The following is a 57,671-nucleotide window of genomic DNA, read 5'->3' as shown; positions in this document are numbered from 1 at the left end:
TCCTATCATGGCAGTATTTGAAAAAGTACAAGAAATTATCGTTGAAGAACTTGGAAAAGATGCATCAGAAGTAACACTTGAATCAACTTTTGATGATTTGGATGCAGATTCATTGGACTTGTTCCAAGTAATCTCAGAAATTGAAGATGCTTTTGATATCCAAATCGAAGCAGAAGATGACTTGAAAACAGTTGGTGACTTGGTTGCCTACGTTGAAGAGCAAACAAAATAAACAGAATATGGATAGAAGGAGTAGGGAAACCCGCTCCCTCTTGTTTAGGCAATAGTTTGATTGTCAAATTATGACGATATCGAACTATTACGTAAGCAAGAAACGATGGAGGCACTATGAAAACGCGTATTACAGAATTATTGAACATTGATTATCCTATTTTTCAAGGAGGGATGGCCTGGGTTGCTGATGGTGATTTGGCAGGGGCTGTTTCCAAGGCTGGAGGACTAGGCATTATCGGTGGGGGGAATGCCCCAAAAGAAGTTGTCAAGGCAAATATTGATAAAATCAAATCATTGACTGATAAACCCTTTGGTGTCAACATCATGCTCTTGTCTCCCTTTGTGGAAGATATTGTAGACCTCGTTATCGAGGAAGGTGTTAAGGTGGTCACAACAGGCGCAGGAAATCCAAGTAAATACATGGAACGATTTCATGCTGCTGGTATTACGGTTATTCCAGTTGTACCAAGTGTTGCCCTAGCTAAACGCATGGAAAAAATCGGTGCGGATGCCGTTATTGCAGAAGGAATGGAAGCTGGTGGTCACATTGGTAAATTAACAACCATGACCTTGGTTCGTCAAGTTGCAGCGGCTGTTTCAATTCCTGTTATCGCTGCAGGTGGTATTGCAGACGGTGAGGGAGCAGCAGCTGGATTTATGCTTGGTGCAGAAGCTGTGCAAGTAGGAACTCGTTTCGTAGTTGCTAAAGAATCAAACGCTCATCCAAACTATAAGGCTAAAATTTTAAAAGCTCGTGATATTGATACAACAATTTCAGCACAACATTTTGGACACGCAGTTCGTGCTATCAAAAATCAATTGACTCGTGATTTTGAACAAGCTGAAAAAGATGCCTTTAAACAAGAAAATCCAGATTTGGAAATTTTTGAGCAAATGGGAGCAGGTGCTCTAGCCAAAGCGGTTGTTCACGGAGATGTGGATGGTGGATCTGTTATGGCAGGTCAAATTGCAGGCCTTGTTTCCAAAGAAGAAACCGTTGAAGAAATCCTAAAAGATTTGTATTACGGAGCAGCTAAGAAAATTCAAGAAGAAGCCTCTCGTTGGGCAGGAGTTGTAAGAAATGACTAAAACAGCCTTTTTATTTGCTGGCCAAGGTGCCCAGTATCTAGGTATGGGCCGTGATCTATATGATCACTACCCTATTGTCAAAGAAACGATTGATCAAGCGAGTCAGGTACTCGGTTATGATTTGCGTCATCTCATTGATAGGGAAGAAGAAAAACTCAATCAGACCCGCTATACGCAACCAGCTATTTTAGCGACTTCAGTTGCTATTTATCGTTTATTGCAAGAAAAGGGATATCAGCCTGATATGGTTGCTGGTTTGTCTCTTGGGGAATACTCTGCCTTGGTGGCCAGTGGCGCCTTGGATTTTGAAGATGCGGTTGCCTTGGTTGCTAAGCGTGGAGCCTATATGGAAGAAGCGGCTCCTGCTGGCTCTGGTAAGATGGTGGCTGTTCTCAATACGCCAGTAGAGATTATTGAAGAAGCTTGTCAAAAAGCTTCTGAACTTGGAGTGGTTACTCCAGCCAACTATAATACACCTGCACAAATCGTGATTGGTGGAGAAGTGACTGCAGTTGATCGAGCTGTTGAACTCTTGCAAGAAGCAGGTGCCAAACGCTTGATTCCTCTCAAGGTGTCAGGGCCTTTTCATACCGCTCTCCTTGAGCCTGCTAGCCAGAAACTAGCTGAAACTCTAGCTCAAGTAAGTTTTTCAGATTTTACTTGCCCCCTAGTCGGCAATACAGAGGCTGCAATTATGCAAAAAGAAGACATTGCTCAACTCTTGACGCGTCAGGTCAAGGAGCCAGTTCGTTTCTATGAAAGCATTGGGGCCATGCAAGAAGCAGGCATCACCAACTTTATCGAGATTGGACCGGGGAAAGTTTTGTCAGGCTTTGTCAAAAAAATTGATAAGACAGCTAAACTAGCCAATGTTGAAGATCAGGCTAGCTTGGAAGCCTTGTTAGAAAACGAGTAATCCCTTCTCCCATAAATATAAAAGGAAACAGGAGAACAGAATGCAACTAAAAAATAAAAATATCTTTATTACCGGTTCGAGTCGTGGAATTGGTCTTGCTATCGCCCACAAGTTTGCTCAAGCAGGAGCCAACATTGTCTTAAACAGTCGTGGGGCAATCTCAGAGGACTTGCTAGCTGAGTTTTCAAACTATGGTGTCAAAGTGGTTCCCATTTCAGGAGATGTGTCAGACTTTGCAGACGCTAAGCGTATGGTTGATCAAGCTATTGCAGAGATGGGTTCAGTTGATGTTTTGGTCAACAATGCAGGGATTACCCAAGATACCCTTATGCTCAAGATGACAGAAGCAGACTTTGAAAAAGTTCTCAAGGTTAACCTGACTGGTGCCTTTAACATGACACAATCAGTCTTGAAGCCGATGATAAAAGCTAGAGAAGGTGCTATCATTAATATGTCTAGTGTTGTTGGTTTGATGGGAAATATCGGTCAAGCTAACTATGCTGCTTCTAAGGCTGGTTTGATTGGTTTTACCAAGTCTGTGGCCCGTGAAGTGGCCAATCGCAATATCAGAGTTAATGCTATTGCACCTGGAATGATTGAGTCCGATATGACAGCTGTTTTATCAGACAAGGTGAAAGATGCCATGCTGGCGCAAATTCCTATGAAAGCATTTGGGCAGGCAGAGCAGGTTGCAGATTTAACAGTATTTTTAGCAGGCCAAGATTATCTAACTGGTCAAGTGGTTGCCATTGATGGTGGCTTAAGTATGTAGCAGAAGCTAGAGGTGAAAAAGATGAAACTAAATCGCGTAGTAGTAACAGGTTATGGAGTAACATCTCCAATCGGAAATACACCAGAAGAATTTTGGAATAGTTTGACAACTGGAAAAATCGGAATTGGTCCAATTACAAAATTTGATCATAGTGACTTTGATGTGCATAATGCGGCAGAAATTCAAGATTTTCCTTTTGATAAATACTTTGTAAAGAAAGATACCAATCGTTTTGATAACTATTCTTTATATGCCTTGTATGCGGCTCAAGAGGCTGTCAATCATGCCAATTTAGATGTAGAGGCTCTTGATAAAGATCGTTTTGGTGTTATCGTGGCTTCTGGTATTGGTGGAATCAAGGAAATTGAAGATCAAGTGCTTCGCCTAAATGATAAAGGACCAAAACGTGTGAAACCATTAACCCTTCCAAAAGCCTTACCAAATATGGCTTCAGGAAATGTTGCCATGCGTTTTGGAGCAAACGGTGTTTGCAAATCCATCAATACTGCCTGCGCTTCATCAAATGACGCAATTGGAGATGCTTTCCGCTCAATTAAGTTTGGCTTCCAAGATGTTATGTTGGTAGGTGGTTCAGAAGCCTCTATTACACCTTTTGCGATTGCTGGTTTCCAAGCCCTGACAGCTCTCTCTACTACAGAGGATCCAAGTCGTGCTTCTATCCCATTTGATAAGGACCGCAATGGGTTTGTTATGGGTGAAGGTTCAGGGATGTTGGTTCTTGAAAGCCTTGAACATGCGGAAAAACGTGGAGCAACGATCCTTGCCGAAGTAGTTGGTTACGGAAATACCTGTGATGCCTACCATATGACTTCTCCGCATCCAGAAGGTCAGGGTGCTATCAAGGCCATCAAACTGGCCTTGGAAGAAGCTGAGATTTCTCCAGAGCAAGTAGCCTATGTCAATGCTCACGGAACGTCAACTCCTGCTAACGAAAAAGGAGAAAGTGGTGCCATCGTAGCTGTTCTTGGTAAGGAAGTACCTGTATCATCAACCAAGTCTTTCACAGGACATTTGCTAGGGGCTGCAGGTGCAGTAGAAGCTATCGTAACCATCGAAGCTATGCGTCATAACTTTGTACCAATGACAGCTGGAACAAGTGAAGTATCAGATTATATCGAAGCCAATGTCGTTTACGGACAAGGCTTGGAGCAAGAAATTCCATACGCTATTTCAAATACCTTTGGTTTTGGTGGTCACAATGCAGTTCTTGCTTTCAAACGTTGGGAGAATAAATAAGTATGAATTTAAACGATATTAAAGACTTGATGGCTCAATTTGACCAATCAAGTTTGAGAGAATTTTCTTATAAGAACGGGACGGATGAGTTGCAGTTTAGCAAGAATGAAGCTAGACTTGTGCCTGAAGTTGCAGCTCAAGTAGCTCCAGCGCAAGTTACAGCAACCCCGAGTCCAGTAGCTACTACATCTGCTCCAGCAGAGACTGTAGCAGAAGAAGTTCCAGCTCCAGCTGAAGCAAGTGTAGTTGCTGAGGGAGATGTTGTAGAGAGCCCACTTGTTGGGGTGGCTTACTTGGCTGCTGGTCCAGATAAACCTGCCTTCGTCACAGTTGGTGATAGTGTCAAAAAAGGTCAAACATTGGTGATTATCGAAGCCATGAAAGTCATGAATGAAATCCCAGCTCCTAAGGATGGTGTGGTAACGGAAATTCTCGTTTCTAACGAAGAGATGGTTGAGTTTGGTAAAGGGTTGGTACGTATCAAATGATCGATATTCAAGGAATCAAAGAAGCTCTTCCCCACCGTTATCCTATGCTCCTAGTTGATCGTGTCTTGGAAGTGAGCGAGGATACCATTGTTGCTATCAAAAATGTGACCATCAATGAGCCCTTCTTTAACGGCCATTTCCCTCAATATCCAGTGATGCCAGGTGTTCTGATTATGGAAGCCTTGGCGCAAACAGCTGGTGTCTTGGAGTTATCAAAACCTGAAAATAAAGGAAAACTTGTCTTTTACGCTGGTATGGACAAGGTCAAATTCAAGAAGCAAGTTGTACCTGGAGATCAATTGCTTATGACAGCAACCTTTGTAAAACGTCGTGGCACAATTGCTGTGGTTGAAGCAAAGGCTGAAGTGGATGGTAAGCTTGCAGCTAGTGGTACTCTTACCTTTGCAATAGGGAACTAAGGAGGTTCTCCATGTTTCGAAAAATTTTAATTGCCAATCGAGGTGAAATTGCGGTTCGGATTATCCGTGCAGCGCGTGAATTGGGGATTGAGACGGTAGCAGTTTATTCAACTGCTGATAAGGAAGCCCTTCATACGCTTTTGGCAGATGAAGCAGTTTGTATCGGTCCTGGCAAGGCAACAGAGTCTTATCTCAATATCAATGCGGTTCTATCAGCTGCAGTCTTGACTGAGGCAGAAGCCATTCACCCAGGTTTTGGATTTCTCAGTGAAAATTCCAAATTTGCAACCATGTGTGAAGAAGTTGGTATCAAGTTTATCGGTCCATCTGGTCATGTTATGGATATGATGGGAGACAAGATTAATGCGCGTGCTCAGATGATTAAAGCAGGCGTGCCTGTTATACCAGGTTCGGATGGAGAAGTGCACAACTCTGAGGAAGCTTTGATTGTTGCTGAAAAAATTGGCTATCCTGTTATGCTCAAGGCTTCAGCAGGTGGTGGTGGTAAAGGGATTCGTAAGGTTGAAAAACCAGAGGACCTCGTTTCAGCCTTTGAAACTGCCTCTAGCGAAGCCAAGGCCAATTATGGCAATGGTGCCATGTACATAGAACGAGTCATCTATCCAGCTCGTCATATCGAAGTTCAAATCCTAGGTGATGAGCATGGACATGTGATTCACTTGGGGGAACGGGATTGTTCTCTTCAACGGAATAATCAAAAGGTTTTGGAAGAAAGTCCTTCGATTGCAATCGGAAAAACGTTGCGCAATGAAATCGGTGCTGCTGCTGTTCGCGCTGCAGAGTCTGTAGGCTATGAGAATGCAGGGACCATTGAGTTTCTTCTTGATGAAGCCAGTGGAAACTTCTATTTCATGGAAATGAATACTCGTGTACAAGTAGAACATCCAGTAACAGAATTTGTTTCAGGCGTGGATATCGTTAAGGAACAGATTCGCATTGCAGCAGGTCAGCCTCTGTCTGTTAAGCAAGAAGATATTGTCCTACGCGGTCATGCCATCGAGTGTCGTATCAATGCAGAAAACCCAGCCTTCAACTTTGCTCCTAGTCCAGGTAAGATTACCAATCTCTATCTGCCAAGTGGAGGAGTTGGTTTGCGCGTGGATTCAGCAGTTTATCCAGGCTATACTATTCCGCCTTATTATGATAGTATGATTGCCAAAGTCATCGTTCATGGGGAGAATCGTTTTGATGCTTTGATGAAAATGCAACGAGCCCTCTATGAATTAGAGATAGAAGGGGTGCAGACCAATGCAGATTTCCAGCTTGACCTCATTTCAGATCGCAATGTCATTGCTGGAGATTATGATACTTCCTTCTTGATGGAAACCTTCTTACCCAAATATCAAGAAAAAGAATAAAATGACTTCAAGAGTTTAAACCGAAAAGGGGAATCAATGGCTCTATTTAGTAAAAAAAATAAGTATATTCGAATCAATCCCAATCGTTCGGTTAGGGAAAAACCTCAAGCCAAGCCAGAGGTTCCAGATGAATTATTCTCCCAGTGTCCAGGCTGTAAGCATACCATCTATCAGAAGGATCTGGGAAGTGAGCGTATCTGTCCGCACTGTAGCTATACCTTTCGTATTTCTGCCCAAGAACGCTTGGCTTTGACAATTGATATGGGAACCTTCAAGGAATTGTTTACAGGGATTGAAAGTAAGGATCCCTTGCATTTCCCTGGTTATCAAAAGAAACTAGCAGCTATGCGTGAAAAAACAGGGCTGGATGAAGCTGTTGTGACAGGAACCGCTCTTATTAAGGGTCAGACTGTGGCTCTTGGGATTATGGATTCCAACTTTATCATGGCTTCTATGGGCACGGTTGTAGGTGAAAAAATCACTCGTTTGTTTGAGTATGCGACTGTTGAACAATTACCAGTTGTTCTCTTCACAGCCTCTGGTGGAGCCCGTATGCAGGAAGGAATCATGAGTCTCATGCAGATGGCCAAGATTTCTGCAGCGGTTAAACGCCATTCAAATGCTGGTCTCTTTTACCTGACCATTTTGACAGATCCAACGACAGGTGGTGTAACAGCTTCTTTCGCTATGGAAGGCGATATCATTCTGGCTGAACCACAGAGCTTGGTTGGTTTTGCTGGGCGTCGTGTGATTGAAAATACGGTTCGTGAAAGCTTGCCTGAGGATTTCCAAAAGGCAGAATTCCTATTGGAACATGGCTTTGTGGATGCTATTGTCAAAAGAAGAGACTTGCCAGATACCATTGCTAGCCTAGTCAGATTGCACGGAGGGAGTCCTAGATGAATATTGCAAAAATAGTCAGAGAAGCGCGTGAGCAGAGTCGCTTGACAACCTTGGACTTTGCGACAGGCATTTTTGATGAATTTATCCAATTACACGGTGACCGTTCTTTTCGTGATGATGGTGCAGTTGTTGGCGGTATTGGCTGGCTTGGAGATCAAGCTGTAACAGTGGTTGGTATTCAAAAAGGCAAGAGTTTACAAGATAACCTTAAACGGAATTTTGGCCAACCTCATCCAGAAGGCTACCGCAAGGCCCTACGGTTGATGAAACAGGCTGAAAAATTTGGCCGTCCAGTTGTGACCTTTATCAATACAGCAGGTGCCTATCCTGGTGTCGGAGCGGAAAAACGTGGTCAAGGGGAAGCTATTGCTCGCAATCTCATGGAAATGAGTGACCTGAAAGTTCCGATTATCGCTATCATTATCGGTGAAGGTGGTTCAGGTGGGGCTCTGGCTCTAGCAGTCGCAGACCGTGTCTGGATGCTGGAAAATTCCATCTATGCCATTCTCAGTCCAGAAGGTTTTGCTTCCATTCTATGGAAAGACGGCACTCGTGCTATGGAAGCGGCAGAACTGATGAAAATCACCTCACATGAATTGTTAGAAATGGACGTGGTAGATAAAGTGATTTCTGAAGCAGGACTTTCTAGCAAGGAATTGATTAAGAGTGTCAAAAAAGAACTTCAAGCTGAGCTAGCTTTACTTTCACAAAAACCGCTAGCAGAGTTGTTGGAAGAACGCTATCAACGATTTAGAAAATACTAATACTTCAGAATACGCAAAAACTAGAACTGACTGTCAGTTCTAGTTTTTGTGTGGGTCTCACTCTGTGTAGATGGGAAAGTCAAAAGGTGCTTGGAAGACCAAACACCTTTTCGATTATTCATTTTCTTCAGTTACAAATTGACTAAGCAGTCCGTTGATAAAGCGGGCTGATTTTTGATCTGAAAAATTCTTAGCGAGTTCAATAGCTTCATTGACTGCTACCAGCTGAGGTGTGTCAAATGAAGTGATTTCAAAGATACCCAAGCGTAGTAAGTTTTTTTCGACCAAGGTCAAGCGTTCAACTGTCCAGCCTGACTTGAGGTGCTGGTTGATTTGTTTATCCAACTCGTCTTTTTGAGCTTGAACACCAGAAACCAAGTTTAGAAGAAAGGCAGGGATTTGCACATCTGTATCTTCACGGTCATGCGTGTAGGCAAAGTGACAAGCTGTTTCCATATCTGTGTCGAATTCAAGGCTCATAAGAGCTTGAAAAGCGCATTTACGAAGTTCGCGTCTAGATTCTAATAATGGACTAGTCATTGAGGAAGTCCTCGTTAAATAGATCTTTCAACTCAGGTTTTGGTGTTTTATCTGGAACGATTCCTGCAACATGTATATTGACAGCAGCAAGTTCCACATCAGCCATATCACGGACAGCATCTTTAACCGCTTTTTGAATAGCCAGAGCAACTTTTGGTACTTTCACACCGTACTCAAGATAGAGATAGATATCAGCTGTCAGCTCTTCTTCGATATTTTTTAAATAAACACCACGACCAAGAGAGAGTTTTGATAGAGTATCAGATACGGATTTATTTGAAAATGAGTGAACACCATCAACTTTAGCAGTTGCGATGGCAATGATTTTTTCAAGTACACGTGGAGCGATAACGATTTCGCCAAATTGTTCTTCAATTCCCATAGAATGACCTCTTTCTAGAGATTAGGCACGAGAAACGTAAGTTCCTTCTGCAGTGTTGATGATCAATTTTTGTCCAGCTTCGATGAAGTCTGGAACGTTGACAACAAGTCCAGTTTCCATAGTTGCTGGTTTACCAGAACCTGTAACAGTAGCACCCTTGATAGATGGTTGTGTTTCAGCAACTGTCAATTCAACAGTAGTTGGTACAGTTACACCGATTACTTCAGTTCCGTAGAATTGGATTTTCACATCAGAGTTTTCAAGGATGTAAAGCAATTCGTTTTCAACGTTTACGACTGGGATTTCGTATTGGTCGTAAGTTTCAGTGTTCATGAAGTAGGCAGTTTCATCCATTTTGTACAAGTATTGAGCTGGAACAGTTTCGATAATAGCTTGTTCGAATTTTTCTTCTGGACGGTAGCTTGTGTCAAATGTAGAACCAGTACGGACATCACGCAATTTCATACGCATGATCGTGTTTCCTTTACCTGGTTTGTGGTGGCTAGCTTCCAAAACGCGGATCAATTTTCCGTCTGCAGTTTCAAATGTCATACCAGCTTTCAATTTGCTTGCTTCGATCATGATTTTACCTCTTTTTATAAATATTATTACTCTTCATTTTACCATAAAATCTTCTGGAAATAAAGCCAAAATAGTTATTGGGAGATGGTGGGAGCCAAAAAAACCAACCTCAGGGCTGGTTTATTTTATATATTAATCTTCTTTCAACTTCGCCAATTCTTGGGCAAGGAGTTTAAGGGCGACTTGTGGGTTGGCTTGGCCTTTGGTTGCTTTCATAAGGAAGCCTGTAAAGGCCTTGTCTGCGTTACGTTTGCCTGACTTGAAGTCTGCAACTGCGGCTTCGTTATCTGCAAAGACTTGGTGGATAATTGGAATCAAAACATCAGGATCTGAGATTTGAACCATACCTGCTTTTTCCACGTATTCACGCGCTCCACCGCCATTTTTAGCTAGATGGACAAAGACTTTCTTGGCAATCTTAGAAGAGATAGTACCATCTTCGATGATGGCAATCATTTCAACCAAGTTTTCTGGTGTTAGTTTGATTTGTTCCAGTGTTTTGCCTTCAGCGTTCAAGAACTGAGCGACTTCTCCTTGGAGCCAGTTAGAGACTTGTTTGGCATCACCACCGAGGGCAACAGCTTTTTCAAAGAAGTCAGAAGTGACTTTATTAGCAGTCAACTGACTAGCATCGTAGTCTGACAAACCAAGGTCAGCCACGTAACGCGCACGGCGTTCTTTTGGAAACTCTGGCAATTCAGTACGCATTTCCTCAATCCACTCATCTGAGATTTCAAAGAGAGGTAGGTCTGGTTCTGGGAAGTAGCGGTAGTCTGCAGCACCTTCCTTGACACGCATGAGGATGGTTGCTTTGTTGGCTTCATCGTAACGGCGTGTTTCTTGGCGGATTTGACCACCTGAGCGTAGGATTTCAGCTTGACGTTGGACTTCGTATTCAAGACCCTTGCGAACATTTGAGAAGGAGTTGAGGTTTTTCAACTCAGTCTTGGTACCGAATTTCTCTTGACCATAAGGACGAAGGGAGATGTTGGCATCCACACGCATAGAACCTTCTTCCATCTTAACGTCAGAAATACCAGCGTACTGGATGACTTCCTTGAGGGCTGTCAGATAAGCATAGGCTTCTTCTGGCGAACGCATGTCGGCTTCAGATACAATCTCAATCAAGGGCACCCCTTGGCGGTTGAGGTCAACATAAGAGTAGCCATCAGTACCGTGGGTGTTTTTACCAGCGTCTTCCTCTAGGTGGGCACGTTCGATACCGATTTTCTTAGTTGTACCGTCTTCTAGCTCGACTTCAATCCAACCGTTATAGCCGATTGGCTCATCAAACTGAGAAATTTGGTAGGCTTTTGGATTATCAGGGTAGAAGTAGTTCTTGCGGTCAAAATGCATATTTTTGTGGATATCCATGTTGAGGGCAAGAGCAGCCTTGATTCCGGCATCGACAACACCTTTATTGAGAACTGGCAGTACGCCTGGGAAAGACCAGTCAATCACGTTAGTGTTGGCGTTTTGGTCATTTCCAAAGTGGGCAGAAGTAGGTGAGAAGATTTTTGAATTGGTGTTTAGCTCTACGTGGACTTCAAGTCCGATGACTGTTTCAAAGTTCATTAGTTGTCACCTCCAAAAATCACGGGTTGTTGTTTGTGGTAGTCTGTTGTTGCTTCAAAGGCAGCAGCAGCTTGGTAAATGGTTTCCTCAGAGTACTTAGGACCGATCAATTGGAGACCGACAGGTAGACCTTGAGAGAATCCAGCAGGAATCGAAATTCCTGGTAGACCTGCCAAGTTGACAGGAATTGTCAAAAGGTCAGCTAAGTACATAGCAACGGGGTCGTGGTTGAGAGAATCCAAGTCATAGGCAACGCTTGGAGCAGTTGGTCCCAAAATCAAGTCGTAATCTGCAAAGACGTTTTCGAAATCTTGGATGATGAGGGTACGGACTTGTCCAGCCTTTTTGTAGTAAGCATCATAGTAACCTGATGAAAGGCTGAAAGTACCTAGCATGATACGACGTTTCACCTCTTCACCGAAACCTTGGCTACGGCTGTTTACATAGATTTCATCAAGGTTGGTTGCATCCTCTGCGCGGTAGCCGTAACGGATACCGTCAAAGCGTTGTAAGTTTGATGAAGCTTCAGATGAAGCGATGATGTAGTAAACGGCAACACCGTATTTTGAGTGAGGCAGGCTCACTTCTTCAACGATAGCACCAAGTTTTTCAAAGTGCTTAGCAGCATTCAGAATAGTTTCCTTAACTTCTGGGTCAATTCCTTCACCAAGGTATTCCTTAGGCAAAGCAATTTTCATGCCCTTGATGTCTTGCCCGATTTTTGAAGTAAAGTCGGCAATACGGACAGGAGCAGAAGTGGAGTCTTTGGCATCTTCACTGGCAATAGCGTTGAGCAAGAGGGCATTTTCCTTAACAGTTGGTGCAAAAGGTCCGATTTGGTCTAGAGAGCTACCGAAGGCAATGAGACCGAAACGAGAAACCGTTCCGTAGGTTGGTTTGAGACCAACGATCCCGTTGAAGGCAGCTGGTTGGCGGATGGAACCACCAGTATCAGAACCAAGCGACAAGCGGACTTGCCCTGACGCTACAGCTGCAGCAGAACCACTTGATGACCCACCAGGAACCTTGCTGTGATCCCAAGCATTTTTAGTGGCACCATAGTGTGAAGTCTCACCTGATCCACCCATGGCAAATTCGTCCATGTTGGTCTTTCCAACGACGATCATACCTTTAGATTTTGCATTGGAAACGGCTGTCGCATCAAAGATTGGCTCATAGTTGTAGAGCATTTTTGAGGCAGCAGTTGTGAGAATACCGTCTGTGGAGATGTTATCCTTGACAGCTAGGGGAATTCCTGAAAGGACATTATCAGCGTCAATTCCAGCTTCATCAATAGCTTTAGCCTGAGCAAGAGCTTGATCTTCAGCGATTGTAACAAAAGCGTTAATAGCTGTCTCGCGTGACTTGATATCTTCAAGCGTAGCTTGGGTCAATTCTGTTGCAGAAATTTCCTTAGAAACAAGGAGATTGTGCAAGTCTTCAATGGTTTTATTGTTGAAAGTCATTAGGCATCTCCTCCGTCGTCTAAGATAGCTGGCACCTTGATATAGTAGTTGTCTTTTTCAGGTACGTTTTTAAACAGGCGCTCACGGTCTGTTCCTTCTTCAGCCACATCAGGGCGAAGTACAGTTTTGCGGTCAGCCATAGTTGTAGTTGGTGCGACACCTGTTGTGTCAACTTCGCCCAGCAATTCAACCATGTCAACAATCTTAGACAAGGTAGTCGCAAAAGCGGCAGTTTCTTCTTCAGAGAATCTTAATTTTGAAAGATTGGCAACGTGTGTTACCTCTTCTTGCGTAATTTTCATCTTGCATCCTTTCGTGAAATGATGATTTTTAGTCTGTTCTATTTTACCATATTTTCCTATAAATAAGGGAGGTAAAGCTGAAAAAAGACATGTGGAGGCTAGAGAATGTGTTTTAATGATGATTTGTTTGAAAAGCGGATTTCAAAGGGGAAATTATATGATACAATGGTATAACAGAGAAGTGAAGACGGTGGTTACGAAATCGAAAGGAGGGTGATGTTTATGTGCAGAACCCGTAAAATCTTAGTAGAAAGGAGTAACCAGATTTGTTACCCTTTGAGGCTTTGACGCTCATGTTTGTAGCTGGTAACTTTGTTATCACGCTCCTGAAGTTCATCCTTGAATTGGTAAAAGAGACAAAAAAATAGCCGTCCTAACTTTGGCGAGTTAACGAGCTATTTTTTAGTTATGTAATTACAGCCACCGTCTTAAACGGCTTTGTAGGGTGTTGTTGACGCAACACCTTTTTCTATCTATATTCATTGTAACATTTATTTTAAAAATTGCAAGTGGAATTGTTCTACTCTAGCAGTGTCTTATATAAAATAGAAATTGAAAAAAATGCTAAAATCCGATATAATGGAGTGTTGAAAGGAATGGTAAAATCCAATGTAAAAATCATTCTTAGCTATTGAAACAACTTAAAATAGAGAATCAAAGAAAGAGAACTTATGAATATTCAAGAAGAAATTAAGAAACGTCGAACCTTTGCCATCATCTCTCACCCGGACGCGGGGAAAACGACCATTACTGAGCAGTTGCTCTACTTTGGGGGAGAAATTCGTGAGGCTGGTACTGTAAAAGGAAAGAAGACAGGAAACTTTGCCAAGTCTGACTGGATGGATATCGAGAAACAACGTGGGATCTCGGTAACCTCATCTGTGATGCAGTTTGACTATGATGGTAAACGAGTCAATATCCTGGACACTCCAGGGCACGAGGACTTCTCAGAGGATACCTATCGTACCTTGATGGCGGTGGATGCTGCGGTTATGGTAGTGGACTCTGCCAAGGGTATTGAGGCCCAAACCAAGAAATTGTTTGAGGTTGTGAAACATCGTGGCATTCCGGTCTTTACCTTTATGAACAAGCTGGACCGTGATGGTCGTGAACCACTAGATCTCTTGCAGGAATTGGAAGAAGTCTTGGGCATTGCTAGCTACCCGATGAACTGGCCTATCGGGATGGGGAAAGCCTTTGAAGGCTTGTATGACCTCTATAACCAACGTTTGGAGCTCTATAAAGGAGATGAGCGTTTTGCTAGTCTGGAAGATGGGGATAAACTTTTTGGCAGCAATCCTTTCTACGAGCAAGTCAAGGATGATATCGAACTGTTAAATGAAGCTGGGAATGAGTTTTCAGAGGAAGCTATTTTGGCTGGAGAATTGACGCCAGTCTTCTTCGGTTCAGCTTTGACAAACTTTGGTGTGCAGACCTTCCTTGAAACCTTCCTCAAGTTTGCTCCAGAACCACATGGACACAAGAAAACAGACGGAGAAATTGTGGATCCTTACGACAAGGACTTCTCAGGATTTGTCTTTAAAATCCAAGCCAATATGGACCCTCGTCACCGTGACCGTATCGCCTTTGTCCGTATCGTATCGGGTGAATTTGAGCGTGGTATGAGTGTCAATCTTCCTCGTACTGGTAAGGGTGCCAAACTGTCGAATGTCACTCAGTTTATGGCTGAAAGTCGTGAGAATGTGACCAATGCGGTAGCAGGAGATATCATCGGGGTTTACGATACAGGTACTTATCAGGTTGGGGACACTTTGACGGTTGGAAAAAACAAGTTTGAATTTGAACCCCTGCCAACCTTTACACCTGAGATTTTCATGAAAGTTTCTGCTAAGAATGTCATGAAGCAAAAATCCTTCCACAAGGGTATCGAGCAATTGGTGCAAGAAGGTGCTGTTCAGCTTTATAAAAATTACCAAACAGGTGAGTACATGCTGGGAGCGGTAGGTCAACTCCAGTTTGAAGTCTTTAAGCACCGTATGGAAGGCGAGTACAATGCGGAAGTAGTTATGAGCCCGATGGGTAAAAAGACTGTTCGTTGGATCAAGCCTGAGGACTTGGATGAACGCATGTCGTCAAGCCGAAATATCTTGGCCAAAGACCGTTTTGATCAACCGGTCTTCCTCTTTGAAAATGACTTTGCCCTCCGCTGGTTTGCGGACAAGTATCCAGACGTAGAGTTGGAAGAGAAAATGTAAATCGTTACAAATGACTAGCAACATAAAGTTGCTGTCATTTGACGGTAACCGCTATGCCGGCTTACCTAAACGCTTCACTAGGAAAAATCCACGAATATTATCGATTCGTGGATTTTTCTGTCGTAATAGATAGAAAAGGGTAACTGCCTTGCTAGCTGAGTTTGGCAAATGGAATCGATTTGCCAAACTCTGTGTAGTGGATAATAAGATAGCAAAGTATGTAGGGTTTTACCTTAGCCTTTTATAAAAAGATGTTGAATATTAGACCTTGTTCGTCCTATTATTAACATTTATGGTAATAACTTACAAATAAAAGAAAACTTCAGATATTCACCTTTTGTGATTGGTCTGAAGTTTTCTTTTTTACTGTCCGTATTTTTGGTAAAAATCAACTTTTACTTGGATGAAGGTTTTGGCTTCACGGAGGAGTTGAAGAAGGGTGGCACGGGTTTCAAATTCTTCTCTTGTCTTGGGTAGACTGCGGTTCCGAAAGACTTCTAGATAGCGTTCGATTTCATCTAGCAAATCAGAAGCAGGATTGGTCTGGCTTAGTTGACCTGCAATTTTTGAAAAGAGTTGCGCTAAAATCAGACTTTCGCTGGCAGCTAGGTGACAGGTATTGATCTGCTGGGCCATGTTTCGCAGGATACGACTTTGTCGTTGTCTCATCTCAAAGTAGTGGATATGGTAGTCGGTCTGGTGAAAGAGGTGGTCAGAGTGATCTAGATAGACCAGTTTGAGAGCCTCTTCCAAAAGGGTGTCCAATTCTTCAACCAGCTGTGCTCGATTGCGTCCGTCCCCTCTGGATAAATAATATTTGAAGCGCTGGAGAATATCTTTTAACTTTTCTTCTACTAATGTGTGGTAGTGCTGGATTTCCTCTTCTCGTGAAGGCATATAGAGATTGACCAGTAAGGCAAATCCTGTACCAATAGCAAAGAGAAGGAATTCATTGACTAGGAGGTCTAGAGAGGTTGACTCTTGTACCAAGAGGTGGCTAACCAAAACAGTGCTTGGTGTGATGCCAATTTCCCAGCCCATCTTGTAGGCTAGAGGCACATAGAGGGCAAGATAGAGGCCAAGGCTCCAGATATGAAATCCGCTCAAGTGAAAAGCCAAAACTCCGATAACCAAAGCTAGAAGCATGGAAAAAAAACGATTGCGGGCCAGTTTTAAAGTACTTCTACGCGTATCAGAGAGGCTTAAGAGGGCGATGATTCCAGCTGAGACAACTGAAGAAAGATTGAGAAAATAAGCAAGAAGGCAGGCAAGACAGGTAGCTAAGATGAGTTTGGTCGTACGTTGGCTGATAGACATAAGAATTTCCTAGTAAGTTGTACTCAATGAAAATCAAAAAGCAAACTAGGAAGTTAGCCGCAGGCTGCTCAAAACACTGTTTTGAGGTTGCAGATAGAACTGACGAAGTCAGTAACATCTATACGGTAAGGTGAAGCTGACGTGGTTTGAAGAGATTTTCGAAGAGTATTAGAATAAAAGAGGAAAAGACAAGACCGAAGCCGGCTTGCCTTTATGAGTTATTTTTTACGGGCTGCTGCGTATTCGGCAACGGCAGTAAAGAGGACATCTGTAGAAGAGTTGAGGGCTGTTTCACATGAGTCTTGGATGACCCCAATCACAAATCCAACCCCAACCACTTGCATGGCAATATCGTTAGAAATACCGAAGAGGCTACAAGCAACTGGGATAAGAAGGAGGGATCCTCCGGCAATACCAGAAGCACCACAGGCTGAGATAGCTGCGACTACACTAAGTACAAAGGCTGTCGCAAAGTCAACAGGGATTCCAAGAGTGTTAACTGCAGCAAGAGTCAAAACGTTAATGGTAATTGCTGCTCCTGCCATGTTGATAGTAGATCCAAGTGGGATAGAAACTGAATAGGTATCTGGGTTGAGTCCAAGATCATGGCATAGTTTCATGTTGACAGGGATGTTGGCAGCAGAACTACGAGTGAAGAAGGCTGTTACACCGCTGACACGCAAACATTTCCAAACGAGAGGATAAGGATTTCTCTTCATAAAGAGGAAGGCAATTAGTGGATTGACTACTAGAGCTACAAAGAACATGGTTGTCACCAAGAGGGCAAGTAAGATTCCATAGTTAGCTAGACTTCCGATTCCTTTATCAGAGATAGTTTTGAAAACAAGGCCAAGGATTCCAAATGGAGCTAGGTTGATGATCCATTCGACAATTTTAGAAGTCACATCAGCCATGTTTTTTAGCAATTCTTTACTGTTTTTGCTGGCCTCTTTCATGGCAATCCCAAAAATAACTGCCCAAGATAGAATACCAATGTAGTTGGCAGTAATGAGGGCATTGACTGGATTGTCAACTAGTTTGAGTAAAAGGTTGCTGAGGACCTGGCCAATCCCATCTGGTGGTGTAATTTCTGTATTGACACTATTTAAGGTAATTTCAACTGGAACGATGAAACTAGCAAAGACAGCCACAAGTGCCGCTGCAAAGGTTCCCACTAAATAAAGAAAGATAACGGTTTTCATATTGCTATCTTGGCCCTTTTGATGTTGGGAAAGGGCGTTAGCAACGAGGGCAAATACCAGAATTGGTGCGATGGCTTTTAGACCACCAACAAAGAGATCTCCAAGTAGACCAATTCCTGAAACAGTAGGAAACGTCAGTCCAAGGATTCCTCCAAGAAGCATGCCAATCAAAATCCGTTTGATCAGGCTTGCCTTATTCCAAGCATGAATGAATTTTTTCATAACAATCTCCTTTATTGTGTAATGTTTATGATTATAGTATAAATATGAACTAAAATCAAGAATTTTCTGTCTATTTTTGAAATTATTTTTGAATATTTATGGAGATTCATCACTTGTGAAAGTATGGTATAATAAATGAAAGGAGTTTTCTATGCAAGAATTTTTTCAAACCTACCTCAATAAGCTTGATATAACAACGATTATTGAGAATATCCTAACAAAGTTAATTTCTCTGTTATTTCTATTTTTACTTTTCTATATAGCTAAGAAATTGCTCCATACCATGGTGCAGAGAATTGTCAAACCTTCTCTAAAAATGTCTCGTCATGATGTCGGACGTCAGAAAACAATCTCACGTCTGTTAGAAAATATGTTTAATTATACTCTTTATTTCTTTTTGCTCTATTGCATTTTGTCGATTTTAGGTTTGCCAGTTTCTAGTTTGCTGGCAGGTGCTGGGATTGCTGGGGTGGCTATTGGGATGGGAGCTCAAGGCTTTCTGTCTGATGTCATCAATGGCTTTTTTATCCTTTTTGAACGTCAACTGGATGTGGGAGATGAGGTTGTTCTGACAAATGGTCCTATTACTGTATCGGGCAAGGTCATCAGCGTCGGTATTCGAACGACTCAACTCCGAGGAGAAGACCAGGTTCTGCACTTCGTTCCCAATCGGAATATCACCGTCGTCAGCAATTTCTCTCGGACAGACCAGGCCTGAAATTTTAGCAGATTTATGGTACAATAGAAAGAGTTTGGTAAAGGAGAGAAGATGTTTTTAGAAAAAAAACTGGGAAATGGTTGTATCTGGATTAACTTAGATTTGGACAAGTTGAAAAAACTAGAAGACCTTTCTGAAATCTACGGTTTGGACAAAGAAACCATTGAATACGCACTGGATAAAAATGAACGTGCCCATATGGATTATAACCGTGAGAATGGGACTGTGACCTTTATCTACAATGTTCTGGACTTAGAAAAGGACAAGGATTACTATGAAGCGATTCCCATGACCTTTATCGTTGAAAACAAACGAATGATTACCATCAGCAACCATAAGAATGCTTATGTCATTGATCAGATGTTAGCTTATCTGGATAGCCATGAGTCGCTTTCTATTTACAAGTTTCTCTTTGCTGGTTTAGAGATTATCAGTAACGCTTATTATCCTGTCATTGAAGAGATGGATAAAAGTAAGGACGAAATTAGTGCCTTGCTACGTCAAACTACAACAAAGAAAAATCTCTTCGCCCTGTCCGACTTGGAGACAGGTATGGTTTACTTGACAGCAGCGGCAAAACAAAATCGACTCCTCTTGGAACATATCCAGGGCCATGCTCTTTATCGGAGATTTAATGATGTCGAACGAGAGCAGTTTGATGATGCCATGATTGAAGCCCATCAGTTGGTGTCTATGACAGACTTGATTTCTCAAGTCTTGCAACAACTCTCAGCTTCTTACAACAACATCCTAAACAATAACTTGAATGATAGTTTGACAATTTTGACTATTGTCTCCGTCTTACTAGCAGTACTTGCGGTTATTACAGGTTTCTTCGGAATGAATGTTCCTCTACCATTTACAGAAGAGCCAAATGCTTGGATTTATATCTTAATGGCTAGCTTGATTTTATGGGCAGCCTTATCTCAATGGCTGAAGAAAATTACTAGAAAATAAAAGAGAAGGAGCCAGAATGGCGATTGAAAATTACATGCCAGATTTTGCTGTGGAAGCAGTTTATGATTTGACAGTAGAAAGCCTGCAAAAACAAGGAATAAAAGCTGTTTTGGTGGATTTAGATAATACTCTCATTGCTTGGAATAACCCTGACGGGACTCCAGAGATGAAACGATGGTTGCATGACCTTCGTGATGCTGGTATTCGCATCATCGTAGTCTCAAATAACACTAAGAAACGCGTCCAAAGAGCAGTTGAGAAGTTTGGAATTGATTACATTTATTGGGCCTTGAAGCCCTTCACATTGGGAATTGACCGTGCCATGAAGGAATTCCACTATGAGAAAAGTGAAGTAGTCATGGTTGGCGACCAGCTCATGACAGATATTCGAGCAGCCCACCGTGCAGGCATTCGCTCGATTTTAGTCAAACCCTTGGTCCAACACGATTCGATCAAAACGCAGATTAACCGAGCTCGTGAGCGCCGTGTCATGCGAAAAATCACTGAAAAGTACGGGCCAATTACATATAAAAAAGGAATTTAACTATGGAAGAAATTCTCTGTATTGGTTGTGGAGCAACCATTCAGACGACAGACAAGGCTGGTCTTGGCTTTACCCCCCAGTCGGCACTTGAAAAAGGTTTGGAGACTGGTGAAGTCTATTGCCAACGCTGTTTCCGTCTCCGCCACTACAATGAAATCACGGATGTCCAGTTGACGGATGATGATTTCCTCAAGCTCTTGCACGAGGTGGGAGACAGTGATGCCTTGGTGGTCAATGTCATTGATATCTTTGACTTTAATGGCTCTGTCATCCCAGGCTTGCCACGTTTTGTCTCGGGCAATGATGTCCTCTTGGTTGGAAATAAAAAAGATATCTTGCCCAAGTCTGTTAAACCGGGCAAGATTAGCCAGTGGTTGATGGAGCGTGCCCACGAAGAGGGTCTTCGTCCAGTCGATGTCGTCCTAACTTCGGCACAAAACAAACATGCCATTAAGGAAGTCATTGACAAGATTGAACATTACCGTAAGGGCCGTGATGTCTATGTTGTTGGGGTAACCAATGTTGGGAAATCAACTCTTATTAATGCTATTATCCAGGAAATTACGGGTGATCAGAATGTCATCACGACTTCGCGCTTCCCAGGGACAACCTTGGACAAGATTGAGATTCCGCTTGACGACGGTTCATATATCTACGATACACCGGGAATTATCCACCGTCATCAGATGGCCCACTACTTGACGGCTAAAAACCTCAAGTATGTCAGTCCTAAAAAGGAAATCAAGCCTAAAACCTATCAGCTTAATCCCGAGCAAACCCTGTTTTTAGGTGGTTTGGGACGCTTTGACTTCATTGCAGGAGAAAAGCAAGGATTCACAGCCTTCTTTGACAATGAACTCAAACTCCACCGTACCAAGCTTGAGGGCGCTAGTGCCTTTTACGACAAGCACCTTGGAACTCTTCTAACACCGCCAAATAGCAAGGAAAAAGAAGATTTTCCAAAACTAGTCCAACATGTCTTTAATATCAAGGATAAGACAGATCTAGTTATCTCAGGACTAGGCTGGATTCGCGTAACAGGAACTGCCAAAGTCGCCGTCTGGGCACCAGAAGGCGTCGCCGTCGTCACACGCAAAGCAATTATTTAAACACAGAAAGGAAAGGGTTATCTGAATTCGGGCGAGCAGGGCGAGCCCTGTAGAGAATACTTTTCGCCGTGGTGTCAGTTGGTACAAGGAATTGTACCAACTGCGGAAAATTAGAGACCTTAGGCTCAAATTTTAGTCATGAAAGTCCGAAGGACTTTGCTGACGTCCGTCACCACTTCAGAAAAGTATTAAAAGAAACTCTTTTAAAGAAATTATGTCATTAACATCAAAACAACGTGCCTTCCTCAACAGCCAGGCACACACCCTCAAACCCATCATCCAAATCGGGAAAAATGGTCTCAACGACCAAATCAAAACCAGCGTCCGTCAAGCTCTTGACGCTCGCGAATTGATTAAAGTTACGCTCTTGCAAAACACAGATGAAAACATCCACGAAGTAGCTGAAATCTTGGAAGAAGAAATCGGTGTGGATACGGTCCAAAAAATCGGACGCATCTTGATTTTGTATAAACAATCCAGCAAGAAAGAAAATCGCAAGATTTCCAAGAAAGTCAAAGAAATCTAAAACCCTACTCCAAACAACTGTTTTTACAGAGAATTAAAGGAAGACGAGCCTATGGCAATCGAATTATTGACTCCCTTTACCAAGGTAGAGTTGGAGCCAGAAATCAAGGAGAAAAAACGCAAACAAGTCGGGATTTTAGGCGGAAATTTTAACCCTGTTCACAATGCCCATCTTGTTGTGGCGGACCAAGTACGACAACAGTTGGGACTGGACCAGGTCCTGCTCATGCCCGAATACCAACCACCTCATGTAGATAAAAAGGAAACCATCCCCGAGCACCATCGGCTCAAGATGCTTGAGTTGGCGATTGAGGGGATTGAAGGCTTAGCCATTGAAACAATCGAGTTAGAGCGCAAGGGAATTTCCTACACCTACGACACCATGAAGATTTTGACGGAACAACATCCAGACACGGATTATTACTTCATTATCGGGGCTGATATGGTGGACTATCTGCCTAAATGGTACCGAATTGATGAGCTGGTCGACATGGTTCAGTTTGTGGGAGTTCAGCGCCCACGTTACAAGGCTGGGACTTCCTATCCAGTTATCTGGGTGGATGTGCCTCTCATGGACATCTCGTCCAGCATGGTGCGTGACTTCATTGCCCAAGGTCGGAAACCCAACTTTCTCCTACCTCAGCCAGTGCTAGACTACATCGAGAAGGAGGGGCTTTACTGATGGCATACCAAGACTATATCAACTGTTCCCGTGAGGTTTTGTTGGAAAGAATGGCAGAGCTTCTACCTGAAAAACGTGTAACCCATTGCTTGGGTGTAGAGTGTGCAGCCATTGAACTTGCAGAACGATTCGGAGTCGATGCCGATAAAGCAGGTCTAGCAGGTCTCCTTCATGACTATGCTAAAAAGTTGTCAGATCAGGAATTTCTAGACTTGATTGACCGTTATCAGCTAGACCCTGACCTCAAAAACTGGGGCAATAATGTCTGGCATGGTATGGTTGGCATCTACAAGATTCAGGAAGATTTGGATTTGCAAGACTCTGAAATCCTGCGAGCTATTGAAATCCATACAGTCGGAGCTGGTCAGATGACCGATCTAGATAAAGTCATCTACGTCGCAGATTATATCGAGCACAATCGTGCCTTTCCAGGCGTGGATCAGGCGCGTGAAATTGCAAGTTTGTCACTTAATAAGGCAGTGGCCTACGAAACGGCACGAACTGTGGAGCATTTGGCTCATCAAGGATTTCCCATCTATCCCCAAACCCTTGAAACCTATAACGCCTTTGTACACTATTTGAAAGAGGACTAAATGAAGACGGCTTTTATAATCATTGATGTTCAGAATATTTTAGTGGAAACTGGGTTTCAGACAAAAAGTCTATTGGAAAAAATTTCTTATTTACAAAACCAGGCTAGAAGCAAGAATATCGAAATTATCTATGTTCAACATATTGAGAACTCTGAAGCTCAAACATCAGAAGATTGGCAGTTATCTGAGTTTTTAAGTCGAAAACCTAATGAAAAGGTCTTTCAGAAGAAGTATAACAGTATTTTCAAAGAAACTGGTTTAAAAGAATACTTGGATAAACAGGGGATTGAAAAATTAGTTTTATGTGGTATGCAGACAGAATATTGTGTGGATACCTCTGTCAAGGTTGCCTTTGAATATGGCTATCAGCTTATTATTCCAGAAGGAACTTGCACAACGTTTGATGGCGATGACATTCCAGCAGAAACGATAAATGAATTTTATGAGGGCATTTGGGAGGGGCGCTTTGCAGATGTCCTAAATTACAAACATATTTTCTAGAAAGAGGATTAAATGAAAGAAAAAGAATTACTAGAACTAGTCGTGAAGGCGGCTGATGAGAAACGTGCGGAAGATATCCTTGCACTTGACGTACAAGATTTGACCAGCGTGACGGACTACTTTGTCATTACTAGCTCGATGAATAGCCGTCAGTTGGACGCTATCGCTGACAATATCCGTGAAAAAGTAGCTGAAGCAGGCTTTAAAGGCAGCCATGTCGAAGGCGATGCAGCTGGAGGTTGGGTCTTGCTAGACCTCGGCAGTGTCGTTGTGCATATCTTCTCAGAAGAAATGCGTGCCCACTATAACCTTGAAAAACTATGGCATGAGGCGGATTCAGTAGACATTTCAGAAGCTTTGGCCTAGAAGATGAACTCAGTTGTAGTCAACTGGGTTTTATTTGCTTATTTTAGAAAAAATGGATAGAAAGGTAAGGGCTAGTGGTGTTTACCATGGAGCTCTTAGTAGCATGATTATGGCGACTTATGAAACCTTTGCGGCTGTTTATGATGCTGTGATGGACGATAGTTTATACGATAAATGGACGGATTTTTCCCTCCGTCATTTGCCAAAGACTAAGGAGAGAAAGAAACTCTTGGAGTTGGCTTGTGGGACAGGTATTCAGTCTGTGCGCTTTTCTCAGGCAGGTTTTGATGTAACTGGACTGGACTTGAGCGCGGATATGTTAAAGATAGCGGAGAAGAGAGCAGCTTCAGCCAAGCAAAAGATTGATTTTATTGAAGGCAATATGCTGGATTTGTCCAAGGCAGGTAAATACGATTTTGTCACGTGTTACTCGGACTCAATCTGTTACATGCAGGATGAGGTGGAAGTAGGGGACGTTTTTAAAGAAGTCTATAATGCCTTAAATGAAGATGGTGTTTTTATCTTTGATGTGCATTCGACTTACCAGACTGACGACGTTTTTCCAGGTTATTCCTATCATGAAAATGCAGAAGACTTTGCCATGCTTTGGGACACCTATGAGGACGAAGCCCCTCACTCTATCGTGCATGAACTGACTTTCTTTATCAAGGAAGCAGACGGATCCTTTAGTCGTCACGATGAGGTGCATGAGGAGCGTACATACGAGGTCTTAACCTATGATATTTTGCTGGAACAGGCTGGTTTCAAATCCTTCAAACTCTATGCGGACTTTGAGGACAAGGAGCCAACAGAAACTAGCAACCGTTGGTTTTTTGTGGCACAGAAGTAGGAGAATATCATGACCATCACAGGTATTATAGCGGAGTTCAATCCTTTTCACAATGGCCACAAATACCTGCTAGATCAGGCTGATGGACTGAAAATCGTGGCTATGTCAGGGAATTTTATGCAGAGAGGTGAGCCTGCAATTGTGGACAAGTGGACACGAGCCCAAATGGCATTGGAAAATGGCGCAGACTTGGTAGTAGAATTGCCCTTTTTAGTCAGTGTTCAGGCAGCAGATTTCTTTGGCCAAGGGGCTGTGGACATCTTGGCTCGTTTGGGCATTGATATTCTAGCTTTTGGGACGGAGGAAGTTCTAGATTACCAGAAAATCGCTGATTTATACACAGAGCAGGGTGCTGAGATGGAGAAATTTGTGGAAAATCTTCCTGATTCCCTCTCCTATCCCCAGAAAACCCAAGCTATGTGGAAGGAATTTGCAGGTCTTGATTTTTCAGGCAATACGCCCAATCATGTCCTTGCTCTGGCCTATGCCAAGGCGCTTGCTGCACGAAACATCAAGTTGCACCCGATTCAGCGTCAGGGGGCAGGTTATCATTCTGTGGACAAGGATGTGGACTTTGCCTCGGCGACAGCCCTGCGTCAGCATCAGTCAGACCAAGATTTCTTAGAACGCTTTATGCCCTCTGCTGCCCTCTTTGAGCAGACTAGTAAGGTGAGCTGGGAAGATTATTTTCCACTTTTACGCTATCAAATCTTTTCAAATCCAGACCTAAGTACTATTTATCAGGTTAATCAAGAAATGGCAGTGCGCATCAAGGATGCCATCAAGACAGCTCAGTCTGTTGACGAATTGATCGAGGCGGTTGCGACCAAACGCTACACCAAGGCGCGTGTCAGACGTCTCTTGACCTATATCTTGGTGCAGGCCAGAGAAAGTGACTTGCCAGAAGGTATCCATGTCCTTGGCTTTACCGAAAAAGGCAGACAACATCTTAAGTCTTTGAAAGGGCAGATCCATCTAGTCAGCCGAATTGGAAAAAAAACCTGGGATGCCGTGACCCAAAAGGCAGATCAAATCTACCAACTAGGACACCCGAGTATAGCAGAACAGAATTTCGGCAGAGTACCCATTAGAATAGAATCAAACTAAGTCTACTGAAAGGTAGGCTTTTCTAAAAAACAAGTTTATTTTAGTAAATGTATTATAAATTCCCAAAAACATATTCTATTTTAGGTTTGTGAAAATCACTTTTTTATGGTAGAATGTAAAAGAATGTATGTCATTCGGAATAACAATAAAATGAGGTAAAAACATGGAAATCATGTCGCTTGCGATTGCTGTTTTTGCCGTCATCATTGGTTTAGTCATTGGATATGTCAGCATCTCAGCCAAGATGAAATCATCTCAGGAAGCTGCGGAGTTGATGCTTTTAAATGCTGAACAAGAAGCAACTAATTTACGTGGACAAGCTGAGCGTGAAGCGGATTTACTTGTTAATGAAGCCAAACGTGAAAGCAAGTCTCTTAAAAAAGAAGCACTATTGGAGGCCAAAGAAGAAGCCAGAAAATACCGTGAAGAAGTGGACGCTGAATTCAAATCAGAACGTCAAGAACTCAAACAAATCGAAAGTCGTTTGACAGAGAGAGCTACTAGCCTTGACCGTAAGGACGACAATTTGACGAGTAAAGAACAAACACTTGAACAAAAAGAACAAAGTATTTCTGATAGGGCGAAAAACCTTGATGCGCGTGAAGAGCAATTAGAGGAAGTCGAAAGACAAAAAGAAGCTGAACTAGAGCGTATTGGTGCTCTGTCTCAGGCAGAAGCACGAGATATTATCTTGGCTCAGACAGAGGAGAACTTGACCAAGGAGATTGCCAGTCGCATTCGCGAAGCTGAGCAAGAGGTCAAGGAACGTTCTGACAAAATGGCCAAGGACATCTTGGTTCAAGCTATGCAACGTATCGCTGGTGAATATGTAGCGGAGTCAACAAACTCAACAGTTCATCTGCCGGATGATACTATGAAGGGACGTATTATTGGTCGTGAAGGTCGTAACATTCGTACCTTTGAAAGCTTGACAGGGGTCGATGTGATTATCGATGATACGCCAGAAGTGGTGACCTTGTCAGGATTTGATCCGATTCGTCGTGAGATTGCCCGCATGACTATGGAAATGTTGCTCAAGGATGGTCGTATTCACCCAGCTCGTATCGAAGAGTTGGTTGAGAAAAACCGTCAGGAGATTGACAATAAAATCCGTGAATACGGTGAGGCTGCTGCCTATGAGATTGGTGCACCAAACCTTCATCCAGATTTGATGAAGATAATGGGACGTTTGCAGTTCCGTACTTCATATGGACAAAACGTCTTGCGTCATTCGATTGAAGTTGCTAAGCTGGCTGGTATCATGGCGAGTGAGCTTGGTGAAAATGCGGCTCTTGCCCGTCGTGCTGGATTCCTTCACGATATCGGGAAAGCCATCGACCGTGAGGTTGAGGGTAGCCACGTTGAAATTGGTATGGAATTGGCTCGTAAGTACAAGGAACACCCAGTTGTGGTAAATACGATTGCTAGTCACCATGGTGATGTTGAAGCTGAAAGCGTGATTGCAGTTATCGTTGCTGCAGCAGATGCCTTGAGCGCAGCCCGTCCAGGTGCTCGTAGTGAGTCTCTTGAAAGCTATATCAAGCGTCTTCATGATTTGGAAGAAATTGCGAATGGCTTTGAAGGAGTACAAACTAGCTTTGCTCTTCAAGCAGGACGTGAAATCCGTATCATGGTCAATCCAGGACAAATCAAAGACGACAAAGTCACAATCTTGGCTCACAAAGTTCGTGAGAAAATTGAAAATAATCTCGATTACCCAGGAAATATCAAGGTAACCGTGATTCGCGAGCTTCGTGCAGTAGATTATGCTAAATAAATAAGAAAGAGCAGTTGAAAAATTACTGCTTTTTTGTTACACTAGATAGAAAGACTGTAAAGGATAATCTGGCTTTTTGCCATTATTCTAGAGAAATGTTATTTCACAGACTGACTAAAAGGAGACACAATGGCAGACCGAGGCTTACTAATCGTTTTTTCTGGTCCTTCAGGGGTTGGAAAAGGAACGGTTAGAAGAGAGATTTTTGAGAGTTCTGAAAACCAATTTCAATACTCTGTATCGATGACGACACGCGCACAACGTCCTGGAGAAGTGGACGGTGTTGATTATTTCTTCCGTACTCGGAAAGAGTTTGAAGAGCTGATTCGTCAAGGACAGATGTTGGAATACGCAGAATATGTCGGCAACTACTATGGAACTCCTCTGACCTATGTCAATGAAACCTTGGACAAGGGAATCGATGTTTTCCTTGAAATTGAAGTTCAAGGTGCTCTTCAGGTCAAGAAAAAGGTTCCAGATGCTGTCTTTATCTTCCTGACACCACCAGATTTGGATGAATTGCAGGATCGTTTGGTAGGTCGTGGAACAGACAGTGCAGAAGTAATTGCCCAACGAATCGAAAAAGCCAAGGAAGAAATTGCTCTCATGCGTGAGTATGATTATGCGATTGTCAACGATCAGGTGCCCCTAGCTGCTGAGCGTGTCAAACGTGTGATTGAAGCAGAGCACTTCCGTGTGGATCGTGTCATTGGTCACTATCAGGAGATGTTACCAAAATCTCCAACTACCCGATAAAATTTAGAAAATAGGTACAAGCAAATGATGTTAAAACCCTCTATTGATACCTTGCTCGACAAGGTTCCTTCAAAATATTCACTCGTAATCTTGGAAGCAAAACGTGCCCACGAATTGGAAGCAGGTGTGCCAGCAACTCAAGGTTTCAAGTCTGAAAAATCAACTCTTCGCGCTTTAGAAGAAATCGAATCAGGAAACGTTACAATTCACCCAGATCCAGAAGGAAAACGTGAAGCAGTGCGTCGCCGTATTGAAGAAGAAAAACGCCGCAAAGAAGAAGAAGAAAAGAAAATCAAAGAGCAAATCGCTAAAGAAAAAGAAGATGGTGAAAAAATTTAAGGTTGGGGGGACTCAATCTTATTTTTTCTATTGCAAGAATATACTGATACTCAATGAAAATCAAAAAGCAAACTAGGAAGCTAGCCGCAGGTTGCTCAAAACACGGTTTTGAGGTTGCTGATAGGACTGACGAAGTCAGTAACATATATACGGTAAGGCGACGCTGACGTGGTTTGAAGAGATTTTCGAAGAGTATGACAAGGAGGAGGTGAGAAGATGGCAATCGCAAAGATTATCGTAGATGTACCCTTGATGCAGACAGACCAGCCCTATAGTTATAGGATTCCGGAGGAATTTCTGGGAATGCTGGAGGTTGGGATGCGGGTTCACGTGCCCTTTGGTAAGGGAAATCGCCTGATTCAAGGTATTGTTCTTGGTTTAGAGTCTCAATCATATGAAGAAGAAATGGAGCAAGATTTAAAAGATATAGCCGAGGTGCTGGATTTTTCTCCCGTTCTCACGAAAGAACAACTCTGGCTGGCTGAGGAGCTTCGCAAATCTGTCTTCTCCTACAAAATCTCCATCCTCAAGGCCATGTTGCCGGGATTTCTAAATTCCAGCTATGACAAGATTCTCTATCCTCTGGAAGGTCTAAGTCAGGCAGACAAAGAGCGCTTGTTTGGTTCTGAAGATTCGCTAGCCTTTTCTTCTTTAGATTTAGCTAAGCAAGCTGAAATGATGCGTTTGACAAGAAAAGGCCTGCTTGGTCTGGAATATCAGGCAGTCGATCAAAAGAAGGTCAAGACCCAGTCCTGGTATGAAGTCGACCTTGTTCAGTTAGAAGGTGTCGAGATTTCTGCACGCGCCAAGAAAAAGTTGGAATTGAGAGACTATTTGCTGTCTCATCCGGAGAGTGCTTCTTTGGCTAGTTTGTTAGAGTCCTACTCGCGTGAGCAAGTCAACTTCTTTGTGGAACAAGGTGCTGTTACCATAGTTCAAAAGGAAGTTCAACGCTCAGCTGCTTATTTTGAAGGCATAGAGGCAAGTCGACCTTTGGAGTTGAATCCAGAACAAGGACAGGCGCGAGATGCGGTTGTCAGTGCGATTGGCAGTCATCAGCCACCCTTCCTCCTTCAAGGGATTACAGGAAGTGGGAAGACTGAGGTTTACTTGCAGATTATCCAAGGTGCTTTGGATAAGGGCAAGACAGCTATTTTGCTGGTACCTGAGATTTCCTTGACTCCTCAGATGACGGAGCGTTTTATCGCTCGTTTTGGGGACAAGGTTGCCATACTTCACTCAGGCCTGTCCAATGGTGAAAAGTATGATGAATGGCGCAAGGTAGAACGTGGCGATGCTCAAGTTGTTGTTGGTGCCAGATCGGCTATCTTTGCTCCGCTGAAAAATCTGGGTGTTATGATTATTGATGAGGAACATGAAGCGACTTATAAGCAGGACAGTAATCCTCGTTACCATGCCAGAGAGGTGGCTATTTTACGGGCTAAGTATAATCAAGCAGCTTTGGTGCTTGGGTCTGCGACACCGAGCTTAGAGAGCCGTGCGAGGGCTGGAAAAGGCGTTTATCAGCACTTACGTCTGACGCAACGTGCCAATCCTTTGGCCACGATCCCCGAGGTTCAAGTGATTGATTTTCGGGACTATATTGGACAGAATGAGACATCAAACTTTACGCCCCCTTTGCTAGAAGCCATTCAAGACCGTCTAGCTAAAAAAGAGCAGGTGGTTCTCATGCTCAATCGCCGTGGCTATTCTAGCTTTGTTATGTGCCGGGAATGTGGGACTGTGGATACTTGTCCCAACTGTGACATTTCTCTAACCTTGCACATGGATACCAAGACCATGAATTGTCATTATTGTGGTTTTTCGAAGGATATTCCTCAGGTTTGCCCTAACTGTAAGAGTCGCAGCATTCGTTACTATGGGACAGGGACACAGAAGGCTTATGACGAGCTGGCAGAACTCTTTCCTCAGGCTCGGATTTTACGCATGGATGTAGATACGACTCGTAAGAAAGGTAGTCACCAAGCTCTGCTTGACCAGTTTGGACGAGGAGAAGCGGATATCTTGCTTGGCACACAAATGATTGCCAAGGGCTTGGATTTTCCAAATGTGACCTTAGTCGGAGTTCTAAATGCGGATACAGCTTTGAATCTGCCTGATTTTCGTTCTTCTGAGAGAACCTTTCAACTTTTGACTCAGGTTGCAGGTCGGGCAGGTCGGGCTGAAAAAGCCGGTCAGGTCTTAATCCAGTCTTACAATCCACAGCACTATGCTATAAGATTTGCCAAGGATCAGGATTATGAAGGCTTTTATGCCTATGAAATGGGAATCAGACGACAATTAGGCTATCCACCTTACTATTTTACGATTGGAATTACCCTTTCTCACAAGAAAGAAGAAGAGGTGGTCAAACGTGCTTATGAAGTCATGGAGATTTTGCGGTCTGGTTTGTCCGATACTAGTAAAATTCTTGGACCAACACCAAAACCAATCGCCCGCACTCATAACCTCTACCATTATCAAATTTTAATCAAATATCGTTTAGAAGATGAGCTTGGCTCAACACTCAACCAAGTTTTGGCCTTGACTCAAGAACGGGAAAATAGTGAGCTCCGTCTCAGCATTGATCATGAGCCACAGCAATTTTTATAAGAAGGAGAAGATATGACAAAACTAATCTTTATGGGGACCCCCGAATTTTCAGCAACAGTCTTAAAAGGACTTTTGACAGACGACCGTTACGAAATTCTAGCTGTTGTGACCCAGCCAGACCGGGCTGTTGGGCGTAAAAAAGTGATCCAAGAAACCCCAGTCAAGCAGGCTGCCAAGGAAGCAGGCCTTCCTATTTATCAACCTGAAAAATTATCTGGAAGTCCAGAGATGGAAGCGATTATGAAGCTAGGAGCTGATGGAATTGTGACTGCTGCTTTTGGGCAGTTTCTTCCAAGTAAACTCCTTGATAGTATGGACTTTGCGGTCAATGTTCACGCTTCTCTTCTTCCTAAACACCGTGGTGGTGCTCCAATCCATTATGCCTTGATCCAAGGGGATGAGGAAGCTGGTGTGACCATTATGGAAATGGTTAAGGAAATGGATGCAGGAGATATGATTTCTCGTCGCAGTATTCCGATCACGGATGAGGACAATGTCGGTACCTTGTTTGAGAAATTGGCGCTAGTTGGTCGTGATTTGCTTTTGGACACTCTACCTGCCTATATTGCTGTGGAAATTCAACCTCAACCCCAGGATCCAAGCCAAGTAACTTTCTCACCAAATATCAAACCTGAGGAAGAAAAATTGGACTGGAACAAGACCAATCGTCAACTCTTTAACCAAATCCGTGGGATGAATCCATGGCCTGTTGCCCATACTTTCCTCAAGGGCGACCGCTTTAAGATTTATGAAGCCCTACCAGTAGAAGGTCAGGGAAATCCAGGTGAAATCCTCTCTATTGGTAAGAAAGAATTGATTGTCGCAACGGCTCAAGGAGCTCTATCCCTCAAACAAGTGCAGCCAGCTGGTAAGCCTAAGATGGACATTGCTTCCTTCCTCAATGGAGTTGGACGTACACTGACTGTAGGAGAACGATTTGGTGACTAAAGTAGAAACGGCTAGAAGTTTAGCCCTAGCAGTATTAGAGGATGTCTTTATCAATCAAGCATACTCAAACATCTCCTTAAATAAGCATCTCAAAGGAAGTCAGCTCTCTGCAGCAGACAAGGGATTGGTGACCGAGCTGGTCTATGGAACGGTAGCCCGTAAACTAACTTTGGAATGGTACTTATCTCACTTTATCCAAGATAGAGACCAGTTAGACAGCTGGCTCTATGTTCTTCTTCTCATGAGTGCCTACCAACTCCGCTATCTGGATAAAATTCCAGACCATGCTGTGGTCAATGAAGCAGTGGAATTGGCCAAAGTCCGTAAAAAAGGCAGTGAAAAATTGGTCAATGCCATCCTTCGTCGTATTCTGCGTGAAGGCTGGCCAGATATTTCTAGTATCAAAAGAAAAAACAAGCGTGATTCCATTGCCTATTCTCTTCCGGTTTGGCTAGTTGCCAAGCTCAAGGAGGAATACGGAGAGGAGCGAGCGCAGGCTATTTTTGAAAGTCTTTTACAACGGAATAAAGCCAGTATCCGTGTAACAGACCTTGACCGAAAAGAAGAAATCCAAGCCTTGTTGGAGGCCAGTGACTCATCCTTGTCTCCTTCTGGTCTGGTTAAGGAGCAGGGGCATTTTGCAGGCCATGATTTGTTTGCGGATGGTTCCATTACCATCCAAGACGAGTCCAGCCAGTTGGTTGCTCCAACGCTTGATTTACAAGGTAATGAGCAGGTCCTAGATGCCTGTGCCGCTCCAGGTGGAAAAACAGCCCATATAGCCTCTTATCTCACGACAGGTCAGGTTACTGCTCTGGACTTGTATGACCACAAGTTGGACTTAATCCAAGAAAATGCAGAGCGTTTAGGAGTTGCAGATCGGGTTCAAACGCAAAAATTGGATGCTAGAAAGGTGCATGAGTTTTTTGGTCAGGATTCATTTGATAAGATTTTGGTGGATGCTCCCTGTTCAGGCATTGGTCTTCTGCGCCGTAAACCAGACATTAAATACAATAAAGAAACGGCAGATTTTGCGTCCTTACAGGAAATTCAGCTGGAAATATTAGGTAGTGTTTGTCAAACACTAGGCAAAGGTGGTATAATAACTTATAGTACCTGTACTATCGTCTCAGAAGAGAACTTTCAAGTCGTACAGGCATTTTTAGAAAGTCATCCTGAATTTGAGCAGGTAAAACTAGAACATGAATGTAAGGATATCATGAAAGACGGCTGTATCCTCATTACACCTGAATTGTATGGAAGTGATGGATTCTTCATCAGTCAATTTCGTAAGATATCGGATTAGGAAGGAACTGACACATGGAAATTTCATTATTAACAGATGTTGGTCAGAAACGAACAAATAACCAAGACTATGTTAACCACTATGTCAATAGAGCTGGGCGTACCATGATTATTTTAGCTGATGGGATGGGAGGTCATCGCGCAGGGAATATCGCTAGTGAAATGGCAGTAACAGATCTAGGTATAGCTTGGGTTGATACCCAAATCGATACAGTCAATGAAGTGCGTGAATGGTTCGCCAATTACCTAGAAATTGAAAATCAAAAGATTCATCAACTTGGACAAGATGATGCCTATAAAGGAATGGGAACAACTCTTGAGGCTGTTGCTATTATTGGCAATCAGGCTATCTATGCCCACATTGGAGATTCTCGTATCGGTTTGATTCGTGGGGAAGAGTATCATCAGTTAACGAGCGACCATTCCTTGGTCAATGAATTGCTTAAAGCTGGTCAATTGACGCCAGAAGAAGCAGCTAGTCACCCACAAAAGAATATTATTACTCAATCTATCGGTCAAAAAGATGAAATTCAGCCTGATTTTGGAATGATTACCCTTGAGCCAGGAGACTATCTCTTGCTCAATAGCGATGGTCTGACAAATATGATTTCAGCTAGTGAAATCTGTGATATTGTCACAAGTGATATCTCACTTGATGATAAAGCAGCGACCTTGATTCGTTTTGCAAACAATGCCGGAGGGCTTGATAACATCACAGTTGCTCTTGTTTCTATTGAGGAGGAGGCGGCACAATGATCCAGATCGGCAAGATTTTTGCCGGGCGGTATCGGATTGTCAAACAAATTGGCCGTGGAGGTATGGCAGATGTCTACCTGGCCAAAGATTTGATTCTAGACGGAGAAGAAGTGGCAGTGAAGGTCCTGAGGACCAACTACCAGACGGACCCGATAGCTGTAGCTCGTTTTCAGCGTGAAGCGAGAGCTATGGCGGATCTAGACCATCCTCATATCGTTCGGATAACAGATATTGGTGAGGAAGACGGTCAACAGTATCTTGCAATGGAGTATGTTGCTGGACTAGACCTCAAACGCTATATCAAGGAACACTATCCTCTCTCTAATGAAGAAGCCGTCCGTATTATGGGACAAATCCTATTGGCTATGCGTTTGGCCCATACCAGAGGAATTGTCCATAGGGACTTGAAACCTCAAAATATCCTCTTGACACCAGATGGGACTGCCAAGGTTACAGACTTTGGGATTGCAGTAGCCTTTGCTGAGACGAGTCTGACCCAGACTAACTCTATGCTGGGGTCAGTTCATTACTTGTCACCAGAGCAGGCGCGTGGTTCTAAGGCGACTGTACAGAGTGATATCTATGCCATGGGGATTATTTTCTATGAGATGCTGACAGGCCATATCCCTTATGACGGGGATAGTGCGGTGACTATCGCCCTCCAGCATTTCCAGAAACCACTACCGTCAGTTATTGATGAAAATCCATCTGTGCCTCAGGCTTTGGAAAATGTTGTTATCAAGGCAACTGCCAAGAAATTGACAGATCGTTATCAGTCAGTTGCAGAGATGTATGTGGACTTGTCTAGTAGCTTGTCTTATAATCGTCGAAATGAGCCTAAACTGGTATTTAATGATACTACTAAGGCAGACACCAAGACTCTACCAAAAGTATCCCAGAGTACCTTGACCTCGATTCCTAAGGTACAAACACAAAGTCCGAAGCCACAGGCTGCGAAGCCGAGTCAGCAGGTTTCAGAAGACGATTACGCAACCAAGCCTGTTAAGAAACGGAAATTTAGAGTTCGTTATATGATTTTATTGGCCAGCATTGTTTTGGTGGCAGCCTCTCTGATTTGGATACTATCCAGAACTCCTGCAACTATTGCTATTCCAGATGTGGCAGGTAAGACAGTTGCGGAGGCCAAGGAAACTCTCAAGAAAGCCAATTTTGAGATTGGCGAGGAGAAATCAGAGGCTAGTGAAAAGGTGGAAGAAGGGCGGATTATTCGTACAGATCCTGACGCTGGAACTGGTCGAAAAGAAGGAACGAAAATCAATTTGGTTGTCTCATCAGGTAAGCAATCTTTCCAATTGAGTAACTATATCGGCCGTAAATCGACAGATGTTATCGCAGAACTCAAGCAGAAGAAGGTTCCTGAAAATCTCATCAAGATCGAGGAAGAAGAATCAAGTGAGAGTGAAGCAGGAACTGTTCTCAGACAGAGTCCAGCTGCCGGAACAACCTATGATTTGAGCAAGGCCTCAACGATTACCTTAACCGTTGCTAAGAAAGTAACTAGCGTTGCCATGCCAAGTTATACAGGATCTAGTCTTGAATTCACTAAAAATAACTTGATTCAAATTGTTGGGGTGAAAGAAGCCAATATTGAAGTTGTAGAAGTGTCGACAGCTCCCGCTGGAACTGCTGAAGGTACAGTCGTTGAACAGAGTCCAAAAGCAGGTGAAAAGGTTGATTTGACTAATACGCGTGTCAAGATTTCAATCTACAAACCAAAAACACCGCCGTCAACGTCATCATCAGCACCAGCCCAACGTGGAAACCAAGGTTCTACTACAACACCAAATCAGGGGAACCAACAAGGAAATCAACGAGAGAATCCACCTGCTACTACTCAATCAAGTAGTGAAGGGAACCACGGAAATTCTCGTGATTAAACGAATCTTTGTCATGATTTCATGGCAAAGATTTTTTTTGACTCCAGATTTGTGATAAAATAGAGGGAGGTGATAAAAGGAGGAAAGCATGGAAGAATCAAGAGAATTAAATGCCGTCATTGATGTGATTATGCTAGCAGGAACCATTCTCCTAAAAAGTGGTTCAGAGATTCATCGCGTAGAAGATACCATGATTCGTATTGCGCATTCGCAGGGGATTGTAGATTGCAATGTTCTTGCCATGCCTGCAGCTATCTTTTTCTCCATTGAAAATACCAATATTTCGCGCATGAAGCGCGTGACCTCCTCTTCTTATAACATTGAAAAAGTCTGCGATGTGAACCAGATTTCTCGACAGCTGGTTGGGGGGAAGATTGATTTAGAGACAGCTTTCAAGCAATTGACAGCCTTGCAAGTCCAACCCCTTCCTTATACAAAATTACAGGTAACTCTTGCAGCAACTTGTAGTGCTCCCTTTTTTTCTGTTATGTTTGGTGGAAATATCTACGACGCACTTGGGGCAGGAGTGGCTACCTTATTTGGTTTTGTCTTTTCACTCTATGTAGAGAAGTTTATCCGAATTCCTTTTGTAACAGCCTTTGCTGGAGCCTTTGTCTTTGGGCTGATAGCCCAGTTTTGGGCTCGCTACACAGGCTTTCCTTCAACAGCAGATTTGATTATAGCTGGTGCGGTCATGCCTTTTGTACCAGGGATTGCCTTGACCAACGCGGTTCGTGATATTATGACCAACCACATAAACTCTGGTATGAGTAAGATGTTTGAATCCCTGCTCATTACCCTCGCTTTAGGGGCAGGAACTTCTGTCGCCTTGGTATTGATGAACTAATATGACACTAACTACCTTTTTATTACAAGCAGTGGCAAGTCTTCTTGCTATTATCACTTTTTTAATCGTACTCAATGTGCAACGGTCTATGCTCTTACCTGGAGGGATTTTGGGCATGGCTGTCTGGCTAATCTATCTCTTGCTAAAGGAACCAACCAATGTCATCGTAGCCACTTTCATTGCGGCCATTATCGGTTCTTGTGTCAGCCAGATTTTAAGTATTCTTTATAAGACTCCTGCTGTAGTCTTTATCTTGGCAATATTGGCACCTCTGGTTCCGGGTTATCTTTCTTATCGGACAACCGCCTTTTTTGTGACGGGGGATTATAGTCACGCCATTGCTAGTGCAACCTTGGTTGTTATGTTGGCTTTGGTGATTTCCATTGGAATGGCTAGCGGAACAGTAATTCTCAGACTTTATTCCTATTTACTAAAACAGCATAAAAGTTAGATTACTAAGCGACTTGATTTGGTGAATCAAGTCTTTTTTCTCTCTTTTACTGCTATTTGTGATAAAATAGTATAGAACGATTTTTTACAATGAATGATAAAACAGAGGTAAATATGACAATCGGTATTGATAAGATTGGTTTTGCGACCAGTCAATATGTCTTGAAATTACAAGACTTAGCAGAAGCGAGGGGAATTGACCCTGAAAAATTAAGCAAAGGACTCTTGCTCAAAGAATTGAGTATTGCGCCCCTAACTGAGGACATTGTGACCTTGGCGGCCAGTGCAAGTGACTCTATTTTAACTGAGCAAGAAAGAGCAGAAATCGATATGGTCATTGTGGCTACCGAGTCAGGAATTGACCAGAGTAAGGCTGCGGCCGTCTTTGTGCATGGCTTGCTGGGCATCCAGCCCTTTGCTCGTAGTTTCGAGATTAAAGAAGCCTGCTATGGAGCGACAGCTGCTCTTCATTATGCCAAATTACATGTGGAAAATTCTCCAGAGTCCAAAGTCTTGGTTATTGCCAGTGATATTGCCAAGTATGGTATTGAAACTCCAGGAGAACCAACTCAAGGTGCTGGAAGTGTAGCTATGTTGATTACACAAAATCCACGCATTATGGCCTTTAATAATGACAATGTAGCTCAGACCCGTGACATCATGGATTTCTGGCGTCCAAATTACTCGACAACGCCTTATGTAAATGGTGTCTATTCTACCCAACAATATTTGGATAGTTTGAAAACGACATGGCTTGAATACCAAAAACGCTACCAGCTTACTTTGGATGATTTTGCGGCTGTTTGTTTCCACTTGCCTTACCCTAAATTAGCGCTAAAAGGCTTGAAAAAAATCATGGATAAGAGCCTGCCCCAAGAGAAAAAAGACCTTTTGCAAAAGCATTTTGACCAGTCTATTCTCTACAGTCAAAAGGTGGGGAATATCTACACAGGTTCCCTCTTCCTTGGACTTCTGTCTCTTTTGGAAAATACAGATAGCTTGAAGGCTGGGAATAAAATCGCCCTTTATAGTTACGGAAGTGGTGCTGTGGCTGAGTTCTTTAGTGGTGAATTGGTTGAAGGATATGAAGCCTATCTAGATAAAGACCGTTTGAACAAGCTCAACCAAAGAACTGCTCTATCAGTTGCAGACTATGAAAAGGTCTTCTTTGAGGAAGTAGACTTGGATGAAACAAACTCTGCCCAGTTTGCTGGCTATGAAAATCAAGATTTTGCCTTGGTTGAAATTCTCGACCACCAACGCCGTTATAGCAAGGTTGAAAAATAATGAAGATAAGTTGGAATGGATTTTCTAAAAAATCATACCAAGAGCGCCTCGAGCTGTTAAAAGCTCAGGCGCTCCTTAGTCCTGAGAGACAAGTGAGTCTGGAGCAGGATGAACAGATGAGTGTGACTGTCGCAGACCAGCTGAGTGAGAATGTAGTGGGAACTTTTTCTCTGCCTTATTCGCTGGTTCCGGAGATTCTTGTCAACGGTCAGGAATACACCGTTCCCTATGTGACAGAAGAACCATCAGTGGTTGCTGCGGCCAGCTATGCCAGTAAAATCATCAAGCGAGCAGGTGGCTTTATTGCTCAAGTGCATGAGCGTCAGATGATTGGACAGGTAGCCCTTTATCAAGTTGCTGATCCTGAACAAGCGCAAGAGAAGATTGCGAGCAAGAAGGCAGAGCTCTTGGAACTTGCTAATCAAGCCTATCCTTCTATCGTTAAACGTGGAGGCGGTGCGCGTGATTTGCATGTAGAAGAGATTAAAGGTGAAACTGACTTCCTTGTCGTTTATCTCCATGTCGATACCCAGGAAGCCATGGGTGCCAATATGCTCAACACCATGCTGGAGGCCTTGAAACCAGTCTTAGAAGAACTCAGTCAGGGACAGAGTCTCATGGGAATCCTGTCCAACTACGCGACCGATTCTCTGGTGACTGCAAGCTGTCGCATTGCCTTTCGCTATTTGAGCCGCCAAAAGGATCAAGGGCGAGAGATTGCGGAGAAAATAGCTTTGGCTAGTCAGTTTGCGCAGGCTGATCCTTACCGAGCTGCTACTCATAATAAAGGGATTTTTAATGGTATTGATGCCATTTTGATTGCCACTGGTAATGACTGGCGTGCCATTGAAGCAGGGGCCCATGCCTTTGTCAGTCGAGATGGACACTACCAAGGTCTTAGTCGCTGGACACTGGACCTTGAAAGAGAAGAATTGATCGGTGAAATGACTCTGCCCATGCCTGTAGCGACTAAGGGTGGTTCTATCGGCCTCAATCCTCGTGTAGCTCTCAGTCATGAACTACTGGGAAATCCTTCTGCCAAAGAATTAGCCCAGATTATCGTGTCTACCGGGCTTGCCCAAAACTTTGCGGCCCTGAAAGCTCTGGTCAGTACAGGAATCCAGCAAGGCCACATGAAATTGCAGGCCAAATCCTTAGCTCTCCTAGCAGGTGCTAGTGAAACCGAGGTAGCTCCTCTAGTCGAGCGCCTCATCGCAGATAAAACTTTTAACCTAGAGACAGCCCAGCGCTATCTCGAAAATTTAAGATCATAAAAAAACTCAGACAAATCAGTCTGAGTTTTCTTGTACTTATACTCAATGAAAATCAAAAAGCAAACTAGGAAGCTAGCCGTAGGTTGCTCAAAGCATTGCTTTGAGGTTGTAGATAAGACTGACGAAGTCAGTTACATATATCTACGGTAAGGCGACGCTGACGTGGTTTGAAGAGATTTTCGAAGAGTATTAAATACTTTTTCCAGGCAATAATGTAACTGGTAAAAAGTAACCTGTTGTTGCGACTTCCTTGCCTTCGATCTTTTGCAAGAGGAGGTCAACAGTGAGGCAGGCAATTTCTTCCATAGGTTGTTTCACAGTCGTCAAATGAGGATAGTAATTCTCGATAAAGTAGGTACCATCGTATCCGATAACCTTGAGCTCTTCAGGAACAGAGATTCCCAGTTCTTGAGCGATTTTAATGACCAGAATAGCTGTCAAATCATCCGAAGCAAAAATGGCATCTGGCTTTTGCTGAGTCAAGATATTCTTGATTTCCATTTCTTTTCTGACAGGAGAAAAGTCACTGGAAACATTAATAATAGGAGCTTTGGGGAGTACAGAAGCAAAACCAGCGTGGCGCAGTCCAGTTGGCGAATTGGAATTGTCATTCCCTGTAATCATGATGATAGACTGGGCGCCTGTCTTAACCAAGGTCTGGGCAGCAAGAACTCCACCAGCATAGTTGTCAGAGGAAACGACAGGAATATCTGGTGACAGATTTCGGTCAAAGGAAATAATCGGCGCTGTTACACGATTGTAGTCTTCAATTCCCAAGTTGTGACTGCCAGAAATGATGCCGTCCACCTGATTGGCTTCTAACATTTCGATGTATTCGCGTTCCTTCTCAGAATCGTGTTCGCTGTTGCAGATGATGACCTTGTAACCATTCTTGAAGAGTTGGTGTTCCAACTTGTCAATCAATTCTGCATAGAAAACGTTGGAAATATTTGGGAAAATCAAACCGATTAACTTAGCTGATTTTCCTTGCAGACTACGAGCTAGGTTGTTGGGTTTATAGCCCAATTCCCGCATGGCTTCATTGACTTTTTGGATGGTTTTTTCAGATAGATAACCTTTTTTATTGATAACCCGAGAAACGGTAGTAGGGCTGACGCCTGCAAGTTTGGCGACATCAGTTAGTTTTGCGACCATAATCTAATTCATAGTAAGTTCCAGTTGGGTTTCCAGATTTGATCAGGATACCATTTTGGTCTGCATGTGGGAAAACACGACCAGAAAATACTTTTTCTCCTTTGTTGATGAAAATTTCAAAGACAGAGTTATCGATGAAAATCGTGGCAGTAGTGGCCTGATTGTCGATTGGGCAAGAACGAGTTGTACCAAATTCTTGGGCATACTGTTCACCAGCTTGGCTACGATCCACTGTCACTTGACCATTTACAAGGTCAAAGTTGATGGAAAGTCCCTTGCCTTCTTTGTCAGCAAGTAAGACAATCTCGCTCTGACTATTGGCTTCTAAGTTGAGTTCGAGTTCGTATGTGTTCTTGGTTTGAGCACGATTTGAGAACATCTCTTCAGAAGCACGAAGGTCCTTGATAGCTGCGACTGGGTATTGGTAGAGTTTACCGTCTTTGATAGTGAGTTCTTTGACCAAAGAGAAGGTTCCTTGGTGGTCAAAACGGTCAGATGGGTAAGAAACATCTGGTAAACCAAGCCAGCTAACTGCTAGAGCACGTCCGTCAGGAGCGTTGAAGGCTTGAGTTGCATAGGCTTCGAAACCATAATCCATGTTTTGAAGTTGAGACACATCTACCATTTTGGAATTTTCAGGGTCAAAGGAAGCCCCAATCTTATACATATTTGGATAGATATTATCGTAGTCTAGAACTTTCTTATCCAATCCTTGTGGACAGTAGAGGAGGACAGGTTGCTCCCCTACAAAGACCAGATTTGGGCATTCCATCATGTAGGCAGTACGGTCGTTAGCAAAGTCAAGGTCGCCAACTGCTTGCCAGTTTGTATAGTCGTTGTCTAAAGCCTTATAGAGACGAACAAAGCCTTTTTTCTCCAAGTCCTGTCCACCGACGATAGCATAGTATTGACCTTTGAAATTAAAAATTTGTGGGTCACGGAAGTGGTCAGTTGAGTCAGCAGGCTGGTCAATCAAGATCTTGTCAATCTTTGTAATCTTGGCATCCTTATCCATCAAAGCTCCAATCTGGTACGGGTGACGGATCCAGTTTTCATCACGGACATTTCCTGTATAAAATAGGAACAAGTTATCGCCAAACTGCATGGCAGAACCAGAGTAAGCACCGTGGCTATCTAATGGAGTATCAGGCAAAACTTTGACCCCGGTTTCTCTAAAGTGAACCAAATCATCACTTTCAAGCTGAACCCAAGATTTTAAGCCGTGGGCTGCACCAAAAGGGAAGTTCTGGTAAAAAACAATCCACTTGCCATCAAAGTAAGAAAAGCCATTTGGGTCGTTGAGAAGTCCTGTTTTTGGCTCAACATGGTAATGAGTATGCCATGGAGATTGTGCCATATTTTCCTTTATATGTTGAATTTCTTCTTGCGTCCAATCTTGATAAAGTCTGTAACGACGCTCAGTTGTCCATTCCATTCATTCATTCCTCCGAAAATCTTATCACTTTTAATAGTAACCGTTTTCGATAAAAAATGCAAGCCTTTTATGTTAAAAAAGAGAAAAAACTGTCAAACGTTTATCATAAAATAAAAGCAGGAAATCAGTCATCTATCTACAGAAAATTGAAAGAAAGTGAAACAAAATCCTTTTTAACTCAGATTTTAAACTATTTTTTAAAGAAAAATTTCATAAAACTCTCATAATCTATCAAAACAAAAGACCTGACTCTAAGAAACAAATATTTTTTCTGCAAAACGCTTGACATATTTTTAAAACGTGATAGAATAATATTCGTAGGGCGAATAAATCGCTTTCAAACAAGAACAAAATTTTTTATAAGGAGATTTTTGCAAATGACCAATACAGAAATTGCAAAAAAAGTCATCGAAGCCTTAGGTGGACGTGAGAACGTTAATAGTGTAGCTCACTGTGCGACTCGTCTTCGCGTTATGGTTAAAGATGAAGCGAAAATTAACAAAGATGCTATCGAGAGCTTGGAAAAAGTTCAAGGTGCTTTCTTTAACTCAGGTCAATACCAAATCATCTTTGGTACTGGTACAGTAAACAAGATGTACGATGAAGTCGTAGCTCTTGGTTTGCCAACTTCAACAAAAGCTGAAATGAAAGCAGAAGCTGCTAAACAAGGAAATTGGTTCCAACGTGCCATCCGTACTTTCGGTGACGTCTTCGTTCCAATCATTCCAGTTATCGTAGCAACTGGTCTCTTCATGGGTGTTCGTGGTCTCTTGACTGCTCTTGGAATGACACTTCCAGAAGATGTGACAACTTATACTCAGATCTTGACTGACACTGCCTTTATTATCTTGCCAGGTTTGGTTGTTTGGTCAACTTTCCGTGTATTCGGTGGTAACCCAGCCGTTGGTATCGTTCTTGGTATGATGCTCGTTTCTGGTTCGCTTCCAAATGCCTGGGCTGTTGCGTCTGGTGGTGAAGTAACTGCAATGCAGTTCTTCGGATTTATCCCAGTTGTAGGTTTGCAAGGTTCAGTTCTTCCAGCCTTCATTATCGGGGTTGTCGGAGCTAAGTTTGAAAAAGCAGTTCGCAAGGTTGTTCCAGATGTACTTGACCTCTTGGTAACACCGTTCGTAACACTCCTTGTAATGTCAATTCTTGGATTGTTTGTTATCGGACCAGTCTTCCACGTTGTTGAAAACTACATCCTCATTGGAACTAAAGCAATTCTTAACTTGCCATTCGGACTTGGTGGTTTCTTGATTGGTGGAGTTCACCAATTAATCGTCGTATCAGGTGTTCACCACATCTTCAACTTGCTTGAAGTTCAATTGCTTGCTGCTGACCATGCTAACCCATTCAACGCTATCATCACAGCTGCCATGACTGCTCAAGGTGCTGCGACAGTAGCCGTTGGTGTGAAAACTAAAAATCCTAAACTTAAAACACTTGCTTTCCCAGCTGCTCTTTCTGCCTTCCTAGGTATTACTGAGCCTGCTATCTTCGGGGTTAACTTGCGTTTCCGTAAACCATTTTTCCTTTCATTGATTGCTGGTGCAATCGGTGGTGGATTGGCATCTATCCTTGGACTTGCTGGTACTGGTAATGGTATCACAATCATCCCTGGTACAATGCTTTACATTGGTAACGGACAACTTCTACAATACCTTCTTATGGTAGCTGTATCATTTGTACTTGGTTTTGCTCTTACTTACATGTTTGGTTATGAAGATGAAGTAGAAGAGGTTGCAGGAGCAATTTCTGAAGCTGAAACTGACCGTTTGACTGAAGAAGCAGTAACTGGTGCTGTTGTTGCACCGAGCGAAGGTGTTATTCAAACACCAATCGTTGGTGATGTCGTTGCTCTTTCAAATGTGAATGATCCAGTCTTCTCAAGTGGAGCTATGGGACAAGGTATCGCTGTAAAACCTAGTGAAGATGTCGTTTACGCACCAGCTGATGCTGAAGTGACAATTGTCTTCCCAACAGGACATGCTTATGGCCTAAGAACAGCTAACGGAGCTGAAATTTTGATCCACGTTGGTATCGACACTGTTTCAATGAACGGTGAAGGATTCAACCATAAAGTTGCTCAAGGTGACAAGGTTAAAGCTGGAGATGTTCTTGGAACATTTGACTCAGCTAAGATTGCCGCTGCAGGACTTGACAACACAACTATGGTTATCGTGACAAACACTGCAGACTTTGCTTCAGTAAATCCAGTTGCTTCTGGATCAGTTGCTAAGGGTGACGCAGTCATTGAAGTTAAAGCTTAATAGATTCATAAAAACGAACAAATGTCATGTTTGTTCGTTTTTGATTGAATGGTAAAATTTACAGAGGAAAATCTAAAATATTGAGCAATTTTCAGTCTGGAAATATGCTATAATAAAGAAAATAAATACAAGAGGTTAATCATGACAAAACTATACGGAAGTTTGGAAGCAGGCGGTACAAAATTTGTCTGTGCTGTCGGTGATGAAAATTTTAACGTTGTAGAAAAAACACAATTTCCAACAACAACTCCAATCGAAACAATCGATAAAACCATTGAGTTCTTCTCAAAATTCGATAACCTTGCTGGTCTTGCAGTTGGTTCATTTGGTCCGATTGATATTGATAAAAACTCAAAAACTTATGGCTTTATCACAACAACTCCAAAACCAAACTGGGCAAATGTTGACTTGCTTGGTGCCCTTCGTCGCGCCCTCAACGTGCCTATGTACTTCACTACAGACGTAAATAGCTCTGCTTATGGTGAAGTGGTTGCCCGTAACAATGCTGGTGGCCGTATCGAAAACTTGGTTTACTACACAATCGGTACAGGTATCGGTGCAGGTGTTATCCAACGTGGTGAGTTTATCGGCGGTGTGGGTCACCCTGAAATGGGTCATTATTATGTTGCTAGACACCCAATGGATATTGAAAAAGAATTCAACGGTGTTTGTCCTTTCCATAAGGGATGTCTGGAAGGCTATGCAGCTGGTCCAAGTTTGGAAGCTCGTACAGGTGTTCGTGGGGAAAATATTGAACTCAACAACCCTGTTTGGGATGTTCAAGCCTACTATATCGCTCAAGCTGCGGTTAATGCGACAGTGACTTTCCGACCAGACGTGATTGTCTTTGGTGGAGGGGTCATGGCTCAACAACACATGCTGGATCGTGTCCGTGAGAAATTCACATCCTTGCTCAACGGTTACCTACCAGTTCCAGATGTGCGTGATTACATCGTGACGCCAGCAGTCGCAGGGAATGGTTCTGCCACACTTGGGAACTTTGTCCTTGCAAAAGAAGTTTCAAAATAAAGCACAAAATCCGCTTGGGAAACCAAACGGATTTTTTACATGTCAAAGCATTTGCCAGAAAAAGTCGATAATATAGGTCAGACCGTAGGTATAAACCACGAGAGTAAAGGGTTTGGTCAGAATGATGATGGTCATATAGCGCTTGAAGCTCATCTTGGTCAGGGCAGCCAGCATACAGAGAAAGTCAGCTGGACTAATGGGCCAAATCATCATAAAGATAAAGAAACGGTCAAAACGATTGCCCTTATCCAGCCAACCGATGTACTTGTCGTAGGTGCGCTTGCTGACGACAGACTGGACAAAAGCAGCCCCATAGAGGCGCACCAGATAAAAGATAATGGCGCAGCCAATCACGATGCCGATATAGTTGTAGATAGTCCCGATGATGTGGCCGTAGATAAAGACCCCAGCCACCGAGGTCAAGGCTCCAGGAATGATGGGGACGACGGTCTGTAAAATCTGTAAAAAGATAAAGAGAGGTGGCCCCCAGATACCTGCCTGCTGGATAAAGGCAGAGAGGGTTTCCTTGGACTGTAAAATCCCAGCCTGATAAGCCCAAATACAGAAAATCAAACTCCCAACCCCACCGACAATCGATGAGATATTGATAACTCGCTGCAGAAGGGGAGAAACAGTTTTCATTTGTTTATCCTGTGACATGTAAGCTCCTCATAGATAGTATAATTCTACTATACCATATTTTGGAGGAGAAAGGGGGAATGAGTGTTTGATAGTAAGCGTCGATTGACTGGTTCGAACAAGAATGAAAAAAAAAGTTAAAGCAGAAGAAGTAGTTGGATAAAACTAAACGCGGCTGGGACAAAAAGATTTTGATTTTAGGAATTCTTTATTATAAATTTTTAAAATCGATAGATTGGGAAAAAGCGAACAAGACAGAATTCTGAGTGTCAGATAACTTATTTTGTTTGCTTTTTATATTTATGGTTAGACTTTTGTCCCAGACTCGTTTTTGGTTGATTCGTGGTATAATTTTAGTAATTATCCATAATGTAGAGGAGAAAAAATCATGGCAGATACTATTCTAATTCTGGGCAATGGCTTTGATATTGCTATGGATCGAAAAACAAAATATACAGATTTTATTGAGTTTGAAAAACAATTATTTTCTAATCCAGATGAGAAGTTGCTGGAGTTTCTAAAAGCTAAAAATATTAGTATTGAGAAATACAAAGATAATTTATATTTGAAATTTATCAACGAAAACAAAGATACCCTTGGAGATAATTGGTCTAATCTTGAAATCATGATCTCACAACTCGCGGATGCAATAATGTATTTTAAAGAGAATAATATTTTATATAATGAAAATATGAATGAACCTAACAAGAGACATTCAGAAGGATTGAAGGAAAAACTTCTAAAAGATAATAATGCTTATGCCAAAATATTTGTTGTTGATAATTTTTCTAAATTATTCTATGAGAAAAATTGGAGATTACTACAAAGAGAAGTTGCACTCGAAAAATTGAATAATGAATTTATCAATCAACTTGATCTATTGATTGAATTGTTAGAAATATATTTATCTTATATAGACTTTCTTGATTTTGAAGTTAGAAACATTAAATCCAAGCCAACAGCTTTGGATGCAATACCTGATTTATCACATACCTATGTCTTAAATTTTAATTATCCCAATACTTCGGGATATCTATTTGATACTTCTGAAGAGAGAACTCATTTTATACATGGGCGAATTAATTTAGATAGAACCTTCAGTCGAATCAATACGATGGTCTTTGGAATTGAGGACAAAGAAAATGATGTCAACAGTGATTTAATTCCTTATCAGAAATATTACCAAAGAGTTGTTAAAGAAACAGGAACTAAATTTGAAGAATTTTTCAAACCAGTATATGAGTATTCAAATGTGGGGATAGCAAAATCATTTCCTAAAAATATCATTATTTTTGGTCACTCAGTAGATCCCTTGGATAAAGAAATATTCCAAAATTGTTTTAAATTAGTAGATATTGTATCAGAACAGAATAGAATGTTTAAATATCGATTTATTTTCACTTATTTCGATGAACCAGCAAAACGATCTATTATTAAGAATCTCGCAATCATTCTGGGGAAAGAAAAACTGATAGAGTTAACAGGAAAACAGAATGTTGTATTTGTAAAGAGTGATGATATGGAAGGTATGAAAGATGCTCTACTACCATTATAAAGTCAAAAAATAATTGAATTTATAGAAAACAATTGTCAAATATTATTTTAAAAATAGTTCATAACCCACTCGCTCTTTTCACTTCGAGTGGGTTTTCTTAAAATATGATAAAATAGAAGAGATAATACATTTATTTAATAAGGAAAGTAAAAATGGCAAGTAAAGAAAATGCAGAACGCAAGGAGCTGCATCGTAAAATTTGGGCGATTGCGGACGATGTTCGTGGAGCTGTAGATGGTTGGGATTTTAAGCAATATATCCTAGGAATTCTGTTCTATCGCTTTATTTCCGAACACATGGCAGACTATTTTGACCGTGCTGAGCATGAAGCTGGCGACTTAGAATTCCGTTATGCCGAATTGAGTGACCAAGAAGCTGAGCAAGATTTTAAACCAGGGACAGTTGAGGATAAGGGCTTCTTTATCCTTCCGAGTCAACTATTTGGAAATGTTGTCAAGAATTCCTCGCAAAATGAAAATTTAAACGAAGACTTGGCCAACATCTTTCAAGCTATTGAGAAGTCAGCGATTGGGTTCAAATCAGAGGATGATATCAAAGGTTTGTTTGATAACTTGGATACACGAAGCAATATCCTTGGTGGAACTGTTCCAGAAAAAAATAAGCGTCTTTCTGATATTCTTAATGGTATCAATAGTATTAACTTTGGTAACTTTGAGGAAAATGACATCGATGCCTTTGGGGATGCTTATGAGTTCTTGATTTCCAACTATGCAAGTAATGCAGGAAAAAGTGGGGGTGAATTTTTCACACCTCAGACAGTCTCTAAACTACTAGCTCGTCTAGTGATGGTCGGCAAGGACAAGATTAACAAGGTCTATGACCCAACATGTGGTTCAGGCTCTCTCCTTCTTCAAATGAAAAAACAATATGAAGACCATATTCTAGAGGATGGATTCTTTGGTCAAGAAATTAACATGACCAACTATAACTTGGCTCGTATGAATATGTTCTTGCACAATATCAACTACAATAACTTTGATATTAAGCGAGGAGATACCCTTTTAAATCCTCAGCATTTAGAAGAAAAGCCATTTGATGCTATCGTTTCTAACCCTCCGTATTCTGTCAAATGGGTGGGAGATGGAGATCCAACTCTAATAAATGATGACCGCTTTGCGCCAGCTGGTAAGCTAGCTCCTAAGTCAAAAGCTGACTTTGCCTTTATCATGCATAGTCTCAACCACCTGTCTAATAAAGGTCGAGCAGCTATTGTATGTTTTCCAGGAATTTTCTATCGTGGAGGAGCTGAAAAAACCATTCGTCAGTATCTAGTAGATAACAACTTTGTTGAAGCAGTGATTTCCCTTCCAGACAATCTCTTTTTTGGAACTTCTATCGCAACGACGATCTTGGTTTTGGCAAAAAATAAACTAGAGAACAAAACGCTCTTTATCGATGCGAGTAAGGAATTCAAAAAAGAGACTAACAACAATGTTTTGACGGATAGCAATATCGAACATATAGTTGAATTATTCTCTAATTATCAAAATGTTGACTATAAATCTGCTCTTGTTGATAATGATGTGATTGGTTCAGAGCAGGATTATAACCTCTCTGTTTCAACCTATGTCGAACAAGAAGATACACGTGAGAAGATTGATATAGATGTGCTCAATCAAGAAATTGCAGAGACTGTAGCTAAGATTGATCACTTGCGTGCAGAGATAGACAAGATTGTAGAGGAATTGAGCCATGGCAAATGATGTAATTCTCTATAGAACAGATGATGGCGAGTCCGCTATTGAACTCCACTTGGATAATGGAACGGTTTGGCTGACCCAACAAGAACTAGCTGAGCTCTTTCAAACTTCCAAGCAAAATATTAGTAAACATATCAAGGCTATTTTTGAAGATGGAGAATTATCGGAAGAGGCAACTGTCAACTATAAGTTGACAGTTCAAAATGAGGGGAATAGAAGTGTTCAGCGAAATGTCGCCTACTATAATCTCGATATGATTTTGGCGATTGGTTATCGTTATATTAAAAATATTTTTAAAAAAGTGAAAAAATCTTGAATTATCTGCTAAAAAAGGTATAATGGAATTAATAGGATTGCCTACCTCTCTTGGATGTGACAAGGCGAACAGGTATAAGGAGTGGGCTTATAGACTTCTACTATAAGCTTTTTTAATTAAAGTAGAGTTAATGGAATTAAATCATTTTCAAGAATTATTGAATTGTATTAAGTTATTAGAACAGAAAACTATACAATTTCCTGATGTAGGAAAACAGCGAAAATATCGACTGTATTGTATTTCGGATAAGAATGAAAAATTTGAATTGATTATCAATCGAAAAGGTCATTTGAATCGGCAGAACCTCACTTATCAAATGATGTCACATAGTCTAAAAGGTGTTTTGGTTCGCCTAGATTGCAATGGTGCTCCTCATGATGATATAGAAACACCGCATATTCATATATTTGATGAAGAACATGATTATGGACGAATTGCTATTGGTTTGGGTGATTTAGAAGTAGACTTAGCAAATGAACTTTTGGATAGTTTGATTTATTTTTTGGACTATACAAATGTGAATTATGATAATGTAGCAATCCCATTTCTATAGCTTAAAAGGAGGTTACTATGGATAGTTTGAAACTGATTGATGACTATGTGAAGTGGTATCGTGAAAAACTACTTGTAACGGATTTTGATGGGTACTCTGAAATTGTAACGCCTTATGTAAATCATTTAAATGATCGAGTGCGGTTGTACCTAGAAGAAAAACCTAATGATTTATTAAGAATTTCAGACGATGGTGAAACTTTTAATGAATTGGCTTTGGCAGGTCTCGACATTACGAAAGAAACAAGACAACGGATTATAACCAGTGTATTAAGGCAGTTTGGATCAAAGTTGGATGAAGATATTGTATATATCGAATGTGAAGCAAAGAATTTTCCAAAAGCGAAACATAAAATGATTGAGACAATTATACGTCTCTATGATTTACTGAATACTCATCGATCCAACGTTACAAGCCTCTTCACAGAGGAAGTACAAGATTATTTTTATGAAAAAGATTTTGGTGGTATGCCAAACGTTCGATTGACAGGATATTCAGGAATTGATTATCAAGTTGATTATGTTTTAGGAGCTAGGAAAAATCGTCCTGAAATTTGGGTTCAAATTGTCAATCGGTTTGATTATAATAGTTTGGCAAGAGTTAACTATATTTACCAAGATATTGCTAGCAATCGAGATATTCAACAAGTTTCGAAAAAAATTCTTATTTATAATGATTTGGAAAATAAAGTTGCATCTAAGGCGATTCAAGCATCGAAAGTAAGCGATATACAGTTATTGGCCTGGTCACAGAAAGAAGAATTTTCAGATTTATTAGCTCAGTAGCCTTAAAGTGACTGCTAGGGCTATTTTTATATCAAAGTGAGGAAAAATATGAACATCCTAGAAGAAATCCAAAACTGTCCCGTTGAGTGGAAAGAGTTGGGGGAAGTGGTTGATACTGTGACAAGTCCAGTAAAGTTAACTAAAAAGGAGTATCAAGTAACAGGAAGAATACCAATTGTTGATCAGGGTGAACAATTTGTAGCAGGTTATACAGATAATGAAAAATATCTTGAAAAAGATGAATATATCATTTTTGGGGATCACTCAGAGCATATAAAATATGTAGACTTTGCTTTTGTTCAAGGAGCAGATGGTTTAAAAATTTTGAAACCTAAAAGTGGCATAAAAGCAAAATATATATACTATTGCTTTTGTAATTTTTATAAGAAAGAAGGGAGCTATAAAAGACATTGGAGTAAAGCAAGAACTACTCAAATACCAATACTTCAAAGTGAAGAAATTCAAGAAAAAATAGTGCAAATACTTGACAAAATGACTGGGTATGTTACAGAATTGACCTCAGAATTGACCTCAGAATTGACCTCACGTGAAAAGCAATATTCTTTTTATCGAGATAAGCTCTTATCATTTGAGGACGAGGTCTATCAGGTTGAGTGGAAAGTACTTAAAGATGTTGCTACATTGAAAAATGGAAAGGATTGGAAAAATCTTCCAATTGGTGAAATACCAGTATACGGCAGTGGTGGAGAAATGGGAGAGTTTGTTGCAGATTGTTCTTATGATAAACCAACTGTTTTAATTCCTAGGAAGGGTTCTATTTCTAATTTGTTCTATTTAGAAAAAGCGTTTTGGAATGTTGATACAATTTACTACACTGAAATTGATGGAAGTCAGGTTATTCCAAAGTATTTTTATTATTATTTAACGACTGTTAATTTAGAAGAAATGTCAACTAATCCAACAAGGCCTAGTTTAACTCAAGCTATTCTTGATAAAATTAAGATCCCAGTTCCTTCTCTCGAAATCCAGTCTCGTATTGTTCAAGTTCTGGACAACTTTGATATGGTTTGTAATGACCTAAACATCGGACTACCAAAAGAGATTGAACTACGTCAAAAACAGTACGAATATTTTAGAGAAAAACTCTTGACATTCGTCGCCGAAGGCGAGTACACTGAGAGTAGAGTAGAGGAGTGGGACAACTCCGCTATTATCAAGCTTTTACAGTGGATATTTGGTCCAATTCGAGTGAAGGTGGGACAAGTTGTCAATTTGCAACGTGGGAAACGTCTTGTTAGAAAGCAACTAACTACTTCAGGAAGTGTTCCAGTTTATCAAAATAGTTTGGCGCCCTTGGGATATTATACCGAATCAAACAGAGTGAAAAATACTAGTTTTGTAATTTGTGCAGGGGCGGCTGGTGAAATTGGGTATAGCGCTGTGGACTTTTGGGCGGCAGATGATGTCTACACATTAGCGACGTCAGATAATATTTCTGATAAATTTATGTACTATGTCTTGTTAAGTAAGCAAGATAGACTTAAATCACAGGTTCGAAAAGCTAGTATTCCTAGATTATCTAAGGATGCTATTGATAAAGTAACGTTCTACTTACCCCCCCTTTCCAAACAAAAAAGAATCGTCTCCATTCTTGACAATTTTAACACCCTAACTAACTCTCTTTCTGAAGGTCTTCCAAAAGAAATCGAACTAAGACAGAAACAGTATGAATACTGGAGAGGACAATTATTAAACTTTACTAGATAAATTCTTGAATCATTTTGAGAAAGAATCTCAATTAATACAATAAAAGGAAGCATACTATGGTTGATTATTCAAAAGTACATGAAGTAATTGCGGAAACAAATGAAGGGATTCTCTTGGCTGAGTATCAACCAGAGTATCGCACAGATAGAGAATTTCAGTCTGAGGCAGACTTGGAAAGACAATTGCTTATGGATTTAGTCAATGGTCTCAATTATGAACGATTGGATATCCATACACCTGCGGAGCTTTTAGCGAATGCAAAGGTCCAAATTGAAAAGCTTAATAAGGTTACGTTTACGGATGCTGAATGGCAACGTTTTGTAGTCGAGTATTTAGATTGTCCCAATGAAGGTTTGGTTGAAAAAACACGAAAAATCCAAGAAAATCATATCTATGATTTTGTTTTTGATGATGGACGGATTAAAAACATTTTCATCCTTGACAAGAAAAACATTCACAACAACAGTATGCAGGTCATCAACCAAGTGACGCAAGTGGGGAGTCATACCAACCGTTATGATGTGACCATTTTAGTCAATGGTCTTCCGCTAGTTCAGATTGAATTGAAGAAGCGGGGAGTTAGTCTGCAAGAAGCCTTTAATCAGGTTCACCGTTATAGTAAGGAAAGCTTTAACAGCGAAAATTCTTTGTATAAGTATGTTCAGATTTTTGTGATTTCGAATGGCACTTATACACGCTACTTTGCAAATACGACAGCTCAAAATAAAAATCACTATGAGTTTACTTGTGAGTGGGCAGACCGTAAGAATAAGACTATTCACGAATTGGAAGATTTTACTGTTACTTTCTTAAGCAAGCGTGTCCTCTTGGAAGTTTTGACCAAGTATTGTGTTTTTGATGTGGATAATACCTTGCTCATCATGCGTCCTTATCAGATAGCAGCAACTGAAAGTATCTTGCGCAAGATTCATTCTTCCAATGAAATGAAGAATTTTGGAACCATCAATGCTTGTGGTTATATCTGGCATACGACAGGGTCAGGGAAAACCTTGACCAGCTTTAAGACTGCGCGCTTAGCGACAGAGTTGGACTACATTGACAAAGTGATATTCGTTGTAGATAGAAAAGACTTAGACTATCAAACTATGAAGGAATATCAAAAATTCCAACCAAATTCAGTCAATGGTAGTAACAATACAAAAGAACTACAACGCAGTATCGAAGAAAATGATGATCGAATCGTTGTCACAACTATTCAAAAGTTAAATAAGTTTATCACTGCAAATCCTAATCATGAAGTCTATGCTAAGAAATGTATCTTGATTTTTGACGAGTGTCATCGTTCTCAGTTTGGGAAGGCTCAAAAGCGCATTAAGAAGGCCTTTAAACAGTATGCCTTATTTGGATTTACAGGGACACCAATTTTTCCAGAAAATAGTTTGACAGGTGAAACGACACAAGAAGTTTTTGGAGAACAACTTCATAATTACGTTATTACGGATGCTATTCGGGATAAAAAAGTCTTGAAGTTTAAGGTTGATTACAACTATATCAAGCCTGAAATCAATAAGTATAGAGAAGCTGAAAAAGCAGTTGGCCGAGAGATTGATGAGAAGAAACTCAAAAAGATGGAGAAGGAGCTACTTCTACATCCAGAAAGGATAGCAATCATCACAGAATACTTACTTCGCGTGTATAATACAAAAACACACCGAAATCAACACTATACTCATAAACAAAAACAATTGTCTGGATTTAATGCTATGCTGGCTGTACAAAGTATCGAAGCAGCAAAATTATACTATGAAGAACTCCAACGACAGCAAGCAGCTTTACCAGAGGCTAAGCGTTTGAAAGTTGCGACTATCTTTAGCTTTGCACCTAACGAAGAACAGTCAGCTTATGGAGAAATTCAAGATGAAGAGCTAGAACCTCAAGATACAGCCATGCCTCTATCTTCTAAAGAGTTTCTTTCTAGAGCGATTGATGATTATAATCACATGTTTAAGACCAACTTCTCAGCTGATGGGAAGGAGTTTCAAAATTACTATCGTGACCTTTCCAAACGCGTTAAATCCAAGGAAGTGGATTTGCTGATTGTGGTCGGTATGTTCTTAACGGGATTTGATGCCCCGACTATGAATACACTCTTTGTCGATAAAAATCTACGTTATCATGGTTTGATTCAGGCCTTCTCGAGAACCAATCGGATTTTTAACAAGGTTAAACCTTTTGGGAATATTGTTTGTTTCCGTGATTTAGAAAAGGCTACGCAAGAAGCTATTAAGACTTTTGGAGACACCAATAAGCTTGAAATCATCTTAGAAAAAAGCTTTAGTGAATATATGGATGGTTTCGTTGACCAAGTAACGGGTATCGAGGTCAAAGGCTATACTGCAGTTTGTCAGGAAATTCTGGAAAGATTCCCGAATCCGCAAGAAATTGAAACAGAGCATGATAAGAAGGAGTTTGTTAAGTTATTTGGTGAGTTGTTGAAGCTTGATAATGTTCTTCGAAATTATGACGAATTTCAAGAAATCGACAAACCTATTTCAGAAGGTTATCTTCAGGATTTAAGAAGCACTTATGTAGAAATTCGAGATGAATTTTTGAACCTTAAAAATTATGAAAAGACCAAGGATTTGGATGTTGATCTTTCAGATGTTGAATTTGAAATCGAACTCTTAAAAACAGATGAGATTAATCTGGACTACATTCTTGCATTGATTGTTGAAAAATCGAAGAATTCTGAGTCCAAAGAAGCAATGAAAGCAGAAGTTAGTCGTGTGATTCGTTCTAGTATCGATATTCGTGCCAAAGAAGAGTTGGTTATCGGCTTTATCAATGACACTGATTTGCAAAAATTGAAAGACCATGATGTGATTATCAATGCTTTCTATGAATATGGCAAGGAGCGCAAGAAAATCGCAATCCATGACCTAGCTGAGTCTGAGAAACTTGTAGCTGATTACCAATTATTCATAGACAAATCAATTCAACGAGGTTATGCTGAAAACAGTGGGACTGATTTGGATTCGATTATTCCACCAACTTCTCGTAGACAGGGAGCGCGTGAACGGAAAAAGCAAGAAGTTTTACGTAAGATTCAGTTGTTAGTAGAGACTTATTCAGGTATTTAAGGATTGTTGACTAATATCTATTAGAAAAATCAGGCTCTACAAAAAACACTATTTATTCACTCATAATTCGCTCATTTTTAAGATATAACTTTGTTTCCATATTTCCGGGGAACTAGTAGAAAGTAAGGAGAAATATGGAAAATAACAACCAACGTGCCCTTTGCCAGCAACTCTGGGCGAGAAACAAATACCTCGTTTTGAGCCATTCCAGCAATATTTACAATGAGATTCGTCAGTACTTGAAGAATGAAGAGGTGGAGGTAAGTCATGTTCAGGAACTGATCGACCGTGCCTGTCAAATCCCTGAGCATAGAGGTCAAGTCTGCAATGCCTTTCAGCATATTTGGGGCTATTTCAAAAAGAAAGCGACAGATGCTGAGCGCAAAGACTATATGCTTTTGCTGGATTGCTACCGCTTTGGTCAGGCTTCTCAGGAAGATTTGATCGCTAAGACTCGAGACTTGCTTGATCGTTATCCAAATACTTACTTGCAACATTCGACTTTACTGAAAGGAGACTCCCATGAGACTTTGGCATGAGGCTTTGATTTCACAACTTCCTCGTCCTCAACTCTTGGGGCAACATCGAGAGTGTTGCGCCCTGCGTGGCAATGGCTGGGGCAGAAAGCATGCGACGGTGGACTATGTCTTTACTCACTCGCCCTATCGTCTCTATGCCTATCATGACTTGATTATGGAGGAGATGGTGAAACGAGGCTTTAAGGTCAGTCCAGAGTGGCTGGACAAGAACTACCGAGGTAAGACCTGCCCTCCTTATCAAGATTTAGCAGAGGAAAAGCTGAAAAGTCCTATCTATAGTGAGCATGATGCTACCTACTATGAGGAGTGTCTGGATAATCTCCGAGAAAAGGGGATTGACCTATAGTCTTTTCTAATAACAAGCCATAGTCACTTATAAGAATTACTAATAACGTGTTTGAGTATTCTAACTGAAATACAGCTTTAAAACAAGCTATAAAAAGGATTTGAGGCATTTGTGTACTGACCCCAAAAAGTTAGACAAATAATTATTGAAAGGATTTAGTTCTGTATTGCACAGGACTGAGTCCTTTTAGTTGGCTCTTTGTCAACTGTAGTGGGTTGAAGAAAAGCTAAGATCGAGAAAGGACAAATTTCGTCCTTTCTTTTTTGATA

56 protein-coding genes and 1 pseudogene are annotated in these 57,671 nt (G+C 41.6%); 46 read left to right on the top strand and 11 right to left on the bottom strand.

Features of this window, described 5'->3' with window-relative positions; translation table 11 throughout:
- Nucleotides 1-7 precede the first annotated feature (7 nt).
- The 10 genes from M1F37_RS06905 to M1F37_RS06860 all read left to right on the top strand — a co-directional run bounded on the left by M1F37_RS06905 (nt 8) and on the right by M1F37_RS06860 (nt 8,221).
- Nucleotides 8-232 carry an acyl carrier protein gene (locus tag M1F37_RS06905; protein WP_000257838.1) on the top strand — a complete coding sequence of 75 codons (225 nt, stop codon included), beginning with the start codon at nt 8-10 and terminating at the stop codon, nt 230-232.
- Between the two features lie 116 nt (nt 233-348).
- Nucleotides 349-1,323: an enoyl-[acyl-carrier-protein] reductase FabK gene (gene fabK / locus M1F37_RS06900; protein ID WP_033684213.1), complete on the top strand. Its 975-nt coding sequence runs from the start codon at nt 349-351 to the stop codon at nt 1,321-1,323.
- On the top strand, nt 1,316-2,239 hold the full coding sequence (gene fabD / locus M1F37_RS06895) for an ACP S-malonyltransferase (RefSeq protein WP_247935253.1): 924 nt from the start codon (nt 1,316-1,318) through the stop codon (nt 2,237-2,239). Before fabK ends, fabD begins: the two co-directional genes overlap by 8 nt.
- 40 nt (nt 2,240-2,279) lie before the next feature.
- On the top strand, nt 2,280-3,011 hold the full coding sequence (fabG, locus tag M1F37_RS06890) for a 3-oxoacyl-[acyl-carrier-protein] reductase (protein ID WP_247935252.1): 732 nt from the start codon (nt 2,280-2,282) through the stop codon (nt 3,009-3,011).
- A 21-nt stretch (nt 3,012-3,032) separates the two neighbouring features.
- Nucleotides 3,033-4,268, top strand: coding sequence for a beta-ketoacyl-ACP synthase II (gene fabF / locus M1F37_RS06885; RefSeq protein ID WP_247935251.1), 1,236 nt, complete (start codon nt 3,033-3,035; stop codon nt 4,266-4,268).
- Between the two features lie 2 nt (nt 4,269-4,270).
- A complete protein-coding gene (gene accB / locus M1F37_RS06880; protein WP_247935250.1) occupies nt 4,271-4,756 on the top strand; it encodes an acetyl-CoA carboxylase biotin carboxyl carrier protein in 486 nt (161 codons plus the stop codon).
- Nucleotides 4,753-5,175, top strand: coding sequence for a 3-hydroxyacyl-ACP dehydratase FabZ (gene fabZ / locus M1F37_RS06875; RefSeq protein WP_000565509.1), 423 nt, complete (start codon nt 4,753-4,755; stop codon nt 5,173-5,175). Before accB ends, fabZ begins: the two co-directional genes overlap by 4 nt.
- 11 nt (nt 5,176-5,186) lie before the next feature.
- Complete coding sequence (gene accC / locus M1F37_RS06870) at nt 5,187-6,554, top strand: acetyl-CoA carboxylase biotin carboxylase subunit (protein ID WP_247935249.1); 1,368 nt, start codon at nt 5,187-5,189, stop codon at nt 6,552-6,554.
- Nucleotides 6,555-6,590: 36 nt separating this feature from the next.
- Nucleotides 6,591-7,457: an acetyl-CoA carboxylase, carboxyltransferase subunit beta gene (gene accD / locus M1F37_RS06865; protein ID WP_247935248.1), complete on the top strand. Its 867-nt coding sequence runs from the start codon at nt 6,591-6,593 to the stop codon at nt 7,455-7,457.
- Nucleotides 7,454-8,221 (top strand): acetyl-CoA carboxylase carboxyl transferase subunit alpha, encoded by a 768-nt coding sequence (locus M1F37_RS06860; protein ID WP_247935247.1) that lies wholly within the window; start codon nt 7,454-7,456, stop codon nt 8,219-8,221. Before accD ends, M1F37_RS06860 begins: the two co-directional genes overlap by 4 nt.
- 114 nt (nt 8,222-8,335) lie before the next feature.
- Here M1F37_RS06860 and nusB read toward each other — a convergent pair whose 3' ends face one another.
- From nusB to gatC, 6 genes are all read right to left on the bottom strand, one after another.
- On the bottom strand, nt 8,336-8,761 hold the full coding sequence (nusB, locus tag M1F37_RS06855; RefSeq protein ID WP_247935246.1) for a transcription antitermination factor NusB: 426 nt from the start codon (nt 8,759-8,761) through the stop codon (nt 8,336-8,338).
- Nucleotides 8,754-9,143, bottom strand: coding sequence for an Asp23/Gls24 family envelope stress response protein (locus M1F37_RS06850; protein WP_247935245.1), 390 nt, complete (start codon nt 9,141-9,143; stop codon nt 8,754-8,756). The genes nusB and M1F37_RS06850 overlap by 8 nt, the downstream gene beginning before the upstream one ends.
- A 21-nt stretch (nt 9,144-9,164) precedes the next feature.
- Nucleotides 9,165-9,725: an elongation factor P gene (gene efp, locus M1F37_RS06845; RefSeq protein ID WP_000568643.1), complete on the bottom strand. Its 561-nt coding sequence runs from the start codon at nt 9,723-9,725 to the stop codon at nt 9,165-9,167.
- 132 nt (nt 9,726-9,857) lie between these two features.
- Nucleotides 9,858-11,300, bottom strand: coding sequence for an Asp-tRNA(Asn)/Glu-tRNA(Gln) amidotransferase subunit GatB (gene gatB, locus M1F37_RS06840; RefSeq protein WP_247935244.1), 1,443 nt, complete (start codon nt 11,298-11,300; stop codon nt 9,858-9,860).
- Nucleotides 11,300-12,766 (bottom strand): Asp-tRNA(Asn)/Glu-tRNA(Gln) amidotransferase subunit GatA, encoded by a 1,467-nt coding sequence (gatA, locus tag M1F37_RS06835; RefSeq protein WP_247935243.1) that lies wholly within the window; start codon nt 12,764-12,766, stop codon nt 11,300-11,302. The genes gatB and gatA overlap by 1 nt, the downstream gene beginning before the upstream one ends.
- A complete protein-coding gene (gene gatC / locus M1F37_RS06830; RefSeq protein ID WP_247935242.1) occupies nt 12,766-13,068 on the bottom strand; it encodes an Asp-tRNA(Asn)/Glu-tRNA(Gln) amidotransferase subunit GatC in 303 nt (100 codons plus the stop codon). Before gatC ends, gatA begins: the two co-directional genes overlap by 1 nt.
- A gap of 293 nt (nt 13,069-13,361) precedes the next feature.
- Here gatC and M1F37_RS06825 point away from each other — a divergent pair, with 293 nt between their 5' ends.
- Nucleotides 13,362-13,436, top strand: coding sequence for a hypothetical protein (locus tag M1F37_RS06825; RefSeq protein WP_232610068.1), 75 nt, complete (start codon nt 13,362-13,364; stop codon nt 13,434-13,436).
- 303 nt (nt 13,437-13,739) lie between these two features.
- The gene (locus M1F37_RS06820; RefSeq protein WP_247935241.1) at nt 13,740-15,284 is read left to right on the top strand and encodes a peptide chain release factor 3; all 1,545 of its coding nucleotides are present in this window, start codon (nt 13,740-13,742) and stop codon (nt 15,282-15,284) included.
- 363 nt (nt 15,285-15,647) lie between these two features.
- Here M1F37_RS06820 and M1F37_RS06815 read toward each other — a convergent pair whose 3' ends face one another.
- Both M1F37_RS06815 and sstT read right to left on the bottom strand, forming a co-directional pair.
- Entirely contained in the window at nt 15,648-16,601 is a 954-nt protein-coding gene (locus M1F37_RS06815; RefSeq protein WP_247935240.1) for an aromatic acid exporter family protein, read from the bottom strand.
- A gap of 218 nt (nt 16,602-16,819) precedes the next feature.
- Nucleotides 16,820-18,025: a serine/threonine transporter SstT gene (gene sstT / locus M1F37_RS06810; protein ID WP_247935239.1), complete on the bottom strand. Its 1,206-nt coding sequence runs from the start codon at nt 18,023-18,025 to the stop codon at nt 16,820-16,822.
- Nucleotides 18,026-18,176: 151 nt separating this feature from the next.
- Here sstT and M1F37_RS06805 point away from each other — a divergent pair, with 151 nt between their 5' ends.
- From M1F37_RS06805 to M1F37_RS06695, 23 genes are all read left to right on the top strand, one after another.
- Entirely contained in the window at nt 18,177-18,743 is a 567-nt protein-coding gene (locus M1F37_RS06805) for a mechanosensitive ion channel family protein (protein WP_247935238.1), read from the top strand.
- Nucleotides 18,744-18,794: 51 nt separating this feature from the next.
- Complete coding sequence (locus tag M1F37_RS06800) at nt 18,795-19,700, top strand: magnesium transporter CorA family protein (protein ID WP_247935237.1); 906 nt, start codon at nt 18,795-18,797, stop codon at nt 19,698-19,700.
- Between the two features lie 16 nt (nt 19,701-19,716).
- Complete coding sequence (locus M1F37_RS06795) at nt 19,717-20,244, top strand: YqeG family HAD IIIA-type phosphatase (RefSeq protein WP_247935236.1); 528 nt, start codon at nt 19,717-19,719, stop codon at nt 20,242-20,244.
- A 2-nt stretch (nt 20,245-20,246) separates the two neighbouring features.
- Entirely contained in the window at nt 20,247-21,353 is a 1,107-nt protein-coding gene (gene yqeH, locus M1F37_RS06790) for a ribosome biogenesis GTPase YqeH (protein ID WP_247935235.1), read from the top strand.
- A gap of 214 nt (nt 21,354-21,567) precedes the next feature.
- On the top strand, nt 21,568-21,879 hold the full coding sequence (yhbY, locus tag M1F37_RS06785; protein WP_000060171.1) for a ribosome assembly RNA-binding protein YhbY: 312 nt from the start codon (nt 21,568-21,570) through the stop codon (nt 21,877-21,879).
- A 51-nt stretch (nt 21,880-21,930) separates the two neighbouring features.
- Entirely contained in the window at nt 21,931-22,560 is a 630-nt protein-coding gene (locus tag M1F37_RS06780) for a nicotinate-nucleotide adenylyltransferase (protein ID WP_000963713.1), read from the top strand.
- Complete coding sequence (yqeK, locus tag M1F37_RS06775; RefSeq protein ID WP_247935234.1) at nt 22,560-23,153, top strand: bis(5'-nucleosyl)-tetraphosphatase (symmetrical) YqeK; 594 nt, start codon at nt 22,560-22,562, stop codon at nt 23,151-23,153. The genes M1F37_RS06780 and yqeK overlap by 1 nt, the downstream gene beginning before the upstream one ends.
- Nucleotides 23,154-23,654 carry a cysteine hydrolase family protein gene (locus M1F37_RS06770; RefSeq protein ID WP_247935233.1) on the top strand — a complete coding sequence of 167 codons (501 nt, stop codon included), beginning with the start codon at nt 23,154-23,156 and terminating at the stop codon, nt 23,652-23,654. It begins immediately after the preceding gene.
- Nucleotides 23,655-23,666: 12 nt separating this feature from the next.
- Nucleotides 23,667-24,020, top strand: coding sequence for a ribosome silencing factor (rsfS, locus tag M1F37_RS06765; protein WP_247935232.1), 354 nt, complete (start codon nt 23,667-23,669; stop codon nt 24,018-24,020).
- Nucleotides 24,021-24,129: 109 nt separating this feature from the next.
- Complete coding sequence (locus M1F37_RS06760; RefSeq protein WP_247935265.1) at nt 24,130-24,870, top strand: class I SAM-dependent DNA methyltransferase; 741 nt, start codon at nt 24,130-24,132, stop codon at nt 24,868-24,870.
- A gap of 9 nt (nt 24,871-24,879) precedes the next feature.
- Nucleotides 24,880-25,977, top strand: coding sequence for a nucleotidyltransferase (locus M1F37_RS06755; RefSeq protein ID WP_247935231.1), 1,098 nt, complete (start codon nt 24,880-24,882; stop codon nt 25,975-25,977).
- Between the two features lie 163 nt (nt 25,978-26,140).
- A complete protein-coding gene (locus tag M1F37_RS06750) occupies nt 26,141-27,754 on the top strand; it encodes a ribonuclease Y (protein ID WP_000404936.1) in 1,614 nt (537 codons plus the stop codon).
- 129 nt (nt 27,755-27,883) lie between these two features.
- Nucleotides 27,884-28,510, top strand: a complete 627-nt coding sequence (gene gmk, locus M1F37_RS06745) for a guanylate kinase (protein WP_247935230.1) — start codon at nt 27,884-27,886, stop codon at nt 28,508-28,510.
- Nucleotides 28,511-28,534: 24 nt separating this feature from the next.
- A complete protein-coding gene (gene rpoZ, locus M1F37_RS06740) occupies nt 28,535-28,849 on the top strand; it encodes a DNA-directed RNA polymerase subunit omega (RefSeq protein WP_088806302.1) in 315 nt (104 codons plus the stop codon).
- 216 nt (nt 28,850-29,065) lie between these two features.
- On the top strand, nt 29,066-31,462 hold the full coding sequence (locus M1F37_RS06735) for a primosomal protein N' (protein ID WP_247935229.1): 2,397 nt from the start codon (nt 29,066-29,068) through the stop codon (nt 31,460-31,462).
- A 12-nt stretch (nt 31,463-31,474) separates the two neighbouring features.
- Complete coding sequence (fmt, locus tag M1F37_RS06730; protein WP_247935228.1) at nt 31,475-32,410, top strand: methionyl-tRNA formyltransferase; 936 nt, start codon at nt 31,475-31,477, stop codon at nt 32,408-32,410.
- A complete protein-coding gene (gene rsmB / locus M1F37_RS06725) occupies nt 32,403-33,716 on the top strand; it encodes a 16S rRNA (cytosine(967)-C(5))-methyltransferase RsmB (protein WP_247935227.1) in 1,314 nt (437 codons plus the stop codon). The genes fmt and rsmB overlap by 8 nt, the downstream gene beginning before the upstream one ends.
- A 14-nt stretch (nt 33,717-33,730) precedes the next feature.
- The gene (locus M1F37_RS06720; RefSeq protein WP_247935226.1) at nt 33,731-34,471 is read left to right on the top strand and encodes a Stp1/IreP family PP2C-type Ser/Thr phosphatase; all 741 of its coding nucleotides are present in this window, start codon (nt 33,731-33,733) and stop codon (nt 34,469-34,471) included.
- On the top strand, nt 34,468-36,369 hold the full coding sequence (gene pknB, locus M1F37_RS06715; protein ID WP_247935225.1) for a Stk1 family PASTA domain-containing Ser/Thr kinase: 1,902 nt from the start codon (nt 34,468-34,470) through the stop codon (nt 36,367-36,369). Before M1F37_RS06720 ends, pknB begins: the two co-directional genes overlap by 4 nt.
- An 88-nt stretch (nt 36,370-36,457) precedes the next feature.
- Nucleotides 36,458-37,216 carry a threonine/serine exporter family protein gene (locus tag M1F37_RS06710; RefSeq protein WP_247935224.1) on the top strand — a complete coding sequence of 253 codons (759 nt, stop codon included), beginning with the start codon at nt 36,458-36,460 and terminating at the stop codon, nt 37,214-37,216.
- Nucleotide 37,217: 1 nt separating this feature from the next.
- Nucleotides 37,218-37,667 (top strand): threonine/serine exporter family protein, encoded by a 450-nt coding sequence (locus M1F37_RS06705; RefSeq protein ID WP_247935223.1) that lies wholly within the window; start codon nt 37,218-37,220, stop codon nt 37,665-37,667.
- A gap of 113 nt (nt 37,668-37,780) precedes the next feature.
- Nucleotides 37,781-38,953 (top strand): hydroxymethylglutaryl-CoA synthase, encoded by a 1,173-nt coding sequence (locus M1F37_RS06700; RefSeq protein ID WP_247935222.1) that lies wholly within the window; start codon nt 37,781-37,783, stop codon nt 38,951-38,953.
- Entirely contained in the window at nt 38,953-40,227 is a 1,275-nt protein-coding gene (locus M1F37_RS06695) for a hydroxymethylglutaryl-CoA reductase, degradative (RefSeq protein ID WP_247935221.1), read from the top strand. The genes M1F37_RS06700 and M1F37_RS06695 overlap by 1 nt, the downstream gene beginning before the upstream one ends.
- Nucleotides 40,228-40,416: 189 nt before the next feature.
- Here the strand turns inward: M1F37_RS06695 and M1F37_RS06690 are convergent, their stop codons facing one another.
- Both M1F37_RS06690 and M1F37_RS06685 read right to left on the bottom strand, forming a co-directional pair.
- A complete protein-coding gene (locus M1F37_RS06690) occupies nt 40,417-41,382 on the bottom strand; it encodes a LacI family DNA-binding transcriptional regulator (protein ID WP_247935220.1) in 966 nt (321 codons plus the stop codon).
- Complete coding sequence (locus M1F37_RS06685) at nt 41,363-42,817, bottom strand: sucrose-6-phosphate hydrolase (RefSeq protein WP_247935219.1); 1,455 nt, start codon at nt 42,815-42,817, stop codon at nt 41,363-41,365. The genes M1F37_RS06690 and M1F37_RS06685 overlap by 20 nt, the downstream gene beginning before the upstream one ends.
- Nucleotides 42,818-43,194: 377 nt before the next feature.
- Between M1F37_RS06685 and M1F37_RS06680 the strand changes: the two genes are divergently transcribed.
- Both M1F37_RS06680 and scrK read left to right on the top strand, forming a co-directional pair.
- Nucleotides 43,195-45,090, top strand: a complete 1,896-nt coding sequence (locus tag M1F37_RS06680; RefSeq protein WP_247935218.1) for a sucrose-specific PTS transporter subunit IIBC — start codon at nt 43,195-43,197, stop codon at nt 45,088-45,090.
- A gap of 141 nt (nt 45,091-45,231) precedes the next feature.
- A complete protein-coding gene (scrK, locus tag M1F37_RS06675) occupies nt 45,232-46,119 on the top strand; it encodes a fructokinase ScrK (protein WP_000164316.1) in 888 nt (295 codons plus the stop codon).
- Between the two features lie 42 nt (nt 46,120-46,161).
- Here the strand turns inward: scrK and M1F37_RS06670 are convergent, their stop codons facing one another.
- Nucleotides 46,162-46,779: a TVP38/TMEM64 family protein gene (locus tag M1F37_RS06670; protein ID WP_054421635.1), complete on the bottom strand. Its 618-nt coding sequence runs from the start codon at nt 46,777-46,779 to the stop codon at nt 46,162-46,164.
- A 367-nt stretch (nt 46,780-47,146) separates the two neighbouring features.
- Between M1F37_RS06670 and M1F37_RS06665 the strand changes: the two genes are divergently transcribed.
- The 9 genes and pseudogenes from M1F37_RS06665 (at nt 47,147) to M1F37_RS06625 (ending at nt 57,402) form a co-directional block, all read left to right on the top strand.
- A complete protein-coding gene (locus M1F37_RS06665) occupies nt 47,147-48,313 on the top strand; it encodes an AbiH family protein (protein WP_247935217.1) in 1,167 nt (388 codons plus the stop codon).
- A 152-nt stretch (nt 48,314-48,465) separates the two neighbouring features.
- The gene (locus M1F37_RS06660) at nt 48,466-50,037 is read left to right on the top strand and encodes a type I restriction-modification system subunit M (protein ID WP_247935216.1); all 1,572 of its coding nucleotides are present in this window, start codon (nt 48,466-48,468) and stop codon (nt 50,035-50,037) included.
- Nucleotides 50,027-50,311 (top strand): annotated as a pseudogene (locus tag M1F37_RS06655) (cell filamentation protein Fic); the annotation flags it as partial. The gene M1F37_RS06660 and the pseudogene M1F37_RS06655, both read left to right, overlap by 11 nt.
- A gap of 169 nt (nt 50,312-50,480) precedes the next feature.
- Entirely contained in the window at nt 50,481-50,903 is a 423-nt protein-coding gene (locus M1F37_RS06650) for a DUF6978 family protein (protein WP_081102769.1), read from the top strand.
- A 17-nt stretch (nt 50,904-50,920) separates the two neighbouring features.
- A complete protein-coding gene (locus tag M1F37_RS06645; RefSeq protein ID WP_125452483.1) occupies nt 50,921-51,688 on the top strand; it encodes a DUF1828 domain-containing protein in 768 nt (255 codons plus the stop codon).
- Between the two features lie 48 nt (nt 51,689-51,736).
- Nucleotides 51,737-53,416: a restriction endonuclease subunit S gene (locus tag M1F37_RS06640; RefSeq protein WP_247935215.1), complete on the top strand. Its 1,680-nt coding sequence runs from the start codon at nt 51,737-51,739 to the stop codon at nt 53,414-53,416.
- A 56-nt stretch (nt 53,417-53,472) separates the two neighbouring features.
- Nucleotides 53,473-56,517 carry a type I restriction endonuclease subunit R gene (locus M1F37_RS06635; protein WP_247935214.1) on the top strand — a complete coding sequence of 1,015 codons (3,045 nt, stop codon included), beginning with the start codon at nt 53,473-53,475 and terminating at the stop codon, nt 56,515-56,517.
- A gap of 134 nt (nt 56,518-56,651) precedes the next feature.
- On the top strand, nt 56,652-57,056 hold the full coding sequence (locus M1F37_RS06630) for a YbgA family protein (protein ID WP_247935213.1): 405 nt from the start codon (nt 56,652-56,654) through the stop codon (nt 57,054-57,056).
- A complete protein-coding gene (locus M1F37_RS06625) occupies nt 57,040-57,402 on the top strand; it encodes a TIGR02328 family protein (RefSeq protein WP_247935212.1) in 363 nt (120 codons plus the stop codon). Before M1F37_RS06630 ends, M1F37_RS06625 begins: the two co-directional genes overlap by 17 nt.
- Nucleotides 57,403-57,671 lie beyond the last annotated feature (269 nt).

Origin of the sequence: Streptococcus mitis, assembly GCF_023109105.1 — a bacterium.
GTDB lineage: Bacteria > Bacillota > Bacilli > Lactobacillales > Streptococcaceae > Streptococcus > Streptococcus mitis_BW.
This window is presented reverse-complemented; position numbering and strand designations above follow the sequence as displayed.

What these genes read in the sequence shown, in the direction of transcription:
- M1F37_RS06795 (WP_247935236.1), top strand. Translation starts at nt 19,717, where the DNA reads ATGGCGATTGAAAATTACATGCCAGATTTTGCTGTGGAAGCAGTTTAT.
- M1F37_RS06710 (WP_247935224.1), top strand. Translation starts at nt 36,458, where the DNA reads ATGGAAGAATCAAGAGAATTAAATGCCGTCATTGATGTGATTATGCTA.
- M1F37_RS06630 (WP_247935213.1), top strand. Translation starts at nt 56,652, where the DNA reads ATGGAAAATAACAACCAACGTGCCCTTTGCCAGCAACTCTGGGCGAGA.
- rpoZ (WP_088806302.1), top strand. Translation starts at nt 28,535, where the DNA reads ATGATGTTAAAACCCTCTATTGATACCTTGCTCGACAAGGTTCCTTCA.
- scrK (WP_000164316.1), top strand. Translation starts at nt 45,232, where the DNA reads ATGACAAAACTATACGGAAGTTTGGAAGCAGGCGGTACAAAATTTGTC.
- M1F37_RS06805 (WP_247935238.1), top strand. Translation starts at nt 18,177, where the DNA reads ATGCAAGAATTTTTTCAAACCTACCTCAATAAGCTTGATATAACAACG.
- M1F37_RS06625 (WP_247935212.1), top strand. Translation starts at nt 57,040, where the DNA reads ATGAGACTTTGGCATGAGGCTTTGATTTCACAACTTCCTCGTCCTCAA.
- efp (WP_000568643.1), bottom strand. Translation starts at nt 9,725, where the DNA reads ATGATCGAAGCAAGCAAATTGAAAGCTGGTATGACATTTGAAACTGCA.
- M1F37_RS06700 (WP_247935222.1), top strand. Translation starts at nt 37,781, where the DNA reads ATGACAATCGGTATTGATAAGATTGGTTTTGCGACCAGTCAATATGTC.
- M1F37_RS06635 (WP_247935214.1), top strand. Translation starts at nt 53,473, where the DNA reads ATGGTTGATTATTCAAAAGTACATGAAGTAATTGCGGAAACAAATGAA.
- fabK (WP_033684213.1), top strand. Translation starts at nt 349, where the DNA reads ATGAAAACGCGTATTACAGAATTATTGAACATTGATTATCCTATTTTT.
- M1F37_RS06820 (WP_247935241.1), top strand. Translation starts at nt 13,740, where the DNA reads ATGAATATTCAAGAAGAAATTAAGAAACGTCGAACCTTTGCCATCATC.
- fabF (WP_247935251.1), top strand. Translation starts at nt 3,033, where the DNA reads ATGAAACTAAATCGCGTAGTAGTAACAGGTTATGGAGTAACATCTCCA.
- M1F37_RS06780 (WP_000963713.1), top strand. Translation starts at nt 21,931, where the DNA reads ATGGCAATCGAATTATTGACTCCCTTTACCAAGGTAGAGTTGGAGCCA.
- gmk (WP_247935230.1), top strand. Translation starts at nt 27,884, where the DNA reads ATGGCAGACCGAGGCTTACTAATCGTTTTTTCTGGTCCTTCAGGGGTT.
- fmt (WP_247935228.1), top strand. Translation starts at nt 31,475, where the DNA reads ATGACAAAACTAATCTTTATGGGGACCCCCGAATTTTCAGCAACAGTC.
- gatC (WP_247935242.1), bottom strand. Translation starts at nt 13,068, where the DNA reads ATGAAAATTACGCAAGAAGAGGTAACACACGTTGCCAATCTTTCAAAA.
- gatB (WP_247935244.1), bottom strand. Translation starts at nt 11,300, where the DNA reads ATGAACTTTGAAACAGTCATCGGACTTGAAGTCCACGTAGAGCTAAAC.
- M1F37_RS06680 (WP_247935218.1), top strand. Translation starts at nt 43,195, where the DNA reads ATGACCAATACAGAAATTGCAAAAAAAGTCATCGAAGCCTTAGGTGGA.
- M1F37_RS06800 (WP_247935237.1), top strand. Translation starts at nt 18,795, where the DNA reads ATGTTTTTAGAAAAAAAACTGGGAAATGGTTGTATCTGGATTAACTTA.
- M1F37_RS06705 (WP_247935223.1), top strand. Translation starts at nt 37,218, where the DNA reads ATGACACTAACTACCTTTTTATTACAAGCAGTGGCAAGTCTTCTTGCT.
- nusB (WP_247935246.1), bottom strand. Translation starts at nt 8,761, where the DNA reads ATGACTAGTCCATTATTAGAATCTAGACGCGAACTTCGTAAATGCGCT.
- accD (WP_247935248.1), top strand. Translation starts at nt 6,591, where the DNA reads ATGGCTCTATTTAGTAAAAAAAATAAGTATATTCGAATCAATCCCAAT.
- M1F37_RS06755 (WP_247935231.1), top strand. Translation starts at nt 24,880, where the DNA reads ATGACCATCACAGGTATTATAGCGGAGTTCAATCCTTTTCACAATGGC.
- M1F37_RS06685 (WP_247935219.1), bottom strand. Translation starts at nt 42,817, where the DNA reads ATGGAATGGACAACTGAGCGTCGTTACAGACTTTATCAAGATTGGACG.
- M1F37_RS06645 (WP_125452483.1), top strand. Translation starts at nt 50,921, where the DNA reads ATGGATAGTTTGAAACTGATTGATGACTATGTGAAGTGGTATCGTGAA.
- M1F37_RS06720 (WP_247935226.1), top strand. Translation starts at nt 33,731, where the DNA reads ATGGAAATTTCATTATTAACAGATGTTGGTCAGAAACGAACAAATAAC.
- M1F37_RS06815 (WP_247935240.1), bottom strand. Translation starts at nt 16,601, where the DNA reads ATGTCTATCAGCCAACGTACGACCAAACTCATCTTAGCTACCTGTCTT.
- M1F37_RS06665 (WP_247935217.1), top strand. Translation starts at nt 47,147, where the DNA reads ATGGCAGATACTATTCTAATTCTGGGCAATGGCTTTGATATTGCTATG.
- M1F37_RS06735 (WP_247935229.1), top strand. Translation starts at nt 29,066, where the DNA reads ATGGCAATCGCAAAGATTATCGTAGATGTACCCTTGATGCAGACAGAC.
- M1F37_RS06750 (WP_000404936.1), top strand. Translation starts at nt 26,141, where the DNA reads ATGGAAATCATGTCGCTTGCGATTGCTGTTTTTGCCGTCATCATTGGT.
- M1F37_RS06905 (WP_000257838.1), top strand. Translation starts at nt 8, where the DNA reads ATGGCAGTATTTGAAAAAGTACAAGAAATTATCGTTGAAGAACTTGGA.
- rsfS (WP_247935232.1), top strand. Translation starts at nt 23,667, where the DNA reads ATGAAAGAAAAAGAATTACTAGAACTAGTCGTGAAGGCGGCTGATGAG.
- M1F37_RS06860 (WP_247935247.1), top strand. Translation starts at nt 7,454, where the DNA reads ATGAATATTGCAAAAATAGTCAGAGAAGCGCGTGAGCAGAGTCGCTTG.
- fabZ (WP_000565509.1), top strand. Translation starts at nt 4,753, where the DNA reads ATGATCGATATTCAAGGAATCAAAGAAGCTCTTCCCCACCGTTATCCT.
- accB (WP_247935250.1), top strand. Translation starts at nt 4,271, where the DNA reads ATGAATTTAAACGATATTAAAGACTTGATGGCTCAATTTGACCAATCA.
- M1F37_RS06690 (WP_247935220.1), bottom strand. Translation starts at nt 41,382, where the DNA reads ATGGTCGCAAAACTAACTGATGTCGCCAAACTTGCAGGCGTCAGCCCT.
- fabG (WP_247935252.1), top strand. Translation starts at nt 2,280, where the DNA reads ATGCAACTAAAAAATAAAAATATCTTTATTACCGGTTCGAGTCGTGGA.
- fabD (WP_247935253.1), top strand. Translation starts at nt 1,316, where the DNA reads ATGACTAAAACAGCCTTTTTATTTGCTGGCCAAGGTGCCCAGTATCTA.
- sstT (WP_247935239.1), bottom strand. Translation starts at nt 18,025, where the DNA reads ATGAAAAAATTCATTCATGCTTGGAATAAGGCAAGCCTGATCAAACGG.
- M1F37_RS06850 (WP_247935245.1), bottom strand. Translation starts at nt 9,143, where the DNA reads ATGGGAATTGAAGAACAATTTGGCGAAATCGTTATCGCTCCACGTGTA.
- accC (WP_247935249.1), top strand. Translation starts at nt 5,187, where the DNA reads ATGTTTCGAAAAATTTTAATTGCCAATCGAGGTGAAATTGCGGTTCGG.
- M1F37_RS06760 (WP_247935265.1), top strand. Translation starts at nt 24,130, where the DNA reads ATGGCGACTTATGAAACCTTTGCGGCTGTTTATGATGCTGTGATGGAC.
- M1F37_RS06650 (WP_081102769.1), top strand. Translation starts at nt 50,481, where the DNA reads ATGGAATTAAATCATTTTCAAGAATTATTGAATTGTATTAAGTTATTA.
- pknB (WP_247935225.1), top strand. Translation starts at nt 34,468, where the DNA reads ATGATCCAGATCGGCAAGATTTTTGCCGGGCGGTATCGGATTGTCAAA.
- M1F37_RS06670 (WP_054421635.1), bottom strand. Translation starts at nt 46,779, where the DNA reads ATGTCACAGGATAAACAAATGAAAACTGTTTCTCCCCTTCTGCAGCGA.
- M1F37_RS06770 (WP_247935233.1), top strand. Translation starts at nt 23,154, where the DNA reads ATGAAGACGGCTTTTATAATCATTGATGTTCAGAATATTTTAGTGGAA.
- yqeH (WP_247935235.1), top strand. Translation starts at nt 20,247, where the DNA reads ATGGAAGAAATTCTCTGTATTGGTTGTGGAGCAACCATTCAGACGACA.
- yhbY (WP_000060171.1), top strand. Translation starts at nt 21,568, where the DNA reads ATGTCATTAACATCAAAACAACGTGCCTTCCTCAACAGCCAGGCACAC.
- yqeK (WP_247935234.1), top strand. Translation starts at nt 22,560, where the DNA reads ATGGCATACCAAGACTATATCAACTGTTCCCGTGAGGTTTTGTTGGAA.
- gatA (WP_247935243.1), bottom strand. Translation starts at nt 12,766, where the DNA reads ATGACTTTCAACAATAAAACCATTGAAGACTTGCACAATCTCCTTGTT.
- M1F37_RS06640 (WP_247935215.1), top strand. Translation starts at nt 51,737, where the DNA reads ATGAACATCCTAGAAGAAATCCAAAACTGTCCCGTTGAGTGGAAAGAG.
- M1F37_RS06695 (WP_247935221.1), top strand. Translation starts at nt 38,953, where the DNA reads ATGAAGATAAGTTGGAATGGATTTTCTAAAAAATCATACCAAGAGCGC.
- M1F37_RS06660 (WP_247935216.1), top strand. Translation starts at nt 48,466, where the DNA reads ATGGCAAGTAAAGAAAATGCAGAACGCAAGGAGCTGCATCGTAAAATT.